Below are 57,243 nucleotides of genomic sequence, written 5' to 3'. Positions count from 1 at the left end.
TCCAACGAAAAAGCAGAAAAATGTTTATTCTTGCTTCTTTTTCTGTGTAAATCATATAAGGCCAAACGATCTATCATCTTTGGAAAAAACACGTTATGCCCTCCCGAACTTTGAAATGAGTCTGATCAAACCCTTTTATTTTATCACTTAACGGAAATGGATTGGCGGATAAGGGCAATCAACTAAAAAGACAGCCCATTCTGACTGTCTTCTTCATCACCGTATCTCATTTTCTGCTGATCTATAGAAATTCAAGCCACGCTAATGCTGCAGCAGATATCACCACATGATCATCTGCAAAATTGAATCGGCACATCATCCGTACATATCCTCCAAATCATATGGTCAGCCCCTTTTCCCCAATAATCTTTCAACAAATAATCCGGTTCACCAAATTTCTTTTTCCATATCTTCTGAGCGCTCTGATAGCCGCTGTCCAAACAAAATTCCTCGATTCCTCTGCTCAGCAGGGTGAGAAGCATTGCGTTTAAAAGCAACGTCCCTACCCCGCGATTTTGGACATCCGGATGGACAAATACAGTACCGACCTCATACTGCTCTTGCAGCGCTCGATCTGTATGACGAATCAATTCACTTGCAGGTCCAAATTCAATTGTTCCGATCACTTGATTACCATTTTTATCTGAAGCGATCAAAAAATAGCGGCCCTCCCCGCTCGTGTTCAAGTCACTTTGCAAGTACTGCTTTTTATTTTCGATTTCACTTTCGATATCCTGAATGAGCTCTGACAGACCTTCTTTGGCAAATGTATCTGTAACCACTGTTCTAAAAAATTGATTAAGCTCGTTTTGGTCCTCGAGTCGCGGTCTTCTTATCTCGATGTTATGCACTCAGGCTCACTCCTTTGTTAGTACTTTACCTTTTTTCAAATCTATCAATCGTTGCTTGAGGAGGGTTTGATTCTTTCAAATGGTTGAACCATACTTTTACTTTCTGTCTCTGTTTCAGCTCTTCTTTGTTTTTTAGTTTGCTGAGCCCTAACAAAATCACTTTGTTCCGGTATTTTTTTATGATCTCTCTTTCTGTTAGTTTGTAATCCTCATCATTTGGTTTTTGTTGACTCTCAATAAAGATTGCACTATCCTCCTTCTTGAAGAAAATGTACCCTACACTACTTTGTCCATTCTCTGAAGCAGGCATCTCTTCATTTGCTTGACAGCCGCCCCCAGCTAAAACAGCCAAAAGCGAAACAAGCCACAACACTTTTTGCAATACATCGTCCCCTTTCCTAAAAATTCGTTTTCCCGAATTTGAATCGGGGATTTTCTTTTATGTTGGAAAGAATGTCGGGGATATCTATGTTGGTTATATCATAAAGAAAACGTTCATCTATTCCTTTACGTTTGAACTCATCCGCTAATGCCAAACATCTTGCTCCCATCTGGTATTCTTTCATTCTTAAAGCGTCTCTCCGCAACAATTCATCTTTTTCAACCCATAAAACAACATAAAAAATGTCAGCATCCTTCACCGCGCCATAAACCTTTTCAGAAAGGGTTTCCACTTCCTCCGGAAAAGCGACATAATCAATTACAGTTGTCTTATTGGCCTGTATAAAATTAATGCTGACATCAGCGATATTTTCCCAAGTTAATGCCAATGATTCTTCGCTTTCCCAGGGCGGACGGTAGCCGCTGATCACCATATCACTGATGAGGTCTCCTTCAATATAAGCGCTCCCGTCAAACTGTTCAGCAAGCCTCTTTGAAATCGTGGATTTACCTGCCCCTGCCGGCCCGGATATGATATACATTTTTTTCATCGTTCCACCTGCTTTATATATGCTTTTTCATTTCGGCACAAGTGATCATGATCCTCCCGAATAATCAGAAAAAAGCCGGCATTTCACACGAAAGCGTGAAACGAACCGGCCGATAAAAAGCGTAACTCTACCCTCTTTTTTGTCCGATAAATTGAATAACATGAGACAAGCCATGATGGAATTCCCCTTCATGACGAACCACTTCCCCCATGAAAAAGTGAACAATACGCCAATCAGAGAAAATTTGTAAAAATTCTTCCGGAGAATATAAAAGTTCCAAATCCTGCGGTCCTCCGCTTTTATACGGAATTTGGTGAGTGGAATAAACCTCTGTAACAAAAAACCCGCCCGGTTTCACCGCTTCTTTCACTCCTAAAAGTGTTTGATGTCGTAATTCTTTTGGAAAATGCCCGAAAATACATACGATCTCGTCCCACTGATCTTTTATCCATGTCGCTTCATTTAAGTCAACAAGCTCAGTATGAACTGCTACGTTTCGGGATTCGGCAAGCTTTTCAGTTTTTCTCAATCCGGATTCCGCATAATCCCATGAAGTGACATTCATTCCTTGTTCGGCCAAAAAAACGGCATTGCGCCCTTCCCCTTCCGCAATCGCCAATGCGTCTCCCGTTAATTGAAGTTTCTTCTGCGAGTCGGCTAAAAACGCATTCGGTTCAGTTCCATACACATATTTCTCATCTTGAAAACGGGTATTCCAAAAAGAATTCATGATCACAGCTCTCCCTTTTCTAAAGATGGTTCCACATGAACATTTCACCTACATCAGTTTAGGCAGCTAACGGTTCACGCTTAACAATTTATTTCAAGACCCTAGATACTTCAACGTATAAGCAGATGTTTTATCAAACCATTCAGGTCAAATCTGATTTGCCTCGGATAGTACTTTTTTAAATGTTGTCTTAGAGCTGCCCCCGAAAAACACATTGATTCCCTTCCTTTCTTATCCATCGTTTGGTAAAATATTCTCAGTCATGAACCGGGAAGGAATGATCTCTTTTGCCTGTTTATAAATATAATCCTAATTTTGTGAAAGAAGTCGTAGAATGCAAAACAGAAAGGTTAACAGCTTCAATTGAAGCTAGGTACTGCTTATCAATCAAATTAAATAACAGTTTAGACTCATCCTATGTTTTTATCATGTTAAACCCAAGTAAGGCAGACAAGAAAATCTCTGACTTGACTATAGGAAAGCTGTGCAAGTTTAGTCACTCATTGAATGAAGTGGGTGCTATACATGTCGTTAACCTTTATCCTTTTTATGAAACAGATTCTAAACTGTTATCATCTTTGATTAGCTATTTACAAAATGAGAATAGTGATTTATTTAGGCAAGCAACGGAAAACAATCTCCAGATTATAAGATCGCTAGCTAAAGGTGCCAAAAAAGTCATATTAGCTTGGGGTGAATACCCAAAAAAATTCAATAAACAAGCATATAGGAAACAATGCGAGGATTGCATTGCTCTTCTTCAAGAAATAGAACAAGATCAGATTTATGCCATTAAAACTCAGCATGAAAATCTTTTAACATTAACCCGCTTCCCACGACATCCATCTAAAAATAGGCTTGTAAATCTTGAGTTATACCCTTTATCCACTTAATTTTTTCATCAAAGGGGAAATAACGGGTATCCCCTTTAGGCCAGCCAAGCTCAGTAACAATCATATCATCGTGCAACTGTACTTAACTCTACATGTAGATAAAATTGTTTACTTTCAAATTTCTCATCAATTAGTTCCCCCACGCCTTTAACAACTGTTGTAAAATCAGGTGATTTTATGTGGCCTTTTCTTTTTTTAAGTGGAGAATCAGGTAAAGACAGTTTGTTTTTCAACGTGAGATCATACGCTTTTGTAGTTACTTCTCCAACAAATACATACCATTTTTCTTCTTCAAACGATGCTTCCTTTTAGGTTATGTAAAAATGACTTGCCCTCGCGAGAGCCTGGGGTCTTTTTAAAAGAATAAGCTTGGAATATTGTTTTTGTAACCACTGCTGCAAACCTACATCCCGAAAATGAATTAACCCTAAATTATTCAGTAAATAAAAACCGTGGAATAGTTGTCTTTCTTCCCCCTGCTTATTTAAAGTCTAATCCTGAAATGTCATTTTTAGGTGAACCTGAAACTTTTTACGGGAAACAGTGAAAAGACATTGAATATATCTTTGCTTATTTTGCTAACACCTTAGCTGGGGGAAGAGTAATAGCATATGCCCTACATCTCAATAAAAAATAGACCTACCTCTTTAGTAAACACTTGAAATGGTAGATCTATATTCAATGGTAATACCTTCATTTATCAATTCCCATTTTAAATTAGCTGCGCTTGATTATCATAATGATCAAGTTTCTGCTCTAATAGCAACATTATAGCTGTCATGTTCCTGATGCAGAAAAGAAACACTAGCTACTCCTGTAAGTCCCAACACTAAAATTCCACAAATTAAAAGTTTAGCTTTCATCTAGAATCTCTCCCCTTTGAATTTGTTTTCGTGCTTCAATTGCCTTGCGATAAAATTCATTAGCAGCCAAGATTTCTCCTCTTTGGCTCAACGAGTCACCAATAGCAATTCCATACCACTCCATATCGGGATACATCTTTTTTTCCTCGAAGAACTTAAAAGCATCCCTTACAATTTCCAAATCATCTTTTAGATATACTCCCTTAATTATCTTCAGTGTTTCAAAAGTGTCCCTTATGTTGTTTTTCTTGGCGATTTCCAATGATTTTTTATAAAAAACTCTTGACGATTTTAAATCGTTTGACTTTGCTTTCACAAATGCTAAAACACATAATGTCTTTGCTTCAAAAGTAGGGTTTTTTGGTTCAGTTATATGAAGTGCTTTTAAATAAAAATCGGATGCTTTGTCAAGTTCTTCAAGATGAGTATAACATAGGCCGATGTTAAAAAGTGCTTTTCTTATCAAATAACTTTCGCCAAATTTCTCAGCATCTTCTAACGCTTGATTTGCATGTTTCAATGCCTTTGCAGTTTGCATGTTGTCAAGCCAATTACCTGTGATAACAAGCTGGCAATGTACACGTTTGTTGCCATAGGCGGGTTGATTTCGATATATGGCATAAGCACGTTTAGCATAATTCATCGAGAAGTATGTTTGTTTCATGTGATAATAAACTTCAGCCATTTTAAAATAAAATTCAGCTCTCTCTGCTTCCTCACAATCAATCGATTCTATTTCTAGTTCTGCCTTTCTGTAACAATTCAATGAGAATATAAGCTCTTTTTGTCTGAAGTAGTACATCCCCATAAAAAAATGATAATAATATTCAAGCATTCCATTGAGGTCTTGACTCCCCCGTGTTTCCTTCAACTTTTCGTATTGCAGCATAATTTTTTCGCGAGTATTTGGATAAAACTCTTCCAACATAAGCTGATGACGGAACTCTAATAACGAAAAATAAACAAGAACATCTTGATTTTCTTCCATTATTTTTATTTCTTGCTTAACTTCAGCTTTCGCCTTCTCAGCCGCAGTTCTCCTATTATTCTTTATACAGTTATACCAATAGTTCATCTTCGTTGCCACTAGATCATACGGAATCACACTTTCAGTAGACATTACTTAAACCCCTCTCATTAAGCTAAGGCAAAGCCAATTAAGTGGATATCTTATCTCTTCCACACTAAAGTTTCTCTTTGACAAGCAAAATTGACATTATCTTCGCTAAACATTGAAAAATTCCCACAAATGACAGAATATAATCTATTATATCAAATAGTCTGAATGTTTAGAATGCAAATGTGACACACTCATATTGTTACAGCTCTAAGCTATCTTCTTTGGCATTTGATAAATCTGATCGTTGAGATTTTCCGAGTTTTGTGAAAGCTAAGATACCGAGTCCTGCAAGTATTTCGACTATCCCTCCAAAAGCGATGACTTTTCCTGCCCCAAAAACAGTCGCAGCATACCCAGCCATTAAAGCACCAATAGGAATCATTACATATGAAATCATACTGATAACAGCATAGACCTGGGGCTGGTCCTCATCATCAACCGATATTTGTATGATCGTATGCTCTGGGACATTTATTGCGCTAATCGTTGCTCCTAAGACAAAGGCTGCAACAAACACCAACAGTAAAAGTGAATTCATACCTGTAATGAAGAAAGCTGTTCCTTCTACAATGCCAGCAGCAACAAACAACAACCCATAACGATTTACTTTCACTCTAGTCAAAATAAAGCCCATCAAAAAAGCCCCGCCTGTGGTTAAAACCCTCACTATAGAATGAATAATTGCCCCCTGGTTTAAATCCTCGGCTATGTAGACTGCTGCAAGCGCCTCCCATGGTGCAGATCCTAAGTTTAAAAACACACAAAAAATGGCTAATGGAAACAATATATGATGACGCCTTACAAGCATGAATCCCCTTCTTAACTTCTTTAAATATGGCTCTCGTGGTTTGGCTGCTTTCGCATTTCTCACCTCACTCACACTATACTTTATGAATAAGACTAAAATAGCTGATATTACATAGAGAGGTAATATCAGCAGCATTGTATGAGCTGCACCAATCAATACAATTAAAACACCACAGAGTGAAACCGCTCCTAATTTGATTGCTTGGCCTACAGATTGTATTGTCGCATTCGCCTTTTGAATCATTTCCTGCTTCACAATTTTCGGAATTAAAGAAACAGAAGCAGGATCATATGAAGCCCCTGTAGCAGAATGCACAAGCATAAGCAAAATAATAAACGGCAAAGGTGAAAAGCCATTGAAGTAGCAAATTGGAATAATTAACATGATTAATGCCCTCGTTAAGTCTGAAAAGAACATCCAAAACTTCAATGTACTTGTTTTCATCAAAGGAGTAATGATTGGCCCCAATATAGCCTGAGGAAGAAAACTTACAGCTATTAAAAAGGCTGTTCCAACAGCCCCTTTTCCATCCAAAATAAGAAACCACAGGATTGTGTTAAATGCCAAAGAATCGGCCGTTATCTTCACCATCTTAGAGCAAAAAAGAAAGGTGAAATTTCTTTGCCACACTGTATCATTATTCATTTAAGTTCCCCCTTACAAAAATTCCTCAATTTTACAGTGTCTATTCATTAAGCATATTCTATTTTTCGTTTATGTCAATGTTGACCTGGAATAATTAAGGTAATTTTTATAAAGTGGAAAGGGCTTTTTTAAACTTTCCAACTTTCTTTTCATATGAAGCTTTAAGGCAGCCGAAAAAGGACCAAGGAAAAAACACATAAGAAACCCCACTTTTTGTGGGGTTTGCTTTTATATTTCATCTAAGAATGCTAAAAGTTCTGGGTCATTGATTTTAAAAACCATAAATTGAATGTAGTCAATTTGGTTTGTGTCAAGAAAAAGGAAGTTTGTTATCGTAAAGGTCGTGGCGGTTTTTCCTAAATGACCAGCAATGCGCAAAGCAATCTCCACATTTTCAGAATCAATATCAAAGGCTACAAACTCTTGATTCACGTAATAATTCTTTATTTTTGTATCCTTTGGATTTGCTGGGTTTGTCGCAGAATCAAGGAGTTTCTTCAATTTTTCAGGATCAAAGTTAACCAATGTTCAAGCCTCCGATATTTTGGTATATAAAGTATAGCATATTGCAGGCTTCAACAACTCCGTCTCCTTTTTGAACCTTCACCTCTGTCCCTTTAAGGTGAAGATGGCATGTGGTTGATCGAAAGATTCTGCTTTGATGGCTGTTTTCTCACATCTTGACTTTGATCCAAACCGTACTAGCTCCAATCCCCATGGCGCTTATCCCTAAACATTTGTTCAAATCTCATGTCTTTTACGAATGTTCCTTCTGTTATCCGGGCCACGCGGAGAGCTATTGATTTAACGCTTGAGCAGCTGGATCACTTGTTCTTATTTTAATGACAATATAAACAATAGCTGATATCCAAACTGCAATGATTCCAACATAAACCATCGGATATAATGCTGTTTGATCGAACCACGAATTGATCAGCGTTCTTGCGTTGACGAGGATGATCAACCCGCCGACCAGAACGCCCATTAATCGGGTGTGAACCTTTTGTACCAGCCAGGCGGCAATCGGAGCCGCAATGATTCCGCCAATCATCAACGCGCCGACCCACAGCCAATTCACTTCTTCCCAGCCGAGGGAAATGAAAAATCCTAACGTTGCCGAAACGGCAATGGCAAACTCGCTTGTATCAACAGTTCCCACCACTTTTCGGGCACTGGCTCCTTTTTTGGATAACAGGACCGGGGTGGCAATCGGTCCCCAGCCTCCCCCTCCGGTCGCATCGGCAAAACCGGCAATTAGCCCTAAAGGAACGGCTTTCCCTCTCGAAAGACTGACACCGCTTTTTTGCTCTCCCATTTTAAACATGAACAGAAAGCGAATGAGCACATACACACCAAGGACGAGCAAAAACATTGAAATATAAGGTTTTGCAAGTTCTCCGGGGATGTTACTTAAAAATGCAGCGCCGAGAAATGCCCCGATTGATCCAGGGATGACAAGGCGTTTGAGCGTTTGTTTATCGACGTTTCCAAACTTAATATGCGACACACCTGACGCAGCGGTTGTGACGACTTCCGCCAGGTGGACGGATGCTGAGGCAACCGCCGGTGCGATTCCAAAAGCAAGCAGCAGCGAGGATGAAGTCACCCCGTACGCCATTCCTAAGGCACCGTCTATCAGCTGTGCAAATAATCCAATAAAGACAAACACAATTAACTTTTTCATTTTTCCCCCTCAGTTCGTTGGCTTATTTTATTGTTAAATATCATAATTCATATTATTCCCACCTGTAAAGTGTGAATTTAAAAAATAAAAAATCTTCACTCATTTTAAATGGAAAATCCTCAGATCATCTGTTGGTAAAATGTGATCATCCCGTTGAGAGAAAGTGAGCAAATGGAGATGTTAAGGACGGACGCCGCTTTGAATTACTACAGGAAAAGTGTCAAGGGGAAGCGAAAGAACGGGCAAGGGCAAAACTACACGAAATGTAAAGCTTGTTCAAGAAGAAGCAACGGTGCGTGTTCTAGGGTCGATATGTACCATGATCTCCACATACTCCTTAGTATTTGTTTTCATGTTTAATTCCTCTAATTAAATCTAAAACATGAATAACCTTAGTATACTTAAAATGAAAAATCACCTTCTTCTTTTCATTCCATTATTCTTCTTACCTATCGACTTAAAAGCTCGTTTAATAACATCAAAGAAACTTAAGGACCGTACCATGTGATCCGGATTTACATATTCTCGTATGACCCGAAGAACTTTCTTAGGTTCCTTAGAAGAAAAAATGAAGGTCCCATTTTTCTTCGTTTCAATCGCATAACGCGGAATCCATTTCCCCTTAAACATCACAGAGGCTATCACATAGTCTACTTCCTCCCATGGAATTTGAATAAATTTACGAGGATCACGGGAGTTATAAAATTCAAACCCTTGATCACCAATCATAATTTTCCCATAGTCCGTCAATCCCGTAAAAGCGGTGGCATCCATTACTAAATCGACCTTTGTATTAATTGATTGAACCATGATATCCACTCCATTTCATTTATCTGATTTATTCATTTCAACCCAATACAAAAAATGGCTCAGACAATCATTTTCCAGCCACTTTTTGTATGCGAACTATTATCGATTCACAGACGACAGAAGTGTGCTACTACACTATACTTCAATCAATAATCCTCACTTTAATTATAAAAGCCCAATAACGTGACCAACTACCCCAAATACGAATAAGCCAAGAATAATGACAATTGGGCTGACTTTTTTCTTAAGCAACCACATACATAAGAATGTCAGAAGCAATGCAGCCAAACCAGGAATTAATTGATCCAAGTTATCTTGTAAGGTTGTTACTTTCGTAGATGAAAGTGCCAGTCCCGAGTTTACTTGTTCAAAAGCTTGACGAATCCCTTCTCCGCCTCCAGGAAGTTTGTCCCATTCAATATACGCGCCTTTATCTAACTTAACTTCAGAAACGACTGGCAAGAATTTAATCGATACCCACCGTTGCACTAAGGCAGCAAGAACAAACATACCAAGGATTGATGCACCTTTTGTAACATCTTGCAATAATCCGCCTGAAAGATTATCGGTGATTTTAGAACCGGCTTTATATCCAAATTCTTGTGTATACCACATAAATCCCCAACGAATCAGGTTCCAAGCCAAGAAGAAAAGGATTGGCCCAAGGATGCTTCCACCCATTGCTAATGATGCCCCTAAAGCACCTAACATCGGACGTAATGTAAACCAAAATACTGGATCACCAACACCGGCTAAAGGACCCATCATCCCAACTTTAACTCCTTGAATGGCCACATCATCAACTTTTGAACCATTAGCACGTTCTTCTTCAAGTGCTAGTGTAACTCCCAGAATCGGTGAAGCTATATAAGGATGCGTATTAAAAAATTCCAAGTGACGTTTTAACGCTGCTACACGATCTTCTTTTGATTGATATAATTTTTTGATTGCCGGAATCATTGAGAAGGCCCAGCCGCCATTCTGCATGCGTTCATAGTTCCAAGAACCTTGAATAAATGTAGAACGCCATGCAACGGTTAAGCGATCCCTTTTTGTTAGTTGTATTTTTTCTGCCATTTCTCTTCTCCTCCTTTTAGAATTAATAATCGTTTAAGATATCACCAAGCGGGTCGCCGGAATTGCCTCCGCCGCCATTTGAAGAACCGCCCATTTTAGAAAGATTCAAGTAAATAAGAGCTAACGCTACACCCAATGCACCAAGTGCAATAAGTGTTAATTCAGAAATTGCAGCTATTACGAAACCAATAATGAAGAACGGCCATACTTCTTTTGTTGCCATCATATTAATAACTAGTGCATACCCAACAGCGACCACCATTCCACCACCAATAGCCATTCCGTCTGTTAGCCATGCAGGCATTGACTCCAAGAATGATTGAACGCTTTCTGCCGGGATGAATAAAAGTGCTCCTGCAGGAATCGCAATTCTGATACCTTGTAAACACACCGCAACGATATGCAAAATTTCGATCCTTCTGAAATTTCCTTCTTCAGCTGCGGCATCCATCATATGTACGATAGGAACAGCAATTGTACGAACGATCATTGTTAAGAAAAGACCCGCTACTGCAAGTGGAACCGCTACTGCGATTGCCGATGCGACACCGTCAACACCTTGTCCGCCCAATACTAAAATAATTGCTGATGCAACTGACGCAAATGCAGCATCCGGCGCTACGGCTGCTCCGATATTCGCCCATCCAAGTGCAATCATCTGAAGTGTACCGCCAAGAACAATACCGGCCTCCAAGTTACCTGTTACTAAACCGATTAATGTACATGCCACTAGTGGTTGATGGAATTGAAATTCATCTAATATCCCTTCCATACCAGCTAGAAAAGCAATTAAAATGATGAAAACAATTGCTATAATAGACATCATATGCCCTCCTTTTTATATAAATTTTGTTATATCGCTATGCTAATTCATCCTTCGCTTTGTTTAGAATGTCATCCATGTCTACACGAGAATCACTGGGTACTTTCCGTACATCAAACTGGATGCCTTTTTCTTTCATTTTCTCGAAAGCCTCAACATCTTCTCGTCCCATAGAAAGTACATTGCTAACGGCCACTTTACCGGTTGAATGAGCCATAGATCCAACGTTCACTTCTTTAATATCCACGCCCTCCTCAATAACTCTTAGGACATCTAATGGGTTTTCAAATAATAACAGTGCTTTTGTGTCACCAAAACGGGGATCTTTTGCAACTTCCAGTATTTTGCTGATTGGAACAACATTTGCCTTAACCCCTGGCGGTGCGGCCTGCTCGATCAATTTCTTTCGAAGGTCATCTCTAGACACTGCATCTGAAACTACGATAATACGATTTGGTTTTGTAGCCTTTGTCCATGCAGTCGCCACCTGACCATGCAATAAACGAGAATCCACGCGGACTAAAACGAACTGAATCTTCCCGTCACCAACTACTTTACCAGGAGGAAGCACACCTTTTGCTTGTCCACCTTCAGCAACTTGAGCCACAGTATTGTCTTTAGGTTCTAGCTCTACAGGCTTCATTCTAACCCCTTCTTTTGCTGTTTTGATGATGTGTGCTGCGATTTCTTGAGCAGACGTCATTGAAAAACGGGATGCATAAGCTTCAATCAACATTGGCAAACTCATACCAGCAACGATTGCCCATTTGTCTTTGTGTTCTTCATACAAGCGGTTAGCTTGATTGAATGGTGTACCTCCCCATAGATCGACTAGGAATAATACTTCATCTTGATTATCAAAAGATGCAATTGCTGCTTCCATTTTTGCTCTCAAATCGTCTGGACCTTCGCTTGGCATTAAGGTGACAGCCTTAACGTTTTCTTGTTCTCCCAAAATCATTGTGCCAGATTGTAAGATGCCTTCAGCAAATCCTCCATGGCTTGCCAGGATAATCCCTACCATCTCTCTGCCTCCTAATATTCCATCCTTCTTTTTTTGAATAGACACAACCAACACAACTATTTATACTTCAGTTTCGTCAGTCTTTGTCATTTAAAAGGATTTTTCTCCTCTTAAGACCCCCTCATTCTGTATCACCATTTCTATAAACCGCTTTCATTTTACTGTTTTTAAGCCTCGTTGATTCTTAATCGTCACTTATAAATACATTAAAAAACTACCAGTTTATTTATTTATACTATACTGATCGCTTCATCTCCCTATCGGATTATTTGTTCAATTATTACAATAACATAGGAAAAAGGTTGAAGATCGACTCCTCTATGACATTTTTATGAAAAATCAAGACGATAAAATAAGTCGTTTAATTGTAAATATTGTGATAGATCACAATATTTTTATCATTCTCATCGAATAGCTTGCGAACTCTGCAAGTACAAGTCGCAAAACGAAAAGAGTCTGCACAACTCAGTCATTTTATCGTCAGGATCAAAGTTGACTATGTATACTTATACTTCCCAATCATCCCTAATTGCAAAGAAAAAATAGGGCCGAAATATAAATGTCAATGCCGATTTGAAGCATACAGAGATAGAGTCAGATATGACCTGTGGTTGATGGTCACCTGTCACCAGACTAAGATGCTAAATGGAACTGACAACGTTTAACAGCTTCCAATTTTACGGATACAACTTGGAAAGTTTCACTCTATACTCTGTTGCTTTGAGCAAGACGCTGGTAAAGCTGTCGAGAGAATTCGACTGCTCTGCGTTCATAGTCTGCCATTTATCTAAAAAAAAATTCATATTTATGTTGATTTTCCAAGAAGAATATTGTGCTAAATTACCAGTGTAGGTTTTATACCCTAACATAAATTGGAAATGGTGTTATTTAGATGAAAGCAGTAGTAGCAACGAAAGACAAAAATGTAGAAATAGTAAAAAAAGAATTGCGTCCTATAAAACATGGTGAAGCTAAAGTGAAGATGGAATACTGTGATATATGTCATACTGACTTACATGTGAAGAATGCTGATTTTGGTGATGTTGCAGGTGTCACTTTAGGTCATGAAGGAATAGGCATTGTAACCGAGATTGGTGAAGGCGTAACCAGCTTAAAAGAGGGAGACCGCGTCTCTATTGCATGGATGTTTGAAAGTTGTGGCCGCTGCGAGTACTGCTTAACAGGTCGAGAAACACTTCGTTAGTATGCGATTCATCCATTTTGAAAATCAGGATTCTCTTCTTGCAGATTGGTATACAATTATAAAGGGTTTGATTATTTAACCTTGAATTAAACATATTTCCGCAAAGGCTAAATCCAGACATCATTTTCGGCAAAAGGCATCCCAATGAATGTCTCTTTTATTTTGAAACTGAAGGAGAAAATTGACACCGGAAAAAATCAGCCGAGATGGAACGAAAAGAGCAGGTCGACCACCTGCTTAATCTGTCTTAGCTTTCTTCCATCTACTCTTAATAATCACCATGAACAAAATGTGAATCAATACAACGATGATATTATACTTAGGATCAATTTTTAAAAAGACAGTATTAAAAGTCATCACTAGAACCATGAGAATTGTTGCAATCCACCATATAAACTCATATTTTTTATCACCCTGCTCTTGGCTCCTCTTACCTTTAACTAGGTCAAAAACAAAACAAGCAGCCACAAGAACCACTAAAACAGTTGTTGTGACAGCAGACGAAAAAATTTCTTGAATAGTATTCATTATTATTCCAATCAGAGCGCCAGCCAAAAAAAACCAAAAAATTCTCATGAAATATCATACCCTTCTAAAAACATATCCGGAGCTTTACAAAAAAAGCCTTGATTAGTCTCTTTCCTTCTCTTCTACTCAAGATACATATTGCTATGCTGTGTTTATTCTTTCTCAGCTTACTATAAAGCTCCCTCATAACGAGGGAGCTTAAATTAGAGAGCTTTATTTAACTCATGTTTAATCCAAAGTTCGAAGTATTGAGTCGCCTCATCTTCACTTAAATCTTTACTTGTTATTGAAAATATCTTACAACCGAATGGATCGATTTTTGAAAACCTCATAGTTGGTTCATTTATGTTATGATCCTGAAAGTTAAAATAAACGTCCCAAACATCAACATCTAGTCGCTTTAATCCTACTGCTTCAAGATCTAATCCCTTTTTATTGTAACTAAAATGTAGATGTTGTGTTTCATCATAATTCATTTGGAAACCCTCCCTTTAGAAAATGATATGATGTTTTTTCATGTTAGGCGGCACATGGTAATGAAGTTTATAGGGGCCTCCTGTTTTAACTGGATAGTAATCTAATCTGAAAATTGGTTTTCCGGTAGATTTTAAACGAACCTGAATAATTCTGCCACCACCACCGGGGCCATCGATCTTGTATTTGCTCGGCGCTTTTAAAGCTTTTTGGACATGCGGCCTCGCAATCGCCCAACCTTTTTTCATTCCAGATCTGCCAACTTTGCTCATTAAGACCCTTAAAGCAGCAGCAACTACTGGTATCCACATCTGCTTTATTTCAGCGTCCTTAACTTCTTGTTTGGCTAGCACCTGTTCTAACAGCTGAAATATTGGGTCTTCTATTAAAAAATCAAATTCTTTTTCAAACTCTTCATTATTAAAACTTTGAATATCTTTTTTATTGAGGGATGAAATTGAAGATGTTCCATCAATGTTTTTTGGAAAAATATCATATGTATTGAGAGTTGAGTTGAAATCAATGCTTTCATCCTCTTTTCCCTCTTCAATTGCTTGAGATAATGGACTCAGAACATTCATAACCAACACAAAGACCAAAAGTGAGACAATAGTTTTAATAAACTTTTTCGCCACATTTGACCTCCTAGTTAATTATTTACATTCCAAATATATCAATATAAGGTATGGGAATCAACAGTTAATTCAGTCAATTTCACTTTAATCAGTCAAATATTGCGTTGATGGTGTTTCCCTTCTGCTCAAGATAAACATTCCTGAGAAAGAAAATTGTGGCATACTGGTGAATAATAAGGTTTTATTTTATATTTTATATGGAGTATTGACAGTCTTCTTCTATTTTATGGACGGGTGGAAAGTTTTTGCTGTGATACTCTCCGTATTAGGAATATTACTTTTGGTAACCGAGCCGTATAGAATACGAAATAAACAATTAGCCAAAAAGATTAGAAATAATGTTGAAATGCTTAAAGAATTCGATTCAGACTTTAAAACTGATGGTTCTTTTACTAATTACAATAAAAAAATTTCTTTCAACGAGTCCAAGAAGATTTTTAAAATTTACAAACGAAATGAACACAATGAAATAGTGTCCACAGCTTCTAGAGGTAAGCAGACTTCTGGTGCAGCAATCGGTGGGGTTTTTGCAGGAGGTGTAGGAGCAATAATTGGCGGACTTTCTTCTGGCTCAAAGCAGGTTACGATAATTAAGTTAATTACCATGAAAATAACGGTGGATGATTTTAAAAACCCTGTTCACTATATTGATTTCCTACCTATCCATGATTCTCCTGGTTATAATCCTGTTGGCTATAAGAAAGACAGTGACATAATTAAAACTGCTCTTAAGAAAGCTGATTATTGGCAAGGAGTTATGGACTTAGCCATAAGAAAAGCAAATCAAGTCGCTCATTAATTGGACTACTTATTTATTTGCATCTGCAGTTTCATCTTCAACAAACTCTACTACTTCTTCAATATTGCACTCTAAGTATTCGCAGATTTTCAGAATGACTGCCAATGACCTTTTAGACATTTTAACTAAGGTTGATGATGATATCCCTAAGCCCTTTTTTAAATCAAACATTTCTATGTATCGGAGAATCTGAAAACAAATCAGTGGACAGTTATGAAAGTTATTTCAACTCAATCATGAGGTAATTTTTTTATAAAATTTGGTGGTCAAAAAGTGGTCAAACCTATCAATTAAGGTCTTACCATTCATTTTGACCACCATCTTATTTTACTAATACTCTTTTAAATCAATGATTTACCCATTAATACTGAGACATATACTGCTCGCGCTCCCAAGGGTGGACTTGTGTGCGGATTATAACCTATATTACCTTTATATATCATATTGGGTCATGAACGTTGATATATAAGGGTTTCATTTTTTTATGTAGGATAAAATATCAAGAAATATTTTTTGATTGTGGGTGTTTTGTGGGTGCATTTGTGGGTGTTCACTTAACTGTTAACACATTGGATAATCCCCTCTTTTGTTTTAAAATGAAAATGTTCGTTTTACACAAGAGGGGGATCATTATGAAAAAGATATTACTGGTTTTATTTTTGGTGTTGGCAGGATGCAGCAGTGCACCAGAAAATAAAGCGGACAACCAGACAGCTACAGCTGAAGAAAAGACAGAAGTTGCTGAAACAAAGAGCACATTCAATTTTACCCTAGATGAATTTATTGATGAATATAATAAATACATTGATAATGGTATCTATGACGGTAAGGAAAAAATCCCTTCCCACCTTCAAAAAGATGAGGACTTTTTCAAGATTGATGGTGGGAGCTATGTTCACATTTTAGCCAAAGAAGCTGATAATGATGAAAAGCATAAAGGTTATATCTTATCAAGCATACATAATAAAGATAAAGAGCTTGCAGGTATTGACCTTCGCGTATACACCACTGTTGATAAAGACAAAGTTATGAATTGGTCAAGTACGGGAACTCTCGCAGTGTATAGATTACTGGATACTTTAAATTTTGAAGAAGAGACTTTAGAGGCTGCTCTCAAGGAGGCTAATCCAAATTACACAACCTCCAATAAAATTTGTAAACTTACACTTAAAATCCAGCTTAATAAAAATTCTATTTTGATTGAAATTCGCCCACCAAAATAAAAAGCCTTCTTTTTAAAGAGGGCTTTACTTTGGATGGGTTATTTTTCTTGTTGAGAACAGAACAAACGTTCCCTTATAATCATCTCAAGGAGATGAACACCATGAAAGATGACAACTTGAAAGATCGGGGATCAATCAAATGGACGGCCATGATGCTGCCCGAGCATGTCAGCCTGCTTCGCGAGTTAGAAAGCAACCAGGACAAAGTAAAAAGGCCGGTTCTTGACATGTCTCAGATCGAGGATATGGAAATGGCCATAAGTGAAGCAATGGAGTTTAATCATCCAGTTCAGTTTTCTGTATTTAAGCCGCTGCCAATGCTTAACGGACCCGAAACCGGGGAGATCGTTCAAATAGAGGGCCATATCCATTACATAAATCAACTTCGCAAGCTGTTCCATGTTGTGGATTCAAAAGGAGACACCAATCTCATTAAATTTGAGGATGTCGTCGGTGTAGAAATTAAATAGTCTTTTAAAAAGGAAGGTTAGACTGCCAGATTTTCCTTGGCAGCCTTTTGGGTTGTTTCAATCTCTTTTAATCACTCTCTTTTACTTCTTTTTTCAAAAGAAAAACAAAAATTATACTGGTAAATATATAGTACAATCCAATAATAGATGTACAGTTTGAAAGAACATCCCATAAATATTTAGTTTTAATCAGATACATCCAGATAAAATAAATTAACATAAAAGTTAACGGAAAAAAAATAAAATATCCAAGGAAGTACAACTTTAATTTGTTGGTCATACAAAATACTCCTTAATTCAGACGTTTATTCACAGATGCAGTAATTGATAATCAGTTTTTTAATTAACAATTAGGAATTACTTTTTTATTATTATTTGGCCCAAGGCCCCCGTCCTTCTAAACATTTAGCAGAATACCAAGTAAGAAACGCTACCAGACCAATAACATTCCCTCCTATTCCGATTTTTAACAAAAGTTTAGCGGCCTCTTTATAAGCTTTTTGTTCTAAATAAGTCCATAAACCTCCAGTTAAAGCAACTTCTATTAACGCAACACCAAAGTGATCCTTTAATGCATCTATCATACAGTCTCCCCAAGTACCCTTGGCAGCTAGTACTTGAAATTCACTAGTTTCCTTAGGTTCACAAGTGCCTTCTTTTATTTCTTTTTCAAGTATCTGTAATTCTTCAATTTCACCAAACCTTTCTGTCAATTTATCGAAATTAAATCCCACTAATTTGTTGTTTGAATCATAGATACTAGCTTCTTCCATTAGAAATTCTAAATCTTCAGCCAACGATTCTATCTCTTGGTCATTTGAATTTGATTTTGCGCTCGAAACCGGTGATCCAACTACTGAAAAAATTAAAAGAAAAGCTAAGAAAGAAATCAATATCTTTTTGTACACATTTTTCATTTTGCAATCTCCTTTAAAGTGAATTTTTTGCTAAGACAAGATTTTTTAATCAATTTCCAGCATTTGATTTTGGAGTTAATGTTACAATACCAGATCCCCTCCTGACTGCTAGCTAAAGAATGCGGGAAAAGGAAAGCTCCCCCCAATACCCGCTTAACTTTTACATAAATTAGCATATATTATATTTATTGTAAGTTCAATGATAACTATGAAATTTAAGCTTTTTTTTACTAACTTGTATATTATATGAATACCTTCACACTATAACATTATTTAAAAATTCAGTGAATGAGATAAAAGGAGTATTCCTGTATTTTTTCCTTAAGACTCATTCAAAGGAAAGTGGTAAACTCTATACTGATTGTAACCATTAGTATTAGAGGAGAATGCCATGAAGACCTTAGATGTTCAGGCGTTGCACAATGCAATTGACCAAACGCTCGAACAATTAAAAAGGCAATCAGAAGAAATCGCCAACGTCAAAAAAAGCATGGATGGAATCACGTCTCTTGACGATGCTTTAAAAGGAAAAGGCGGTGACGCGATTCGTTCTTTTTATGAGGAAAGTCATACCCCATTCTTGAAGTTCTATGAATCCTTTATTCTTAAAAAAGATAGTTCAATGGAGAATGGATATAATTGTGACAGGTTTTCCTGTTGTAAAGTCAGGTGAGAAGGTTTGAGCAAAGAATTCACATTAGAAAAATTCAAATATTTTTTGGAATGTTATTTTAATCCTAGTATGGATTTCTCTGATATTAGAGATTTAGCAGAGGATTACAGAAAGGATGAAAGTGATAATAATATAAAGATGTTCCTTTATGAACTTCATGAGATAAAAAATAATGAGCAATGGAATGCAGCCAATAATTTTATAAGAGAACATGGAATGAGAAATCTAAATCAAAAGCAAATAAAGCAAATGGTTGATACGCTAATTAAAGTTCTAAACAGAGATTAATAAGGATCTATCCCCCCTTTTAGGGGGGATTTTTTACTTACTTCAATAGTGCTTCAAGTTTTGCCTTTGTCTTCGGCCCGTAAATGCCATCAGCAGACAGCCCGTGCATCAGCTGGAACCGTTTGACCGCGTTTGCCGTTTTCGGGCCGTAATAGCCGTCAATGCCGTTATTCTTGGCACCCTTGTCAGGGTAATAATAAAGAGCAGACAGCGCCTCCTGAATCTGCCGGACAGCTGTTCCTTTCATCATCGGGCTTTTCACTTTATAGATGCCGGACGGCAGCTTGTAAGATGATTTTTTTCCGCTTGAAGATGACTTTTTCTTTTCAATGGCAGACAGTGCTTTTTCTGTTGCTGGTCCGTAAATGCAATCTACTGATTCCCGCCTTCTTTTGAAGGGATTTTACAGCTTGCACAGTTTCATTACCGTAAGAACCATCAGCCCCATACTTCGGCAGCGAAAAACCTGCAGCAATCAAACGCTTTTGTAAGGCCTTGACTTTGGAGCCTGATGATCCTTTTTTCAAGATCGTTCCAGTGGATTTGCTCGGCTTGCTTGTGGGTGCAGTCGTTTTAGATACAGTTTTATTTCCGAGCAGGCTGTCGACTATTTTGCGAAATGCCGCCAGCTGACTTGCATCACTGCCCTAAGGTGCTGGGCAATTTTTGTTTGATGCATCGTAATGGCGAACGATTTTGTCAATTGAAAGACCATATCGTTTGCACAGATCGGTTAATGATCTGCATGAGGGAAAGAACACGTCAAAATGACGATAAGCTCGTTCTTCAAAACAGAATCAAAGATTACGAGGATTATGTCTCAGCGATTATGGAGTTAGATTAATAACTTCATATTTTTTTGGTCATATTTTGGCCAAAGACCAAAAAGAAGACCCCTTACATTCTTTTGACCAAAATTCAAAAACCCCCTGACACCAACGGTGCCAAGGGGTTTCAAAATTAATACTGAGACATATACTGCTCGCGCTCCCAAGGATGAACTTGTGTGCGGAACATATCCCATTCGATTTCTTTTGCTTCGACGAAGTGTTCGAAAAGGTGGTCGCCGAGGGCTTTGACCATGACTTCGTTTGATTTGAATTCTTCCAAGGCGTCTGAAAGAGTTGCCGGAAGGTCGACGATTCCGTTTTCGAGGCGCTCTTCTTTCGTCATCACATAGATGTTGCGGTCGATCGGAGCCGGCGCGTCCAGTTTGTTTTTGATGCCGTCAAGGCCTGCTGCTAGCAGTACGCTGAGTGCAAGGTACGGGTTTGCAGAAGGATCAACGCTTCTTACTTCTACACGCGTGCTGATGCCGCGGGAAGCCGGGATGCGGATAAGCGGGCTTCTGTTTTGCGCGCTCCATGCGACATAGCAAGGTGCTTCATAGCCTGGAACAAGACGTTTGTAAGAGTTGACCGTCGGGTTCGTCACGGCAGTAAAGCTTGTAGCGTGTTTCACGATGCCTGCGATAAATTGTTTCGCTGTTTCACTCAATTGAAGATCGGCGTCTTGGTCAAAGAACGCGTTGGCGCCGTTTTTGAAGAGTGATAGATTGCAGTGCATCCCTGATCCGTTCACACCGAATAATGGTTTTGGCATAAATGTTGCGTGCAGGCCGTGTTTACGCGCGATTGTTTTGACAACGAGTTTAAACGTTTGAATGTCGTCACAAGCGCGGATCGCTCCGGCGTATTTAAAATCGATTTCGTGCTGTCCAGGTGCAACTTCGTGGTGAGACGCTTCGATTTCAAAGCCCATTTCTTCAAGTTCAAGAACGATGTCGCGGCGGCAGTTTTCGCCAAGATCGGTCGGCGCAAGGTCAAAGTATCCGCCTTTGTCGTTCAGCTCAAGCGTCGGCTCGCCTTTTTCGTCAAGCTTGAACAGGAAGAATTCCGGTTCAGGTCCAAGATTGAAATCAGAGAAGCCCATGTCTTCCATTTCTTTCAAGATGCGTTTCAAGTTGTTGCGCGGGTCACCTTCGAACGGTGTGCCGTCCGGATTGTAGATGTCGCAGATGAAACGGGCTACTTTACCTTTTTCGGCTGTCCATGGGAAAATGACAAATGTATCTAAGTCAGGGTATAGGTACATATCTGATTCTTCAATGCGGACGAAGCCTTCGATTGAAGAGCCGTCAAACATGACTTTATTATCAAGTGCTTTTTCCAGCTGGCTCACAGGAATTTCAACGTTTTTAATCGTTCCAAGAATGTCTGTAAACTGAAGGCGGATGTATTTGACATTCTCCTCGTTTACTAGTTTAACAATGTCGTCTCTTGTATACTTTGCCATTCGTAAAACTCCTCCTCTAAAAGGTAAATGTATATAGCAATGCAGTTGCTAACCAATTAATGAAAAAACCTGGACATGTCTCCCTGGCGGAATGTTGTCCCTCTTTGGAAACGGCCTGCTTGAATGAGCTCGTTTTTCAGCAGCTTTCTCAGCTCTTCATCTGACAGGTTGTGTTTCTCGGCCTTTTTCGGTTTGTCTTGTTTCTCTTCTTTTTGTTCTTGTTCTGACTTCGCGAAAATTTGTTTAATTCCCGCCATGTTTACACCTTGTTCAATCAAGTCTTTAATCTCAAGCAGCTTATCGACATCATGGAACGAAAACAGCCGTCTGTTCCCCTCGCTTCTCGCAGGAAATACCAGTCCATTTTCCTCATAATAGCGAATTTGCCTTGCTGACAATTCGGTCAGCTGCATGACGATTCCTATTGGAAATAAGGGCATTGAGCGGCGAATTTTATCACTCATCTCAATTTCCTCCTTTTCTTATATAAATTTATTATATGTGATGTTATAAAATGTGTCAACATGATGTTAGGATTCTTTACATCATTTTTTAATTTCTTTTTCTAAATTAATTGCCGTTCCATCAATGCATCGGCCGCGCTGATGATCGCATTTTTCACATGGGCATAGGTTAATCCGCCTTGTACATAAGCTACATAAGGCGGTCTTATAGGGCCATCAGCTGATAATTCAATGCTCGCCCCTTGGACGAATGTACCGGCAGCCATAATGACGTCGTCTTCATAGCCCGGCATATAGCTTGGGTAAGGCGTCACATGGGAATTGACCGGAGAAGCGTACTGGATCGCCTGGCAAAAAGCGATCATCTGCTCGGAGCCGGAGAACTCGACAGACTGAATCAAATCGGTGCGTCTGCTGTCCCATGAAGGGTTCGGACGAAAGCCCAGCTTCTCTAGAAACCGCGCCGTGAAAACAGCCCCTTTTAATGCCTGTGCTACGACATGCGGCGCCAGGAAGAAACCTTGATACATCTCCTGAAGGGAATAAAGGGATGCGCCTGCTTCCCTGCCGATGCCCGGTGATGTCATCCGGTAGGAGCAAGCTTTCACCCATTCTTCTTTTCCGACGATATAGCCTCCAGTTTTCGCCAGTCCGCCGCCGGGATTTTTAATGAGTGATCCAGCCATCAGGTCGGCGCCGACATGGCAGGGCTCGCGTTCTTCAACAAACTCTCCGTAGCAGTTGTCTACGAAAACGATGATGTTTTCATTGATTTCCTTAACAAACCGAATCATGTTTTCAATCTCATCTATTGTAAAAGAAGGACGGTTGGCATACCCTTTGGAACGCTGGATGCCGACCACCTTTGTCCGCGGAGTGATGGAAGACGCAACCCGTTCGAAATCAACTGTTCCTTCTTCAGTCAAGGCGACATCGCTGTAGTGAATGTTAAAATCCTTTAAAGAACCAGCGTTTTCTTCACCTCTGACACCGATGATTTCTTCAAGTGTATCGTACGGTTTCCCTGTGATATAAAGAAGTTCGTCACCCGGCCGGAGAACGCCGAATAATGCGATTGAAATCGCGTGTGTTCCCGAGATGATCTGCGGCCTGACTAGACCGGCTTCACCGCCGAAGACATCTGCGTAAATCGTCTCAAGCGTCTCCCGGCCGATATCATCATAGCCATACCCTGTCGAAGGTGTGAAATGAGTGTCTGAAACTTTATGCTTGCGGTAGCTTTCAAGCACCCTCCATTCATTTCGTTCACTGACTTCATCAATTTTTCTATGGATGTCTCGGATGTCGTGTTCTGTTTCAAATGCCGTTTTTTTTAATAAATCTCCATGCTTTAATGTCTCAAACATTCTTACAAGTATCCTTTCCTACATAAACTTCTTCAGTTCTCCCAATATGTTCTGCTCGGGCATGATGTACCCTTTCACCTCATATGCTTCCCGATCTTCATTAAACACACTGCTTTTCGTCATGGTTTCGGATTTGACTCTTGATAAAAGCCTTCCATCTGAAGCGGGAATTTCCACCTCGAATGGTACAAGCAGCTCGTGTTTGATATATTCTTCGACTGCCTGCTTAAATAAAAGCAGGTCTCCGTCTATTTTGGCGCTTGTCATGATATGCTCCCTTCCTGCTGATGGGATGAAATCGGCCCTCTTTTGATCCCGTTTGTTGTAGACTGTCAACACGGGAATATCATCGGCCTCCAGCTCTTCGAGAAGGCGCTTGACAGTGGCTTCGTGCCCCGCATAATCTTCATGTGAGGAATCGATCATGTGCAGGATCAAATCAGCCTCCTTCACTTCCTCCAAAGTCGATCTGAATGCCGCAATTAAAGTCGTCGGCAGATCCTGGATAAATCCGACCGTATCGGATAACAGCACACTGTAGCCGCTCGGCAGCGTCATTTTGCGGGTCATCGGATCAAGCGTGGCAAACAGAAGATTTTCTTCATAGCTGTCCGCGTCTGTCAAGCGGTTGAACCATGTGGATTTTCCCGCATTCGTATAGCCGACAAGGGCAATTTGCAAGACGCCGTTTTTCTTTCTTCTTTCTCTGTATCTGTTTCGATGGCGAATAACGGCCGAAAGCTGTACATTGATTTCATGTATCCGGTTTCTAATGTGGCGCCGGTCGCTTTCAAGCTTTGTTTCCCCGGGGCCTCTCGTTCCGATTCCGCCTCCTTGTCTCGACAGGTTAATCCCTTGTCCGCTTAAGCGCGGGAGTGCATATTGCAGCTGGGCCAGCTCGACTTGCAGCTTCCCTTCCCGCGTCCGCGCCCGTTTCGCGAAAATGTCGAGGATCAATTGCGTCCGGTCAATGATTTTCACGTCAAGATAAGTAACAAGCGCTTTCAGCTGACTCGGCGATAGCTCGTCGTTGAAAATCAGCACATCAGGCGTTAACTCTTCGCAAAGCACCGCCAGTTCATCTACTTTTCCTTTTCCGATATATGTAGCGCTGTCCGCACGGTTCCGCTTCTGTGTCACAGTGGAAACAACCGTTCCGTCAGCGGTTTTCGTCAAAGCGGCGAGCTCTTCCATCGAATATGAAAAACGCTCGTCGGTTACATGCGGCAGCTGGCATCCAACCAATATCACTTTTTCTTTTATGACTTCCTGTTTATTCAAATGATCATGTTCCTTTCTAAACAATAGTCAGGCAAGCAGTACTATCATAACAAACGGAGGGAGCACTTGCCAGAAATCCTTGAAAATAAAAAAAGACGCCCCATCATACGTGTGGCGCGTCTTCTTTCACATCAAGATCCTGGCTTTTGATGGTCATCAAATCATTCTTCAAGTAGCAGTCTCCCATCAAGAGTCTCATCGCCTGCGAACGAATCGATTTTTCGATTAAGTTGCGGACGTAGCGGCCGTTGCTGAACTTGGCCGGGCTGACCGTGCTTTTGACGGCCATCAAATGGTCTTTCAGCTTCCATTCGGCTTCAGGGCTGAACTGGTATTCCCTTTCCGCCATCATCCGTTTCGCAATATCCATCAGCTGGCTAACGGAGTAGTCGGGAAAATCGATGCTGATCGGAAATCTGGACTGCAGGCCGGGATTTAACGAAAGAAAATGATCCATTTCCCGTGAATAGCCGGCGAGGATTAAAATAAATTCATTGCGCTTATCCTCCATATGTTTGACTAATGTATCGATTGCCTCCTTGCCGAAGTCTTTTTCTCCGCCTCTGGCAAGGGAATAGGCTTCATCGATGAACAGGATTCCGCCCATCGCTTTTTTGATTAAATCCCTCGTTTTTTGCGCCGTATGGCCGATGTACTCACCGACGAGATCGGCGCGCTCCGCCTCGATCAGATGGCCTTTTGAGAGAACATTCATTTCGTAAAAAAGCCTGCCGATCAGCCTGGCGACGGTCGTTTTTCCGGTTCCCGGATTTCCTTTGAACATCATGTGAAGCGCCTGTTTTCCGGCCTTAAGGCCTTGTTCTTCGCGCTTTTTATTGACGAAAATCCAGGCGTAGATTTCTTTGATATTGCGCTTCATTTCCTCCATTCCGACCAGCGTGTTCATTTCCCTTTCAATTTCCTTCAGAATGCTGTGCTTGGCTTCATTTTTTTGCAGTGCCGCCTGATATTCGGCTTCAGCCTCTGAATTGGCCAAAACCTGCTTTTGACCGTTCAGTATGATATTGATTTGTCCGTTGTTTTTATAAGTAACAGCCCTTTCCAACACACTCACCTCACCATTCTCTCTTTATATCCTATTCATGGCGCGCTTAAGCCGTGACAGACGCCCACATGACTGCACAATCCGATGCTTTTTGACAAGAACGGGTCAGGTCTTGTTGAAACCTGCGCTTTCCCGAGAAATACTTTATTTCTTATTGTATTCAGGTAAGCTGTGCGGACAAACCAATTTTTTATTTCTGTTTGCCTTTTCGGTAATTGCTTAACGGGGGTGACATGGTAAATCAGAAGAAAATGATGATTGATGAGGTCCTTAGGGGAATGGAACAGTCAGTCTGAAGATGTGCTGCGGCCGCTGCTCAGCTCTCCCCTGTTTCACAGCGGGATCTTCACAAAATCTGTGCTATTTGATTTGAATAAAAAGAAATTCACTTTTGTTTTCTCAAATAATCATTGGTTTGTTTCATTAGCACGAACAGCTTTTTAAATTTGCTTTCATCGTGTATTGTTTTCCAACAGGCTGACCTTTGTCTGAATCTGCGTCTTATTCTTGATTTTCAATTCGTGCACGATCTCTTTCATAGGCATGCTTGCTAATCTCATTTTTACAGCCTTCTGTTTTCTACGGATAACCCACTCTTGATCCCATAGAAAAAACACCCCCAAGCCTATCCGATTTCAAACTTGAAGGTGTTTTTTATTTGTCTTATCTTATGGGGCAGTTCCCTCGTTTGTTTAACAATAGTGGCATGTTTCGTTTTTGAACGCATAGTGCTAATATGCGGTTTTCTCCCTGTGTTATATTTGTGGCTCCTTATCTTATGTACGTGACATTCGTTTTTCTGTCTAGATAAGCATAGACGCTCCCTTTATTCCTTCTACACTGACATAACACAGAAAGGGAAAATTGAATTTCTTATCTTTTATTAGATTTAAAACCTTTTGACACCATGTTTTTTCCTCTTTGGCCAGTCTGAATTTGCGGTCAATCAAGATGTAACGGCCAAAGTTTTTTGACATGCTATCTGCTTCCTTGCTTTTTTCCAGCTCCGCCATTTTTTTTAATTGGGTATCCATTGTTTTTTCTAAATTTCCGATTCGATCCTGAATCAATTTTAGAGAATCTTCCTCTTCCAACAACCAAATCGAATATACTTTAATCAGAAATTCGTCCCGATTTATGGGATCTGAAGGAGATACGGCGATCCAACCTTCCAATGCTTCTTTCCCTTTTTCTGTAATTGAATATATTTTTTTATCAGGTTTCCCTATTTGTTCTACATGCTCATATTCAAGAAGTTCCTCTTGCTCCATTTTATTTAGCATAGGATATATTTGACTATGTTTTGCTGGCCACACTGCCTCCAGGTACTGAACTAACTCATATCCGGAACAAGGTTTTCTGCCGAGAACACTCAGAATGGCATATCCTAAAGTAGTTATATCATTCACCTCAATCTTTAAATGGCGGTTACTTTATACTATTTTTAAATCCAAAGGTTAAATAAACCCTCATTAATACCCAAGTTATACATGTAGTATACACCAAAAACAGAACTTATTACACCTGTCGTCATCCCTAGTGTTCCACTGATTGCTCCCCGCTTCTTACTCAGCACAAAAGGAATTCCAATGATTGTTGTAAAAAAAAGCATACCAATAACTGTTCCTGCACCGAATATAAGAATATATAGGGCTGCTTCCTCCACATTCTTTACAGTACTCATCGTTAATAAGACCATAGCTCCACTTCCTGCAAGACCATGAACTAAACCGATGAATGTCGATCTTAAGTATGTGACCTTTTTATGGCGGTGCTTATGGTCACCGCCGCTTTGATGGGAGTGGAGATGTTGATGCGTATGTACATGGTTATTCTTGAAAGAAAGAATCGTTTTAACCCCTAAATAAACAAGCATAATTCCTACTAAAAATTCTAAGGACATCGACCACTCTTCTGATATTTGACCCTTCATTACAATAACAATGATTCCAACTATAAATAATGTTGCCGTATGACCTATCCCCCAAAATATGCCTGCTAAAGAAGCTTGCCATAACTTTTTACTTTGACTTGCAATTGTCGATACCGCAATAACATGGTCAGGTTCAATTGCATGCTTGATTCCAAAAATTAAAGCCAACATTAAAACTGAAAATAATGTACCTTCCATAAAAATGCAGCTCCTTTTTATCTTGAATGTGTTGCTGTTTTTTAACCGTTAATATTTTCTTAAAAAACTCGGGGTTTTGTTAAACCATTCTTGGTTGAGGATATAATGAATTTCGGAAAATAGACTTTCGATGACCTGTGTTTGATTTGCTAATACCCGTACGGAAAACCCGGGGATAGGCAATAAAGATAAGCCTATTTTGTATGCTTTTGTCTGAGTATCAACGGCCTGATATAACCGATCAAGAAGGTCGTGATCTACCTTTTCGTTGATCACAATCATGGAACCTAAATGAGAATAGCCTTCCATTAAACCGAGACGATCGATATTTTGTTTAGCCGGGCATAGTTTGATATGGTCATAGACTGCCAGCTCATTTTCCAAATAGATTTCATTAATGAATTGAAGCATATCATAGGTGAATTTTTCTCCGCTGGGAGACCATCCAGGAGTCACAATATCTGAATAAAGGAGTGTACATCCTTTTTCAATATACACCACATTTTTTTGTTTATACCGTGCATCTTGATAGCCGATAAGCGGATCGGGAATGTACTCAAGATAACTGCCTTCCCTCAGGTTAAATTCGGTTTCCTGATATGCATGTGTATGAGGTGTCTTATATATTTTAGTTGCCGATTGGGTTGTTAATGTTAATCTTGCTTGTTTCTCCAGTGAAATCTTCATTTGATAGCGATCACCGTCTAGATAACCGCCGCCAGGATTTAAAATGTAATAACAGGCTTGTCCTGATTCATCATGATAAATAGGACGCATGACTTTATACGCCCCCTGAAAATACACATTTTTCGCAATGGTCTTTCCGTTTTTTTCTTCAGCGCCCAAACGCAAAACGCCTGTCCAGTCCCCCATCTTACTCCAGTCCTTTTAACAGTGCATTTTTCTTAATCCAGTCAATGACTTGATCAAGACCTTCATTCGTTTTTAAATTTGTAAAAGCGAATGGCTTGTCTCCGCGGAAAACCTTCGTATCAGATGCCATAACATCCAGGTTTGCACCAACGAAAGGCGCCAAATCTGTTTTATTGATGATAAATAAATCGGATTTAATCATTCCTTGCCCGCCTTTACGCGGTATTTTCTCCCCTTGGGCAACATCAATAATATAGATTGAAAAGTCAACAAGTTCAGGGCTGAAGGTAGCTGCCAGATTATCCCCGCCGCTTTCAACGAAAATGAGTTCAACGTCTGGATTCTTCTTGACCAGCTCATCAATGGCTGCAAAGTTCATTGAAGCGTCTTCGCGAATTGCCGTATGAGGGCAGCCGCCTGTTTCTACGCCTATAATGCGATCTGCGGGAAGTACTCCGTTGTTCATTAAAAACTTGGCATCTTCTTTTGTATAAATGTCGTTTGTCACAACTGCCATACTCATTTCAGCTTGTAAATGTCTGGTTAATTTTTCAACTAACATTGTTTTCCCTGCTCCTACAGGTCCTCCTACACCGATCTTAACTGGATTCATAACGAACACTTCCTTTTTTTATTAAGACATGAAAATACGAATATTTACACGTTCGTGCATCATCTGAGATAATTCTAAACCGGGGGAAACAATCCCAAATTCCTCTTCATTTAAATTTTCAATTTTTTCTGTTGCTTCGATTAAGACAGTCTGAAATTCTTGAATTGTCTTTTGACCTGCCACTTGCCCCAGAGGGACAGCCCGTACCGCATTTTGCACAAGATTTGAAACTGCAGAATACAAATAGTACAAAGTAGTCGTTGATGAAGGGACACCAAGATGATGACCTACAATCGTAAATACAATGGAAGGATGTCCAAACGATTGCTTTTGATCTATACGCTCCCGATATGTTAAAAGAATTGGTATATCATATAGGGATTCAATAAGATTTAACATCCGTTCACCCATCCTTTGGGTTCCTTCTCTTGTTTCACGCGGCAAATTTTGAACAGTCAACATACGATCTAATTTCCATACTGTTTGTAAATCTTCCTTCTCTAACGCTTCATATACAAGGCGAGAAGCAATCCCATCTGAATAGATGAGCTGCTCGTTTACATACGTATGAAGCCATTGTACGAACGTTGCCTGATCATGGACTTTATCTTCTTGGATATAGGTCTCAAGACCATACGAATGACTGAAAGCCCCTATAGGAAAATTTGAATCGCATAGTTGGAGTAAAGATAGAATATTATTCATGGCTATGGCCGATATGGCGAAAGGCCTGTTTTACTTTTCGGTCTTCACGTTTATAAGGAATCTGCAGGTCTTGAAGTAATTCTTCTACAAGATAATCATATTGAACAAGCATTTCGTCCTCTTCAAACTGCGCCGGCAGGTGGCGGTTTCCTAATTGATGAGCGATTGTTCCCATTTCATTCAAGGTGCGCGGTTTGATGACTAATAAATCATCGGATAGTACATCGATAACGATCATATTTTTATCATTCATATACAAAACATCACCAGCGACAAGGTCACGCGGTTCTTTTAAACGTATTCCAATTTCATTGCCATGATCTGTTTTCACCCGTTGGATTCGTTTTACTAAATTAGCACTTTCGAGGTACACTTTTTCAATATGGCGTTTTTCAATTTCCTCTTTTTCCATGTTTTCAATATTTGTTACGATTTGTTCAATTATCATGACTCTCACCTCAGAATAGGAAATATCGTTGACCCATTGGCACCTCATCAACAGGGTCACATGTAATGAATTGGCCATTTACTTTTACTTCATATGTTTGTGGATCGACCGTTATTTCAGGAGTTTCGCAATTCAGCTTCATATCTTTTTTCGTTAAATTGCGAATGCCCCGAACCGGAAGAATGATTTTTTGCAATCCAAGCTTCTCATGCACTTTGTCATCGAAAGCTGCCTGAGAAATAAACGTAATAGAAGTGCTGGACAGCGCGCTGCCATATTGTCCATACATCGGACGGTAAATAACCGGCTGCGGTGTCGGGATAGAGGCGTTAGCATCTCCCATTAAGCTCTCTGCAACAAAGCCGCTTTTCATCACCATTTCAGGCTTCACACCGAAAAATGCTGGATTCCAAACAACGAGATCGGCCATTTTCCCTCTCTCGATAGAACCGACATATTCGGAAATACCATGAGTAATGGCAGGATTAATGGTATATTTAGCAATATAACGTTTTACGCGGTTGTTGTCCGAAAGCTCGCTGTCGCCCGCCATTGTTCCTCTTTGTTTTTTCATCTTATCGGCTACTTGCCATGTACGTAAAATGACTTCTCCAATCCGTCCCATCGCTTGGGCATCCGAACTAGTCATACTGAATACACCCATATCCTGGAGAATGTCCTCAGCTGCAATCGTTTCGCGTCTGATACGTGAGTCAGCAAACGCCAAATCTTCCGGAATAGATGGATTCAAGTGGTGACAGACCATTAACATATCTAAGTGCTCATCTACTGTATTGACTGTATAAGGTAATGTCGGGTTCGTAGATGACGGCAGAACATTGTTAAAGCTGGCCGATTTAATTAAGTCAGGAGCATGTCCTCCCCCTGCACCCTCTGTATGGTACATATGAATGACGCGATTTTTAATAGCTGCCATTGTATTTTCCATAAATCCGCCTTCGTTTAATGTATCCGCGTGAAGGGCAACCTGAACATCATATTTGTCAGCCACACTTAGCGCATGATCGATAGCTGAAGCTGTAGCGCCCCAGTCCTCATGAACTTTCAGGCCAATGGCGCCGGCGCGTATTTGCTCTACCAGCGGAGCTTCTGAAGCGGCTTGTCCTTTTCCTGTAAACCCAACATTAATCGGCATGCCCTCTGCCGCTTCAAGCATGCGGTGCATATGCCACTCGCCCGGTGTAACCGTGGTAGCCTTTGATCCTGCAGCAGGGCCTGTTCCTCCTCCAATTAGGGTGGTAAGACCTGAAGCTAATGCTGTTCTGATTTGCTCCGGATTTATAAAATGAACGTGAGCATCAATTCCACCTGGAGTGACGATCATACCTTCAGCAGCAATAATTTCTGTACCGGCGCCAATCACAATATCCACATTGTCCATGATTAGCGGATTACCCGCTTTTCCGATTCCAGCAATTTTGCCATCACGAATTCCAATGTCTGCTTTATAAATACCAGTGTAATCTAAGATAACAGCATTCGTTATGACAACATCTGCTATTCCCTCTCCACGTGTAACTAAAGGGTGTTGTCCCATTCCATCACGAATAACTTTACCGCCGCCGAATACCACTTCATCTCCATATGTCGTGTAGTCTTTCTCAATTTCGATGAGCAAATCTGTATCTGCCAGACGAATAGAGTCCCCTGTAGTCGGGCCGTACATTTCAGCGTATTGCTTTCTTGGCATCTTGAAACTCATGATTGGTTCCCCTCTTTTTCTAATGGTCCGTCCACTTTATTATTAAATCCATATACCCGACGTTCGCCGGCGTAAGGCACTAATTCCACTTCTTTTTCATCACCGGGCTCAAAACGCACAGCTGCTCCTGCCGGAATGTTGAGTCGCTTCCCAAACGCTTCTTCTCGTTTGAATTGAAGCGCTTCATTCACTTCATAAAAATGAAAATGTGAACCTACTTGAACTGGGCGGTCACCTGTATTCGTTACAGTCAATTTAGACGCCGTTCTTCCGACATTACAAATGATATCTGTTTCTTTCAAAAATAGTTGTCCCGGTTGCATTTGAACAGCCCCCTATCCATTTTATTTAATCGGACTATGTACTGTTACAAGCTTTGTGCCGTCTGGAAATGTAGCTTCTACCTGGATATCTTCAATCATTTCCGGAATACCTTCCATTACATCTTCCCTCGACAAAATGGTTGTTCCACATTCCATCAGCTCCGCAACTGTTTTTCCATCCCGTGCTCCCTCCAACACTTCATACGTTATAAGCGCTACTGCTTCCGGGTGGTTCAATTTCAATCCTCGTTCTTTACGTCGCTTCGCAAGATCTGCAGCAACAACAATCATAAGTTTGTCTACCTCACGCGGTAATAGTTGCATCATGAAACCTCCCTTTTTCGGCAAAAAAAGTCTGTTAAATCAAAATGAACAAACGGGGATTATTCTCTCCTTTTTTCTTATAGGGGGAGCCAATTCATGAACATTCCGACCTGACAGCGCCTAAAAATCAAGTGTTTCCTGCCTGTTGTGCAAAGAGACAACTGCCAAAAAACCATGCTGGAAACCATTGGATTTACCTTCACAAATACAGGATAAGATTGGCCACCTGTTATTCAAACTGAAAATATACTTGATTCCCCGCTTCCATTTGAAATGAGTATATCATTTCTTACATATATGTCAATTTATATATTTAAAAATTTACATATGATATACTGTAGATATTTAAGTTGAAAAGAAGGAGATGATACATGATGCAAAAAAACAAGCATCATTTATTAAGCGAGGGGGTGTTTTTCCCTTTAATAACAGCTTCTCTCAAAGGCATCACTCAAGTCATCCTGATTGAGAATGTAATGACCGGCTTTCTAATTCTGATAGCCATCACTGTTTCTTCTTATTATTTAGGCATAATTGCTCTGTTGTCCGCTATTATCGGCACCTTAGCAGGGAAATTGGGGGCGGCAGATGAAAAGAATATAAATCAGGGTTTGTTAGGATATAATTCTGTGTTAACTGGAATGGCATTGGCATCATTCTTAACTGGCCCTTACACGTGGCTTATCGCTTTAATTGGGGCAGCCGCAGCAGCCATCTTCACAGCCGCCATGATGCATTTTACGAAAAGAACCGAAGTTCCAATTCTTACATTCCCCTTTGTTATCCTGACATGGTTTATATTATTAGCTTCATACAAATTAAAAGGGATTAGATTAAGTTCTGCCCTGGTACCTCAGGATTTAACACACTGGGAACTAAAGACAGCAGGTGAAGTCAATTTAATAGACGGGGTCTTTCATGGAATTGGACAAGTATTTTTTCTTAGTAACACAGCATCTGGGATTTTAGTATTCCTCGCCGTATGTTGGGCAGGAAGAAAACTAGGACTATATACAGTTATCGGAAATGCAGTTGCTATCATCATTGCATTCCTTTTAGGAGGGGAGCATTCTCTCATCACATTGGGTCTTTACGGGTATAACGCAATTTTAACTATTCTGGCCGTATCTTCTGTTTTTAAAAGTGAACATAACCGGTTTGCATTTTTATCAGGGATCATTTCAGCTTGTCTGACAGTGCCTATCACAGCAGGCCTCAGCACGTACCTTTTGCCATATGGACTCCCTGCCCTAACAATGCCGTTTGTTCTTTGTTCCTGGCTGTTTCTGGGTGCAAGAAAGGTTCTGCCAAACTTGTAGCATTGCCAATTGATAATGTAAGATCAATCAATTTTTTCTGCAATTAACTTAGCGACGAAAATGAATCATTTGTATATAGACAGAATCAAAGAATCGCGACAAGAAGTTACGCAAAAAGTTCTGGAAGAAATCAAGATGTTTCACTATAGTAAGAGTTTAGAGATAAATTATTGTTCATGAATATGTATCTTTCATACAAAAAGTTGACAATCTCCCTTTATCACTATAGGGAAGCAGAGAAATGCCTGAACCCAGTGGGCACTTCACAAAAGTCTGGGCTTTTTTAATTGTTGCATAAAAAGAAATTCATATTTTATTTTCGTGATTCTGTTACAGCACCGATTGGAGTACCGATTGGAGTAATGATAAATCCATATTAAGATGTATGAGTTACCTCGTAACCTGCTGCAGTTTAGTTTGGCAATGGTGGAAATAAACCATCGAGAGGAGCTTAAATGAAAGAAAATAAAGTGAGAAATTGGCTGATCTACGTTTCGTATGATTGAGTAAAGCAAGGACCTTCTATTATGAATATTGGGAATTGACTGTAATCACAGTATACTTTTCGTCACAAGCGGGCTTTCCTGCTTCTAGTCAATATTCTGAAAAACTGTAGTTTATTACAATAGATGCAAAAAAAGACCAGCCATAAACTCATGGAGTGTTTCACGAACTGGTCTCTTCTAAAGGTTCTTATATATTTTCATATAACAGTCTCAGATTCAAATTGCTATCCTGTCAGCAACATGATATGTTGTATTTGTTGATTGATCGTAGGAAGTGCCCACTAAACCAACTGCACCCAATAGCAGAATAGAGCACATTAGCTTTCATGTACTTTCCTACTCCTTTGTATTTGCCTTCTTGCCCACTACTCTGCTGGTAAAACTCAAGTGAATCATGTAGCATTTCTTTTCCATATTTTATTCACCTTTAATTTTTACTTATTTATCTCGAATAACAAAAGATAGCTGTATTTTAGTCTGGACAAATTTCTAGTAGATCAAAAAACAATGCACTCTCCACTGTAACTTGTGATCCAAAAAACGCGACATCTTTTTTAAAATCCAGCCCGCATACAACTTCATTCATCTCCGAATAGGATAATTCAATGAACTCTTTCTTTGAAAAATATTCTTTCACACAATCTTCAAATTCTTGTTGTTTAGTATTATAAGGTTGAGTATCAAAACCCTCAAGAGTTGGGACAGTTCTATTCGCATCTCTGTTTTCAACTTGAAATTCGTGCTGAAGATAAAATAAAGGAGCAAGCTTAGATAGCATTAAAGTGGTACTATAAGTAACTTCAAATTCTCCTTTTATGTAGTCTTCATACTCAAATATTAATTTTGACGACGGCCATATTTCACCAAAATTCACATTGGTGATTATCATATTATTATTGTCGGAAAATTTTTTTATTATTTCTGGTATTAAAAACTGCTCGCGGCATTTAGTAAGATAATCTGATTCGTTATTGTTTCTGTAGTATTTTTCTATAGTTTCGCTAACTAGATCATTCATTCTAATTTTCACTTCCTTATTTCATTTTTAAATCATGACGTCCCGATTTGTCAGCTGGTTTAGTTTCGTTTAAGTTAAAGTCCACTTCTCCTTGATGTTTTCCTCTTTTATTAACAACTTCAAATCTACCATGTTGGGTATCTACTGCATAGTATGTGCCTGTTTTCGAATCCAAATACACATCTCTTTTATTAATTTTAGTTAATTTCGAATCCTTTTTCCAATTTCTTTGCTTAGCAAAATCAGCAGCAGTCGTTCTAACCAATGGAATTTTTTCATTTAAATTCATTTTAGCTATCTTTTTTTCAAAGGAAGCTACATCAAAACCTGCTTTTCCGCTTTTAGCACCATCCTCAACAATTTTTGCAGTCTTAGCAGTTTTTGAAGACATACCCATTGCCTTACTTGCAAGCTTGAAGGTGCCTGATGTAAGCACACTTATTCCAGCAAGTGTTCTTTCGTAATCAGAGAGGCGCTCATGAGTAACTAGGTCTTCTCCAATAACAAACTCCGCCCCACCTTTTATATTAGAAACCACTGGGGTTAAATCAAGTAAAATTGATAAACCAAGAGCTCCCTCATTTAAAGTCTTCTCATTCTTCTTTAAATTTTGGCTAGCATTATCAACTTTGTTTTGGGCTCTTTTTAACTGTTCTTTTTGCTTTTTTATTTTCTCTGCTTGCTTCTTTGTAATCTTTTTATTTTTAACTTTATTTGATTTTTTATCATAATTACCAAAAGCTCTATTGGTTTTTTTAATAGCTTTATTAAGTTTGTCAGTTGACTTATTTAATTGCTCCATACCCTTATTGGCCTGGTTAATACCCCTAATCATTTGGTTCGCATTGGCGGTTGCATCGTTAACCTCTTTTGTCATTTCATTCGTTGTTTCTACCATGACATCTAAGGCTTTATTACATTCATCCATTGCTTTGTTAACTTCATTCATCGAATGAATAACATTGTCCATTTCTTTATTCATTCCATCTACAGCAGCATTCATTTGATCTAAGCCTTTGATCATTTGGTTCTCGGCTTCTATCATTTGCTCCATTATTTCATTCACGCCATCGAGTATTTCTATTGTTTGTTTATAAATCCATAATGCTTTGTTTATAGCGGGAATAACTTTAGTCTCTATCTCTTTTATTATTTCTTTTTCTTTTTTCTTAATTTTTTTATGTAATGCCTTAAGTTTAATATCTACTACAGCAGCTAGCCTTTTTAACTTTTTCTTTAAAAGGGCTTTTTTTTGCTTATCAAGTGAATCGTATTCTTTTTTTAATAATTTCAAGATCTCTATTTCTTTTTGAATTTTTTTCAATTGAGACTCACTTAGACTACTTCCTGACGCTGCAAATGCTCTTTCTGGCATTGTAAAAGTTGTTGAAATGGTCGTGAATAAAAATGTGATTACAAATAAAACACTAAGTATCTTCTTCAAAAATGCTCTCTCCTTAGTAAAATATGTTTCAAAAATACAATACTATCCTCCTTTAAAAAAATTCACCAGGAAATTATACAGGTATATAAATTGATATTAAAGGAAAAATTTATCTTTCGCTTGAATTGTATAAAAAAGTTCTTTCTCCCCTTTACTTCTAAATAAAAAAGACCCATCTGACGAAGAAATTAACTGATCCACATTTCATATTTAATTCTTTGTTCAAATAGAGATTAATCTGCATAGCAAGGACTTTTTTAGAGAAATCTAGGGTTACTGTGTCTTATTCCACCGAATCCCCCTACTCACTCTCATTTGCTGATAGGCAACCTCTATCTAAGACTAATCATCAATTAAGAATACTGTTTAAGTAAACTTAATTGATCTTATAATAGGATGTAACCTCCCTTGAAAAAAACATACTGAGTACCACTATACACATTAGAACCCAACCAAAAATAGATCAGCCTATTTTGACTGATCTATTATCAACGTATTTTATTTTTAAATTTCTCTTACATTGTCAAAAATAAGTTTCGCTTAATTAAGTTGCCATTCTCTCGGCCACTTTAATGTTATTGTTTTGTGTTTGAAGATAAGAAGTCCCAACTATCCCTGCAACACTTAACAATAAAACTGCACAAATCAACAATTTAGATTTCATTTAACAGCTCACCTCTTTGAATTTGTCTCCTAGCTGCAATGGCTTTACGGTAGTATTCACCTGCTTCCTCATATTTCTCTCTACTTGAAAGCAGTTCTGCCACCAATATACTGTACCACTCCATATCGGGGTACATTTTTGTTTTTTCGAAGAACTGGAATGTTTCTTTAACCATGTCTAAATCATTTGACAGGTACAGCCCTTTAACCATTTTAAATTTTTCGACAATTTCATTGTTTTCATATTGTTTTGCCAGTTCGTTCCCTTCTTTGTACAATTGAGAAGCTGCAACTAAGTCATTTTGTCTGGCTTTAACAAGTGATAAATTAAACAACGCCTTTGGTTCATAGCTATGTTTTCCACGTCTATAAAATTCAAGAGCTTGTTGGAAATGTTTCTCCGCCTCACCAAGTTCTTCAAGTTGATTATAACATATCCCCACGTTGAAGTGCGATGAGCCAATTAAATAATCAACATTCAATTCTTTAGATTCCTTTAATGCCTGAAATGCGTTTTTTAATGCTTCTTCGCTTCTCATGTTGTCTAGCCAGTTCCCTGCAATTACAAATTGACAATGGACTCGTTGAACGCCATATGTAGGGTATCTACGGAATATTTTATAAGCACGACTTGCATAATTCATTGAAAGATAAGTCTGCTTCATATGATAATGAATTTCAGCCATTTTAAAATAAAAATCAGCTTTTTCAATTTCGACCCCTTCAATTGAATCAAGAGCTTTTTCTGCAAGTCTATAAAAATTCAAAGAGTATGACAGCTCTTTTTGTCTAAAATAATACATCCCCATAAAGTAATGATAGTAATATTCCAGCATTCCGTTTAAATTTTTGCTGCCCACATTCTCTTTTAATTCTTTGTAATGCTTTTCTATGTCTCTATCAGTATCAGGATAAAGATAATCAAGCATTAGCTCATGACGGAACACCAATAGCGAGTAATACACCAGTGCATCTTGGTTTTCTTCCATTCGCTCTAACTCCTGCTTAACTTCTTCCTTTACCCTTTCAGCAATAGCTGACCAATTATTTTTCAAAGCTGTATACCATTGATTCATTTTCGTTGCAACTAGATCATACGGTATCACACTTTCATTAGACAAGTTACAAACCCCTTCCCTCTTCAATCTTTCCAATAATTAAGAATTATAGCATAAAGAAGGAATGTAACGGAAAAGATTTGTTAGAAAATTTTCATAATACAATGAATGAAAAATGAGGGAGAAGCCTATCCTATAGACCCTTTTCATATGAAGTTTTAATGCAGCTTTCCAATACCTTGTACCCCCCTCTTTAATCCCCCCTTCTTTAGTTTTAATATAGTATGGATACTCCACAAACATGTCATCACATATGACCACTTCTTGAATTTTTGTGTTTTTCTTCCTTAGATAGTCATTCAATTGTTTTCTTGTTAAAAAGAGCTTCTTTAGCCTATCCTCGTAATATTCAACAAGTTTTTTGTCTTTATCTTCAGCTTTCTTCAACTTTGTCTCTATTGCATGATACATAGATCAATAATAATCTTTTGATGTATTGCATTCTCAAGTTCCCTAGAAATAACAGGCTTCATATTCTCAACACCTCAAAATCAAACGTACGTTCCCTATTTATTATACATCATTAAATCAGTTCCTAAACAAAAAAGCCCTCATTCAGAAGGACTTTCATTATTGTTATTGTCTTTTTCTTTTCTAATAACATAGCGACCTCGGTATGTCTTTTCAACTTCAGGATGATACTTCAATAATCCTTGCATAAATGTCGTCATATTACGAATCGACATCCCTGTTTCTTTTTCAATTTCTTTTTGAAGCTCATATCCCCGTATTTCACCTTTGTGATCCCTTAAAACCTTTAATGCTGTCTCACGAAGTCTATGTGTTTTCGTCCCAGGCTTAGGTTTTCTTCTAGGGTTTGAGGATGATACAACTAGCGGATTTGTTTTCTCTGGTTTGTTTTTCTCAAAGGACTTTGCCGTTCCATTGGCTAACTCTTATAAGGATTTTTTGTGGATCATGTCTGAATCGGTTACTTCGTCTAGATTGTTTTGATTATCTAATTCGCGCAGCTTAGAATAAATTTCATTGCGCTCTTCCCGAAGTTGACGCAGCAAATTAATCTCAGCATCATTAACTTGCTCAAGCCTTAAACGTAATGCTTCCCTTTCAGTAAACATAACCCCATCTTCTAAAAAACATTATTTTATTATAGTTTATAGGGCTTTTATATAATTTTTTCCATATAAAAAATCCCAGAAAAACCTCACCCTTAATAAGGATGAGGCTAATCTGATTACTCTTCATCTTCTTCCCAGTTCTCTTTCATTCGTTTAAGCTTATCATAAAAATATTCAATAAAACTGCCGGCTACAAAATTTTCATATCCATTTTCTCGATCCCATATAAATACTGGACATTCTCCATTTTCCATCTTGTTTGTATCTAAACAATAAGCAAAGAAGTCAATATCTTCTATGACCACTAAGCCTTCTGTTAAGTTGTAATCTTCTCTGTACTCTACAGTTTTGTTAACAACTGTAGCGGAGTCAATATTATATCCTAAAATTAAAACGCCAAACATACCACCCGCACCATAATTTCTTAAAAACCATTTATAACTCTCTGGCAATTCAACTTGAAGTGTTTCTTCGATCCACTTTATATTATTTTCATTTGTACCACCAGTAAATATTGCCTCATGTTTATTCTCTTCAATAAATTCTCTAACTTTTGAGAGATTCATAAAATTATTCACCTCATCTGTTTCTCAATTTCTTCGGCTCTCCACTTCCAATAGCGACCTCGAAAAGAGTTATATTGAGCTTTCAATTCAGGGTCATTTCTGAAACTTTCTCCTTTTCCTTTTAGTCCATGGATTACTTTATAATATTTTCTGTGCAAACTATTTGGAATCTCTATCATTGTTCCTTTTTCTTCTTGAATTAAATGATGAAGGTTGATTTGAGTACCATCCTTTGCATAAGGAGCACTCCCCTTTTTCATGAGTTCAAGATTTGTAACACCAAACTCATTTTTTTGATTTATATCAATATCATTCCATGTATAAACTCTTCGACCAACATCCTTAGTTTTTCCTTTAACCTTTACATGCCCCTTAACTTCTGTAACTCCATATCTTTCTTTGTTCAACCAAGGAAGATTTATGTTTTTTCCTGTAAACGGTTTTCTGCTTAGATCAGAAACTTTCTTTGCAAACTGAATAAACTTTTCTTTTATCTTCTCACCATTGAGTACATTATATGGAACTTTCCCTATGCCCGCAAATTCAACTTGCGGCTCAAAAGGGTTGTGTATTTGAATCCCTTTTATGTTTGAAGCGACCCTTTGCATCGATTGTTTGAAAGACGCTACGCTTTTTTCTAAAGCTTCCTTTGAAACCTTCATCGTTTTGCTTGTGGCTTTCTTTGTAACTGACTTTACTTTAGCTCCAGCTTTTCCGATTTTCCCGGCTTTCGAGACTTTGCTTAATTTGTCTACACCTTTTGAGCCTACTATCGATGTTCCCACCGTTGTAAGGGCATATCCGAACCAATGGCTTCTGCTGTAGGTATCACCATTGATCACATCCCGCTCGAAGGATTCTTCAATATCCTTTTTTATGATGTTAAAGGTATCTACGGGGTGAATGATCACATGGCCGATGCCCTCCAGTGTTTCCTTCGGGTGGGTTGCAGCGTCCCACAACCCAATGCCCGTATCGACTAGATTATCTTTTACTCCCCCAAGAAATCCAATTGGATCAAAGAACTCATCACGCTTCATCTTCTGCAGTGCCTGAACATATTGTTTCTGCTCTGAGTCTAGATTGTCATACCCAATCTCTTTGGCCATTTCAAGATATTCATCAGGATCAGATACTTTGGCAAGCTTTTCTTTTAACTCTTCAATCCTGCGTTTTTCAGCTTCTTCTTTTTTAATTGTAAGGTATTCCTCTGTTTTCTTATGTATTTCATCTTTATACTTGAATACTTTTGTGTCGTAATATGCTTTTGCATTGAAGTTGATCGGTTGTGCGTTTTTTCCTTTTCCTGTAGCGTCTAGTAAAGCTTTGATTCTTTTATCGATGTAGTCTTGATTCAATTCCGATTTCTCATATTCGTTTTTTAATTTCCAATCGGTTTCATGAATTTTGTCAACTGTGTTGTCTTTAATTACTTTTGAATTAGAGATATGTTCTTTAAAGTCGAATGTTGAAAAGACTCCTAACGGAACGATGTCTTTTATGTCTTCTAAGATAGCTTTAATCGCTTGCTTTTGTTCGGCAACCATTTCATTTGATTTTCTATAAGCAATCTCTAATTCGTTTTCCAGAAAGGAAGTGTCAACGAATGTGTTGCCCGCCAGATCTGCTTCTTCTAACGCTCCGGCAATGCTGTCCAGAAAAGCGATTTGCATGTCAAACATACCAAGCCATTCATCAACATTTCTGGCATGTTCTTTATAAAAGGACTTGATATTGTCAGCGCCTCTTCCCTGAAACTCATCGCCTAAGTCAGCCATCCCCATAAAAGCCCTTTGCAGATTGACAAACTGTTCTCTGGCTTTCTTGTATTCATGTGATCGTGCTTCCATGGCGGATTTTAGTGATTTTGCTTCATATACTTTCATGAATCCAAACCCTTCCTAAGTCATGGTCAATAGAAAGTTTACCACTAAACGGAAAAGAATTGGTGAATAAATCCTGTCTGTCCATGAAAATGAATCGAATAGATCATGACAATAAACCTAATCAAAAAAGACAGCCAGATTGATATTCCCCCTTCTAAGTAGACAGTGGAAAAAGCCAACTATTAGAACGTTAACTTGGACTTAAGGATTATACCTAACAATATGAAGGGTATGTTCTTCCCCTCCGACTACACAGATAAGCAATCAGGATTAAATATATTAGCCCACTTAATGCGTTTATTAAATGGGTGCCAAAAGAGTAAAATGGGGAACTAAAGAACGCCAAGCGTATAGGGATTGGTACAATAAAAAATATGGAAAAAACTTGGGCAAAATTTGATGTTCATCATCAACTACCTAGGGAGTATGGCGGAGGTAATCAGACAAGTAATTTAATTCCAATCGATGTGAATTTTCATAGGAAGAAGTAAATCCATCGTGGGCTTCTTATTCTGAAACCAGTTTATAATACTCCTGGATATTCGGACTCACTTCCCAATATTTCGTCCCGTTAGAAGACACTAACATATCAAACCATATCTCAAAATTAGAATCTAAGTTAACCGCATCTTCTATAGCATCAATTGAATCTAGATATAACATATAACCTAATCCGTTTCTTGATTTGTTTGTGTCTATGACATATCTTCCGTCAAAATGATATCCAATTAGGACGTATCCCTCGGGGAAATCTTGAACTTCGTTATATTCAATGATTCCTTCTATGTTAAGTATTTCAACACCATCAAACATTTTCATCCCATTGTGTTGCAACAAAAACTCTTTATAATCATTAGGGAAAGTAACACCTAACTTCTTTTCTAAGTCGCTAATTGCTTGAGGACTTGCTGGATCTTCAAAATAAAAAGCAGCATCTTCCATGACATACCCCCCATGATGGAACATAGGGAATGTACCATATTTAGAAACTGCTTTCTTGATACCATTTAGAGTCATGTGTACTAACTTTCCTTCTTCCATAAAAGCTCCTCCTTTGTAAGGATCTCACTAAAGTTCACTACACAGAAACATACAACAGCGAAATTTTAAATGGACACCATCTTTTTATTAAGACATTGGTAACTACCAACTGATCATTAAGGTTTCATTTGATTTTTCAACTCTCCCCATTCACCTGGACATGACGATTTTTTGCCAGACCGAAAATAAGCTGCTTCTTTTCGCTGCATGGCAATTCGTTTCTAATCGAAAAACAGGCTTTTCATGTAAATGTCTGGGGATCACATGAAAATGAACGTGCTTTATATCTTGCTGAGCGTGCTCTCCATTATCAGAAAGGATCGTGTAATCTTCACAAATTCCTGACTGAATTAAAATTTGAGGAATTTTGATTAAGGCGTTCATGAATGCGCTTGCCAGGATGGGATCGTCCAATTCATCCAGCCTTTCAATATGTTGATTGGGAATGATCAGTGTATGACCATTTGTGATAGGATTAAGATCGAGAAATGATGTGATATGTTCATTTTTATACACTTCATAGCAATGAACGTTCTGTTTCGCGATATCGCAAAATATACATGTGCACATGTTCCGCTTCACACCTACAAGTTTGATTTAGTTATCATTATACACTTTAAATGGAATGTTCGAATATTAAAAATAATGATAGTTTACATAAAATTATTATCGTCAACTATTTGGGTGCAAAATAAAAAAGCCATTTTAAATAAAATGACTTAGGTGCTGCAATTGCCGTATGCAAGTAAGAAAGTTTTAAACCACACTCCTCAAAGTGGGTGTCTGCAGAAACTTTCCTGCCGTCCTTTCTCAGAAGGCTTGACATTCCAGGTTCGATATAAAACTCCCTATTACAGCTTAAAGGTTAAAACTTAATTATCATTACGTACAATGCAGCGTATTTAGATTATAGTATAGATAAAACAAAAAAGCAACCATTGATTGCCGAAGGTCAATAATAAGCCGAATATTGACAAAATTCTGTTAGTTGGTGATGATCGCACAACCCTTTCTTACAAGGTGATCATAGATTATGTAGTGAGGTGATGTTTAGTGGTTAAAATTTTCATCGATCCGGGCCATGGCGGTACAGACCCAGGTGCAACCGGCAACGGCTTGCAGGAAAAGAATATCACATTGCAAATCGCCTTGGCTCTCAGAAACCTGTTGCTTGATGAATATCAAAATGTTTCTGTGCAGCTGAGTAGGACAAGCGACCAGACTGTCAGTCTGACGCAAAGGACGAACGCCGCAAACAGCTGGGGTGCTGATTTTTACCTGTCAATCCACATTAACGCCGGAGGCGGTACAGGCTATGAAGACTATATTTATCCTGGTGTCGGCGCTCCTACCACCACCTACCAGAATATTATGCATGAAGAGATTTTAAAAGCGGTCGATTTTAATGACCGCGGTAAGAAAACGGCCGATTTCCATGTTTTGCGCGAGTCGAATATGCCGGCGCTGCTCACGGAAAATGGTTTTGTGGATAATGCAAACGACGCCAATAAACTGAAATCACCAACTTTTATCCAATCCATCGTCAGAGGCCATGCCAATGGACTGGCGAGGGCATTCAGTCTGTCGAAAAAAACGACAGCTCTCTATAAAGTTCAAATCGGCGCCTTCGAGAAGAAGGCAAACGCCGATGATCTTGCGGCGAGGGCGAAAGCCAAAGGATTTGACGCCATCGTCATTTACAGAGACAGCCTTTATAAGGTGCAAATCGGGGCATTTTCCTCTAAAGCGAATGCTGAAGCACTGGCCCAGGAGGCAAAAAACGCCGGATTTGATGCTTTTGTTTATCAAGAATAGAAAAAAGCCTGCGGTCTTCACAGATCGCAGGTTTTTCATGCTTTGACAGCTTCGCTTTCGACCGCCGTTTTTTTGTTCGATACATAGCTGTTTAACATCATCCCTACGACGACCAGGACCATGCCGGCCCAGGATACGGCTCCGGGCAGCGGGCTTGAAAGGAAGACAATTTCTCCTGCTGCCGCAAACAAAACTTCAAATGATTGCGTCGCTTCGACAGCGGCCAGTTTCTGCATATTCCCTTTGACAATATCAGTTGCGGCAAAGAACAAAATCGTCGCGCATATTCCGGAAAACACAGCGACCAAAGCGGATTGGACAAGCTGACCGGCGCTTGGCGGACCTGCTTGCCAAAAGCCGAATAGAGAAAGGAACAGCCAAAACGGAAGACTTGCCAGCGTCATTCCGAGTACGCGCTGATATGCGTCAAGACGACCGCCGCAAAGCTCCATCATTTTCCTGTTTCCGAGCGGATAGGCAAAAGAAGCTAAGATGACCGGAGCAACACATAAGACCATCTCCTTTAATGAAAGCTGTGCCGCATGTTCCGCCTGCATCAGCACAACCCCCGCCAAAATCAAAAGCGACATCATCAACCCCTTATAAGGGATTTGCCCCCTGATTTGCACAAGCCCTGCTTTTGTTTGGACAGTCTCATAAAAAAGCGGCGCCAGTAGCGAGCCTGAGATGATGGTGACCTGCCATGTTCCCGCAATCAGCCAGCCCGGTCCGAAAGCGGCGGCAAAACACAGCGGCGCATAAAAAAAGCCGAACCCGACGATGCTCCATTTCATCCAGCCGAGCGGCGCTTTTTTGATTTCCTGAAAGACCTGTGCCGCATTTCCTCTCATACAAACGATGGCAAAGAGGAGCGGCGCCATGAATAGAAACCGGAGAGAAGCGCTCCAGATCCAGCTTCCCCCACCGAGCTCCATCGCTCTGTTGAGGACAAATGTGAAAGCGAAAAAGAAAGCGGCGCAAATGCCAAGTATAATCGGCCTCAAACCCATCACTCCTTTTCTTGATGTCCGGCCAATCGATTTCCAAGACTCAGCCAGTTCTCCTCGGCAAGCCTCGCCGCCGTTTCAGCATTTCTCTTTTGAGCGGCTTCGATGACCTTTCGATGCTGTTCAACTGATTTCATGCTGCTGACTGAAGAAAACTGGGACATTTCCAGCCGGAAAATCTTGGCGGTGATTCTGTCCAGTGCACGGATAATTTCCGGATTTTTGGCCGCGTTTAAAAATACGCGGTGAAATGCTTCATCTGCTTCAATGGCGGCGATGATGTCCTCTTTTTCAATCGCATGCTGGAGTCGATTGTTATGCTCCTCCAGCTCTTTTATATCCTCCTCTGTTAAGGAAGGGATTGAAAGCCGGACGGCCAAAGCGTGCAATGCAGCCGTTACGGGAAAGGCATGCTCTGCCTCTTCACGGTTCAGCGGGGCTACACGTGTTGCCGATCCTGGTACCGCTTCGACAAGCCCTTCATCCTCCAGTCGTTTGAGTGCCTCTCTGACAGGGGTGCGGCTGATGCCGAATTGCTCAGCAAGCTCCTGATCATGAAGGCGCTCTCCAGGCTTCAACTGTAAATGGACGATTTCGCGTTTAAGCGCTTGGTAGACTTCTTCACGGAATGAAATCCGCTTAATCGGTTTAATGTTATTGTTCATCATAAAACCAATATATCGCATTTTGGTTTTATGTTCAATATAAAAAGAGGTTCGGCTGTAAAGCCGAACCTCTTATGCTTATACTAAAATATCAACAACAAACTGCGACCATGATTCCAGCCTGTCATAGACGCTTTTCTCTTTCAGATCTGACGCTTTCATCCAGCGGCCGGCAATCTGATCCTGTTCTTTCACTTCAACATGTGCGCCCTTTTTTAGCTCAAGCGCGGAGAGGATACCGATATGGACTTTGCCAACGCTGTTTTCATCATCGTTAATCAGTCCGAGCGTCACCATTTTTTCTTTATCTGCTTCCTGGATCAAAAGCTCTTCGTCAAGCTCCCGATCTGTATTCAGCTTCAAAATATCAGAAAAGCCAAGGCCGCTAGTAAAGTTCATATGTCCGCCGAAGCCGAGCGACAGCTTATTGTGAAGCCGCGCTTCCCCGCCGCCTTCAAGCCGTTCATAAACGAAGATTTCATCATCCCTTTTCATGACAACATAAGGGATCGGCTGTTTAAAGGCAGGGTTTTCCTCGGCGTCCCCCCTTCTCATCTCACTGAAATGACGTTCGATGTGCGCCATGATCTGTTCGATCGTTTTCCGATCACTATTTACACCTTGAAAGGTCAGCGTTTCCTTTGCAAATACTTCTTCCCGCGGCGCCACGAGAATCATTTCATCCATTTTCCCCATCGATCAAGTTCCTCCTCAAGATAAAAGAGCAGATCGATTCTGCTCTTGTTTTGCCATGCTATTTGTTTTTCAGCCGTTAGGCCGGCGGTGCGGACAGATGTTTCTTCCGCACCGTCCGTCTTAGTTTTCGTCAAAATAAAAGTCGTCGTCTTTCAGCGGTTCAACGGTTGCTTTTTTGTAGCCGTTCCCTTTCATGGAGAAGAAGTCGTGCGATTTCGTTTTCGTATTCAAGCCGTTCAAGACGATCGGGTTGATCTCTTCTTCTTCGAAATAGGCCTCAAAGCCAAGGTTCATCAGCGCCTTGTTTGCATTGTAGCGAATGAACTTTTTGACATCGTGTGACAGGCCGACCTGATCATACAAGTCTTCTGTATATTCAAGCTCGTTTTCATAAAGCTCTTTCAATAGATCGATCGCAAAGGCATATAGCTCTTCTTTCTTCTCCGGTGTCTGCTGATTGTAAATCTCCTGGGCGAGCAGACCGACATAAACGCCGTGAATCGCTTCATCCCGGAGGATCAGGTTGATGATTTCACCGCTCTGCATGAGCTTGCCTTGTCCGTAAAAATAAAGGGGATAGTAGAAGCCGCTGTAAAACAGGAAGCTTTCCAGATAGACCGACGCGACCATCGCCTTAAACAGCGATATTTTGTCGCCCCCGCGGATTTCTTCATAGATCCGGACAATCGTCCGCGCTTTCTTTTGCAGGTATTTATTTTGTTTCACCCATTCAAAGACTTCGTTGATCGTCTCTGTCGGGGCAAGGGTCATGAAAATGTTGGAATAGGACTTGGCGTGAACCGCGTTCTCCATCATCGCCATGAAGTTGAGCACCGCTTTGCGCTGGTGGCCTTCAACATGCTCTGCGACAAGAGGCATTCCGGTGTTGCCCTGCTCCGTATCGAGAAGGGTCAGCCCTGCGAGCACTTTCATGTATGTGTCCTGTTCGTTTTTGCCCAAGTACTTCCATGTGAGAAGATCGCCGTTTAAGGCGATTTCTTCCGGAAGCCAAAACTGCTTTACATTTTGGTTGTAAAACATCTGGGTAAAATCATCTTCATGCTTTGACCAGTTTGCTGCATCATATATTTTCGTCACTTTCGCATACTCTCCTTTAATCAAACGACACAAGAAAGGCAGCCTTCTTGCCCTGTATCCTTCGTTCTTGCATAGTAAAGTGTTTTGATTCCTTTATGATGGGCATAGAGGTCGATCCGGTTCAGATCGCGTGTCGTCATTGTATCTTTCAGGAACAATGTAAAGCTTATGCCTTGGTCAACGTGCTGCTGGATCGTTGCGATCATATCCACGACTCTAAACATGTCCATATCATACGCCTCTTTATAGAAGAACCAGTTGCTTGGCGCAAGGCCCGGCATCGGATAGTATGTTTTGGAATTGCCGTATGTTCTTTCTTCAATCCGCTCCATAATCGGCATCACGGATGCTGTGCTTGACTGCACATATGAAATAGATCCCGTCGGTGCGATGCACAATCTGTAGCTGTGGTACAGCCCGTGCTCTTTGACGTATTCTTTCAGCTGTTTCCAATCTTCTTTCGTCGGAATGTGCATGCCTTCAAATAGCTTGGCAATCTTCTCAAATTTAGGCGAGAAGTCTTGTGTGATGTACTTTTCAAAGTACTCTCCTGTCGCGTATGAAGAGCCTTCATACTGATAGAACGTCTCCCCTTTTTGCTCGGCGATCTCTGCGGACCGTTGTATGGAGTAGAAGTTCATCATCATAAAGAACGTATTGGCGAAGTCTCTCGCTTCTTCGCTTTCATAGGCGATACCGTTTTGCGCCAAATATCCGTGCAGGTTCATCGCTCCGAGGCCGATCGATTTCATCGCTTTGTTTGCCTTTCTGACAGCCGGCGCGTTTGTGATGTTTGTTGTTTCCGATACGTGCGTCAGCGAGTCGGTCGCAAGCTTCACCGTCTGCTCAAGCGATTTGTTTTTCATGACATTCAGGATGTTCAAAGAACCCAGGTTGCAGGAGATATCCAGACCGATTTCATCTTCCTCGCCGTAATCCGTATAGGATGATACTTGGGATGCCTGAAGGACCTCTGAGCAAAGGTTGGAAAATTTAACCTTGGACACATGGTTATTGGCATGCGCCTTATTGACGTTGTCCTGGAACATGATGTACGGATAACCGGATTCAGACCTTAACATCGCCAGCTTCTCAAGCATTTTGCGCGGGTTGATTTTTTCCTTTTTGACCCTCGGGTCTTCAACGAGGCGGTCGTACATTTCATTCATGTCCATTTCGTCCATATGCTCGCCGTATGCTTTATAAATGGTGTGCGGATAGAATACATATGCCGCTTTATCTTCCCTGGCAAGCTCGACGAATTTATCGGGAATCACCACCCCGATGGACAGTGTTTTCACCCTGACATCCTCATCGGCTGAGATTTTCTTTGTATCAAGAAAATCGTTGATATCGCGGTGGAAAATGTTTAAGTACGCCGCTCCGGAGCCTTGTCTCTGACCCATTTGGTCAGCGTAGCGGAACGCGTTGTCGAGAAGCTTCATTACGCCGACGACGCCTTTTGTCGCATTTTCAACGTCTTTGATCGCTTCGCCTTTCGCACGGAGCTTCGAAAGGTTTAGCGACACGCCTCCCCCCAGCTTTGAAAGCTGCATAGAAATATCAACGGCTCTGGAGATGTCGTTTAAGGAATCATTGACTTCCAAGAGGAAGCAGCTGACCAGCTCGCCGCGGCGTTTCCGTCCGGCATTGAGGAATGTCGGCGTGCTCGGCTGGTATTCCTGGTTGATCATCATTCTGACAAATTCCTTCGCCTTCTCCTTATCACCGTTTGCAAAAAATAAAGCAACGATGGAGATCCGGTCTTCGTAGCGCTCAAGAATTTTTTTCTTGTCATTCGTTTTCAGCGCATAGTCGTTGTAAAACTTAAAAGCGCTCATAAAGGACGGGAATCTGAATTTTTTTGCGTAAGCCTCTTTGAATACTTCTTTGATTTCTTCAAATGTGTACTGGCTTAAGAACACTTCTTCATAGTAGTCGTTCTCTATTAAGTAATCGATTTTTTCTTTCAGATCATGGAAAAATACCGTATTTTGGTTGATGTAGTCGACAAAATAACTATGTACAGCTTCTTTATCTTTATCAAACTGGAATTTCCCGTCTTTTTGAATCATGATCTCATTGTTTAACTGGATCCATTTTGGCACTTGATTTTGTGACAACTCTTTCTACCTCCCGAGTAAACAGTTCAACGTCTTTGGCCGTCCCGCTGAGCTCGAATTTGCAGAGAATCGGAACTTGATACTGTTTCGATATTTTTTCTGCGCTTCTTGCAAAATTATCTCCCCAAACTCTGTTTCCGCTTGCCGCCACACCCAATAAAAGGTGGGCGTTCTTCTCAAGAAACATCTCGGTTGTTTTCGGAACTTCCCCAAACCCTGTCGTGTACGTGATTAAAATAAACGGTTCGTCTAGATATTCCGCTGCAGCGACCTTCCGCTTATGATGAAAAGGCGTTTTTTCCACAAAGCGCTGAACGTTTCCCGTTTTTGAATCAAATACGATCTGAATCATCATTATCACGACCTATTAAAATTGTTTCAGAGTCTCTCAACTCGTCCTTACACAATATATAGTATACCATCATTCGAAAAAACACAATATATTGATACGCGAGTTGAAAAAGTTCACAATTCGCTTCAGCTCTGGGAGGCCTAAAGGCCAAAGAAATATGAGTAGAATGAGAGCCGTCGCTCACCCTACTCATGAAACCGAAATCTATCATAACACGAAAAAAATTGAGTTAGAAGACTAGACTTTTTCACTTATTTTTTGTAAGCGTCGCAACACTTGTTCTCACATACCTCTTTAATATCGGCTTCAATGCCGAGTTCCTTAAGGACGGATTGAACGGCGGTGAGGATCGAAGCTTCCCTGATAAGCTCTTTGCCATTTACGAGAATGCTTGTGCCGTATTCATAGCATGAATCATCTTCACATGTTTCTTCCCAGTGATTGATGACTATTTTAGGTTTCATTGTCAACTCATTCCTTTGCATTTGAAACTGATTTGGTTAAACAATACTTAGTTTAGCGATTGGACGCCGCTTTGTAAATTTGAAAGCACCGAGATTTTATTTTTGTTATGACCGAAACATCAAAAAGACCATGCCGGGCATGGTCTAAAGCGTGTCGACAAATCCCCCCGCATCGCTGTCAGACCTGCAAAGGTGTCGAGTCACGCTGAAAGATGACAAAGTCCTGAAGGAGTAAACCGTGTCAGGACTTTGTCAACAATCTCGGTCTAGTGTGGCCGAATCTCGCTATTCGAGTTCAAGCTGAACGTTTTTTTGCGGGGCGAATGTGGAAATGGCGTGTTTGTATATAAGCTGCTGCTTTCCTTCCGATTCAATCAATACGGTGAAGTTGTCAAATCCTTTTACTTGACCGCGCAGCTGAAATCCGTTGAGCAAAAAGACCGTGACAAATGTATTTTCTTTCCGAATCTGATTCAAAAACTGATCTTGAATATTTATCGATTTCATATTTCTGGTCCTCCTTGTTTCTCTATATCATATTGTTTCGATTAAAGTTCGAGCTTTCCTGCTATGCAACTGAAAATTTCCTGTTTTTTCTGCTCGATTTTGACAGGTGGCGTCATATCAAACCAGGAAACGTCCATTTTGTTCCTGAACCATGTCAGCTGCCGTTTGGCATAGCGCCTCGAGTTGCGTTTCAGCGTCTCCACCGCCTCCTCCAGCGATACCCTGCCTTCAAGATAGGCGTAAAGCTCTTTGTATCCGATCGCCTGAACAGACTGACAATCTCTCACGTTTTCACGGTAAAGCTGCTTTACCTCTTCCAAAAGCCCTTCATCCATCATCTGGTCGACACGCTTGTTGATTCTGTCATACAGCACCTCTCGATCCATCGTCAAACCGATGAGAGCGGTGTTGTACATCAGCTCTTTTTGCTGTCGCTCCATATGTTCAGACATGGTTTTTCCCGTCGTATGTAAAATTTCGAGCGCTCTGATGACCCTGCGCATGTTGTTCGGATGAATGGCCCTGGCCGCTTCGGAATCGCGTTCTTCGAGAAGGCTGTGGACATATCCGGCTCCCTTCTCCATATAGAGCGCCTCCATCTCCGTCCGAAACCCGGGGTCGCCCGCCTCTTCGGTAAATGAGTAGTCATACAGGACGGACTGGATATAAAGCCCGGTTCCTCCGACGATCATCGGCAGCTTCCCGCGCCTTTCGATTTCCGCCATTTTCTTTCTTACAATCTCTTGATATTCGGCGACGGAAAAGGATTCCGTCGGCTCTTTTATATCAAGAAGATGGTGCGGGATCCCGTTCATTTCCCAAGGTTTAATCTTCGCTGTGCCGATATCCATTCGTTTATAGATCTGCATCGAATCGCCGCTGATAATCTCGGCGTTTAGACTTTCAGCCAGCATGATGCTTAATTGTGTTTTTCCGACAGCGGTCGGTCCGATCAGAACGACGACCGGCGGCTTCTTTTTATTCAATCATGATCACTCTCTTTAAACAAGCTCCATCCATTATACCATTTTGCGTTCGAAAACACCCATTTCATTTTACCCGTTTTCTCGAAGTGGTAAACATTTCCTTATTCACCAGCCGAGCGGCTCATTTCCAACGATTTCTCTGGTGGCCCCTTTAAATGAATGTCTGTGCCTTCTCCTGACGCTGTCGCTTACGTAAACAACACCTCCGAATCGAATCGGCGGAGCGGCTGAGTAAGCCAAATAAGTGGTGTCTTCGATTTCATGGTAGTGCGTCCCGTCCGCCCGCGGAATCGCAGGTCCGGTAATGCCGTAGTATCTGTGGTAATGCTCGTTTTCAAATGATGTAATTCCTGAATAAAAATGAACGTGCCCATCTGTATTACTCCCGTTTGCAGGCTGTGAAAACCCTTCAATTAAATGGTAGTGGCCATTGGCTCTGGAAGTTCGCGCCATGTACGCATGGGCATGAGCTGGGGACTTTGCCCAATCTGACTGATACAGCGGCATCTATAGCTCACTCCTTTTTTGGCCGACTGCCCAGGCAAAAACGGCTGGGCAGAATACATTGATGTTAGTCAGGTTTCATTTTATTATAGGAGGGGTTTTTTTATGAATCATTTCGGCCACAATCCGGCGTTTTATGACGGAGATCAGCGAATCATCGGCAGACCTTTTTTTGGCAGACCTTTTTTCGGCGGGCCTTTCGGTCGCCCGTTTTTCGGACCGGGACCGTTTTTTGGAGGATTCTTGGGCGGCCTGACAGCTGGAGCGCTTCTCAGTCCGCTGGCATACCCTTATCCACCGTATCCTTACTATCCTTATTACTATTGACAAATAAAGGCTCTTTTTCGGGGCCTTTATACATAAATTTTTTCTTGACTTAAAACTTTAGGATCAATTATGATGGATTTTACCAACCGGTTCGTAAGCGGGGGTTTTTTTTATGTCTAAAAAGATGAAATCTTTGAAGCGGCCGCTATAACACCTGATGCTTCATTCGGTCGAGAGAAGAAGCGAACTCCTGGCCATTTCCTCGGAGGTACCAGGCACTGTGCCAGGGAGCTTACGTAAAACCGTTTCTTTACGCTTGACGATATAAAAATGAACAATACGATTCAGCTGTGTACAAGCGTTCTTGCTGCAACAGCTTATAATGAAGGGCTTCTTTCAACCATGGCTGGCGTTTTATGCGGAGTTCAAACCAAGAGCTCTTTAGAGGATCTGTCCAATCCGGCTCTGGCTCACATGATCAGGCTGGTTTGCGATTGGCACCCGGTTTTCGGAAATGGCTGATGAAGGGAAAGCCCTCCTTTTGAATCATGCAATGAAAAGGATAAAGGGGGATTTTATATGATGGCAGGCTACATTTTCCTTCTGATTGCAATCCTGTCGGAAGCAGCCGCAGCAGCCATGCTGAAAGTATCCGACGGTTTTGCGCGCTGGCAGCCCGGGATTCTCGTTGTAATAGGCTACGGCCTCGCTTTTTACATGATGTCTTTGACATTGAAATTCATTCCGCTCAGCCTCTCATATGCGACATGGAGCGGAGCGGGCACTGTCTTAACAGCCGTCATCGGTGTCATGTGGTTCCAGGAAAGGTTGAATCGCCGGGCGATCGCCGGCATCATCTGCCTTGTATCAGGCGTTGTTCTGATCAATCTGTCATAAGGAGGAGATTTCCGTGAAAGGCATTTTATTTTTGGCGGCAGCCATACTTTCAGAAGTATTCGGAAGCACGATGCTGAAGTTATCGGAAGGTTTCAGCGCCCCCGGACCCACAGCCGGAGTCGTGATCGGCTTTGCGGCTTCTTTTACGTTCCTGAGCTTTTCTTTAAAAACGCTGTCCCTGTCCGCCGCCTATGCGACATGGGCAGGAACAGGGACAGCCTTGACTGCGGCCATCGGATATTTTATGTTCAATGAACCGTTCAGCATCAAAACGATGTTCGGCCTGATCCTCATTATCGGCGGCGTCGTTTTGCTCAATTCAAAGCATGCGGAAACAGCTGACAGCGAGCGGCAGATCACAATCGAACCATCTTCAGGCCAAACATGACCGCTCGGCCTGGTTAAGGTGTCTTTCCAACGATAATCTCAGGCTCAAGTTCGATCGCAACATTTCCTTGGACGGCCCGGGAAATCATACATGAGGTCTCCGCTTTTTCAGCAAGTCTTCGGGCAAGCGTCACCTCTTTTTCGGAAGCGCCTTTTTGCAGGCGGATCAGCGGCCTGTGAATGATTTTTTCATATGTAAACAGACCGTTTGTGACATCGACTACGGCTTCAGACTCCATTGTCAGCTCCTCTTTTTCGAGGCCGCTCCTTTCCATCATTGCCGCAAGTGTAATGATATAGCATGTTGCAGCTGCACCGAGCAGCATCTCATCCGGATTTGTTCCGGCACCGGGACCGTCCATTTCATTCGGTATGGAAATGTCGGTTTTTAGATTTCCGCTTTCAATCCTTCCGACATCGTTTCTTTTTCCCGGCCAGTCGGCCTGTAAATAAAAATGATGTTTTGCCATTTAAAAGCAGCCTCCTTCTTTCATCTTATATTTAGTCTACCGTTGTTTGATCGTCTTTGTCCTTTTATTTGCTTGTATGTGTCGTGACAATGGCCTAACACACAGGACACGAGCGGAGCATACGATACAGCGAATATTACCGAGAAAGGACGAAATCAATGGAAAACAAAGAAAATATGCATGTGATGGGAACCGTCCAACAGCCGCAACCGAACGTTCACTTTCCGCAGTACCCGCAGTCTGAGGCCCTCGCACACCAGATCAAATGCCCGTTATTTCCTCATCTAAAACCGGTCACATTATGCACGGTCGCTCCCTTTGTTCATTACGGGCTGCAAGAAGCGCAAGCGACTTCATATCACCATGCCATGGAAGAAGTGGCGGCGATGGCCTATTTAATGGGCATGGGGATGGATCCTCATACAGCTTACTGTACAGTCGAATCGTGGGAAATCAATGAAAAGTTTTATTGAAACAAATTCAAGACTGAACGGTCAAAAAAAGCGCTAAATGACCGTTCAGCCCGGCTTTTACAGTCTTCTGTTAAGCGTGCTTCCACAAGCTGGCATATCAGGCGGCAATCAATACGGCATTGTCACCCCAAAGTTCAATCCATTGCTTCATATCCTTTTTCAGCACTAAGCTAAACATTCGTTCATGAAATCAAGAGTGCTGCGAGTCATTGATCTCACCTCATCATTTTTCGACTGATCAATCTAAATTGGTTAGAACGGAGCAAAGTGATCGTCTCTATTTACCAAAAAAATGGATAATGATCACTCCAGCACGGACAGGCTGACATCGATCATATCCTGCAAAATGGCGAAATCCGATGTCAATTTGGCTTAAAAGTCAGCGACAGCCGCGTTTGCGTTAAAAAACGGGCAGTTGACCGGAGATCCCGCTCATTCTTCAGCTCCCCCTCTGCCACAACCTTGACGAGCGCTTTGTAAAAAGCGATTCAAGCTCCCTTGTCTGCTTATGAAAATAATCGGCAATATCCGGATCATGAGGGATATGTTCAATCGCACTGTTGATGATGCAGCACGCTTTTGAACGGTCACAATCTTTCAAAGCATCTAAGCTGTGCTTGCTTAACCGAACCAGGGCTTTCAAGGCGGACGATGACTTTGGCGTTTTTGTCTTCAAGTGCCGAAAGCAGTGTACAAACTTTGCCGAGCAATTCCTGTAGCTTTGAGCAGATCCTGAAGGGATGCTCCTTCATAGCCGTATTGCCCGAATACCTTCATCGCTTTATGGAGGACAAGGGCTGCATCAAAT

64 protein-coding genes, 1 other RNA gene and 5 pseudogenes (2 of these 70 cut by a window edge) are annotated in these 57,243 nt (G+C 40.4%); 13 read left to right on the top strand and 57 right to left on the bottom strand.

All coding sequences use genetic code 11. From position 1 onward, the window contains the following. The 5 genes from P3X63_RS10265 to P3X63_RS10245 all read right to left on the bottom strand — a co-directional run. Window positions 1–92: the 5' portion of an alpha/beta hydrolase family protein gene (locus tag P3X63_RS10265; RefSeq protein ID WP_277692813.1), read on the bottom strand. Its footprint begins 880 nt before the window's first position; the window shows 92 of its 972 coding nt (coding positions 1–92); the start codon lies at window positions 90–92; its stop codon lies off the left edge, out of view. Window positions 93–290: 198 nt separating this feature from the next. Further along, window positions 291–851 (bottom strand): GNAT family N-acetyltransferase, encoded by a 561-nt coding sequence (locus P3X63_RS10260; RefSeq protein ID WP_026587205.1) that lies wholly within the window; start codon window positions 849–851, stop codon window positions 291–293. A 25-nt stretch (window positions 852–876) separates the two neighbouring features. Beyond that, entirely contained in the window at window positions 877–1,224 is a 348-nt protein-coding gene (locus tag P3X63_RS10255; protein ID WP_236251264.1) for a DUF3221 domain-containing protein, read from the bottom strand. 25 nt (window positions 1,225–1,249) lie between these two features. Beyond that, window positions 1,250–1,783 (bottom strand): AAA family ATPase, encoded by a 534-nt coding sequence (locus P3X63_RS10250; RefSeq protein ID WP_277692812.1) that lies wholly within the window; start codon window positions 1,781–1,783, stop codon window positions 1,250–1,252. 127 nt (window positions 1,784–1,910) lie between these two features. Beyond that, entirely contained in the window at window positions 1,911–2,513 is a 603-nt protein-coding gene (locus P3X63_RS10245) for an SAM-dependent methyltransferase (protein WP_077736733.1), read from the bottom strand. A gap of 287 nt (window positions 2,514–2,800) precedes the next feature. Here P3X63_RS10245 and P3X63_RS10240 point away from each other — a divergent pair, with 287 nt between their 5' ends. Beyond that, window positions 2,801–3,406 (top strand): DUF1643 domain-containing protein, encoded by a 606-nt coding sequence (locus tag P3X63_RS10240; RefSeq protein ID WP_026587201.1) that lies wholly within the window; start codon window positions 2,801–2,803, stop codon window positions 3,404–3,406. 852 nt (window positions 3,407–4,258) lie between these two features. On the opposite strand, the gene P3X63_RS10235 is transcribed toward P3X63_RS10240, so the two are convergent. The 8 genes from P3X63_RS10235 to P3X63_RS10200 all read right to left on the bottom strand — a co-directional run bounded on the left by P3X63_RS10235 (window position 4,259) and on the right by P3X63_RS10200 (window position 12,260). Then, window positions 4,259–5,389, bottom strand: a complete 1,131-nt coding sequence (locus tag P3X63_RS10235) for a Rap family tetratricopeptide repeat protein (protein ID WP_026587200.1) — start codon at window positions 5,387–5,389, stop codon at window positions 4,259–4,261. 199 nt (window positions 5,390–5,588) lie between these two features. Next, complete coding sequence (locus P3X63_RS10230) at window positions 5,589–6,842, bottom strand: MFS transporter (protein ID WP_277692811.1); 1,254 nt, start codon at window positions 6,840–6,842, stop codon at window positions 5,589–5,591. A gap of 228 nt (window positions 6,843–7,070) precedes the next feature. After that, entirely contained in the window at window positions 7,071–7,367 is a 297-nt protein-coding gene (locus tag P3X63_RS10225; protein WP_277692810.1) for a hypothetical protein, read from the bottom strand. Between the two features lie 271 nt (window positions 7,368–7,638). Further along, window positions 7,639–8,526, bottom strand: coding sequence for a sulfite exporter TauE/SafE family protein (locus P3X63_RS10220; protein ID WP_026587197.1), 888 nt, complete (start codon window positions 8,524–8,526; stop codon window positions 7,639–7,641). Window positions 8,527–8,940: 414 nt separating this feature from the next. After that, window positions 8,941–9,336: a DUF956 family protein gene (locus tag P3X63_RS10215; RefSeq protein WP_026587196.1), complete on the bottom strand. Its 396-nt coding sequence runs from the start codon at window positions 9,334–9,336 to the stop codon at window positions 8,941–8,943. A gap of 165 nt (window positions 9,337–9,501) precedes the next feature. Beyond that, window positions 9,502–10,413 (bottom strand): PTS system mannose/fructose/sorbose family transporter subunit IID, encoded by a 912-nt coding sequence (locus tag P3X63_RS10210; protein WP_077736735.1) that lies wholly within the window; start codon window positions 10,411–10,413, stop codon window positions 9,502–9,504. A 22-nt stretch (window positions 10,414–10,435) separates the two neighbouring features. Beyond that, entirely contained in the window at window positions 10,436–11,236 is an 801-nt protein-coding gene (locus P3X63_RS10205) for a PTS mannose/fructose/sorbose transporter subunit IIC (protein WP_026587194.1), read from the bottom strand. Window positions 11,237–11,273: 37 nt separating this feature from the next. Next, entirely contained in the window at window positions 11,274–12,260 is a 987-nt protein-coding gene (locus tag P3X63_RS10200; protein ID WP_026587193.1) for a mannose/fructose/sorbose PTS transporter subunit IIA, read from the bottom strand. Between the two features lie 892 nt (window positions 12,261–13,152). Here P3X63_RS10200 and P3X63_RS10195 point away from each other — a divergent pair. Continuing rightward, window positions 13,153–13,458, top strand: a pseudogene (locus tag P3X63_RS10195) (alcohol dehydrogenase catalytic domain-containing protein); the annotation flags it as partial. 243 nt (window positions 13,459–13,701) lie between these two features. Here P3X63_RS10195 and P3X63_RS10190 read toward each other — a convergent pair. The 3 genes from P3X63_RS10190 to P3X63_RS10180 form a co-directional block, all read right to left on the bottom strand. Beyond that, complete coding sequence (locus P3X63_RS10190; RefSeq protein ID WP_277692809.1) at window positions 13,702–14,040, bottom strand: hypothetical protein; 339 nt, start codon at window positions 14,038–14,040, stop codon at window positions 13,702–13,704. Window positions 14,041–14,195: 155 nt separating this feature from the next. Next, window positions 14,196–14,468 carry a DUF3986 family protein gene (locus tag P3X63_RS10185; RefSeq protein ID WP_026587190.1) on the bottom strand — a complete coding sequence of 91 codons (273 nt, stop codon included), beginning with the start codon at window positions 14,466–14,468 and terminating at the stop codon, window positions 14,196–14,198. 15 nt (window positions 14,469–14,483) lie between these two features. After that, complete coding sequence (locus P3X63_RS10180) at window positions 14,484–15,101, bottom strand: hypothetical protein (protein WP_256860397.1); 618 nt, start codon at window positions 15,099–15,101, stop codon at window positions 14,484–14,486. A gap of 166 nt (window positions 15,102–15,267) precedes the next feature. Here P3X63_RS10180 and P3X63_RS10175 point away from each other — a divergent pair, with 166 nt between their 5' ends. Then, window positions 15,268–15,900, top strand: coding sequence for an immunity protein (locus P3X63_RS10175; protein WP_077736747.1), 633 nt, complete (start codon window positions 15,268–15,270; stop codon window positions 15,898–15,900). Between the two features lie 9 nt (window positions 15,901–15,909). Here the strand turns inward: P3X63_RS10175 and P3X63_RS10170 are convergent, their stop codons facing one another. Next, complete coding sequence (locus P3X63_RS10170) at window positions 15,910–16,071, bottom strand: helix-turn-helix domain-containing protein (RefSeq protein WP_077736748.1); 162 nt, start codon at window positions 16,069–16,071, stop codon at window positions 15,910–15,912. Window positions 16,072–16,532: 461 nt separating this feature from the next. Between P3X63_RS10170 and P3X63_RS10165 the strand changes: the two genes are divergently transcribed. Together P3X63_RS10165 and P3X63_RS10160 are read left to right on the top strand one after the other, a co-directional pair. Further along, entirely contained in the window at window positions 16,533–17,123 is a 591-nt protein-coding gene (locus P3X63_RS10165) for a hypothetical protein (protein WP_277692808.1), read from the top strand. Between the two features lie 101 nt (window positions 17,124–17,224). Beyond that, on the top strand, window positions 17,225–17,593 hold the full coding sequence (locus tag P3X63_RS10160; RefSeq protein WP_277692807.1) for a YolD-like family protein: 369 nt from the start codon (window positions 17,225–17,227) through the stop codon (window positions 17,591–17,593). Window positions 17,594–17,964: 371 nt separating this feature from the next. Here P3X63_RS10160 and P3X63_RS10155 read toward each other — a convergent pair whose 3' ends face one another. After that, a complete protein-coding gene (locus P3X63_RS10155) occupies window positions 17,965–18,510 on the bottom strand; it encodes a hypothetical protein (RefSeq protein ID WP_277692806.1) in 546 nt (181 codons plus the stop codon). 391 nt (window positions 18,511–18,901) lie between these two features. Between P3X63_RS10155 and P3X63_RS10150 the strand changes: the two are divergent. After that, window positions 18,902–19,138: pseudogene (locus P3X63_RS10150) on the top strand (T7SS effector LXG polymorphic toxin); the annotation flags it as partial. A 51-nt stretch (window positions 19,139–19,189) separates the two neighbouring features. After that, complete coding sequence (locus P3X63_RS10145) at window positions 19,190–19,471, top strand: hypothetical protein (RefSeq protein WP_277692805.1); 282 nt, start codon at window positions 19,190–19,192, stop codon at window positions 19,469–19,471. Window positions 19,472–19,508: 37 nt separating this feature from the next. Here P3X63_RS10145 and P3X63_RS22870 read toward each other — a convergent pair. The 16 genes and pseudogenes from P3X63_RS22870 to P3X63_RS10065 all read right to left on the bottom strand — a co-directional run. Then, window positions 19,509–19,778, bottom strand: a pseudogene (locus P3X63_RS22870) (peptidoglycan-binding domain-containing protein); the annotation flags it as partial. Window positions 19,779–19,797: 19 nt separating this feature from the next. Further along, a complete protein-coding gene (locus P3X63_RS22865; protein WP_481748577.1) occupies window positions 19,798–19,950 on the bottom strand; it encodes a peptidoglycan-binding domain-containing protein in 153 nt (50 codons plus the stop codon). A gap of 481 nt (window positions 19,951–20,431) precedes the next feature. Then, window positions 20,432–21,766: a type I glutamate--ammonia ligase gene (gene glnA / locus P3X63_RS10135; protein ID WP_026587139.1), complete on the bottom strand. Its 1,335-nt coding sequence runs from the start codon at window positions 21,764–21,766 to the stop codon at window positions 20,432–20,434. A gap of 56 nt (window positions 21,767–21,822) precedes the next feature. Then, window positions 21,823–22,230, bottom strand: a complete 408-nt coding sequence (locus P3X63_RS10130) for a MerR family transcriptional regulator (protein WP_026587138.1) — start codon at window positions 22,228–22,230, stop codon at window positions 21,823–21,825. A 101-nt stretch (window positions 22,231–22,331) separates the two neighbouring features. Then, window positions 22,332–23,597, bottom strand: coding sequence for a methionine gamma-lyase family protein (locus P3X63_RS10125; protein ID WP_277692804.1), 1,266 nt, complete (start codon window positions 23,595–23,597; stop codon window positions 22,332–22,334). A gap of 18 nt (window positions 23,598–23,615) precedes the next feature. Next, window positions 23,616–24,878: a GTPase HflX gene (hflX, locus tag P3X63_RS10120; protein ID WP_026587136.1), complete on the bottom strand. Its 1,263-nt coding sequence runs from the start codon at window positions 24,876–24,878 to the stop codon at window positions 23,616–23,618. 103 nt (window positions 24,879–24,981) lie between these two features. Next, complete coding sequence (gene spoVK, locus P3X63_RS10115) at window positions 24,982–25,947, bottom strand: stage V sporulation protein K (protein WP_035428089.1); 966 nt, start codon at window positions 25,945–25,947, stop codon at window positions 24,982–24,984. Window positions 25,948–26,747: 800 nt separating this feature from the next. Further along, window positions 26,748–27,353: a PadR family transcriptional regulator gene (locus tag P3X63_RS10105; RefSeq protein ID WP_277692803.1), complete on the bottom strand. Its 606-nt coding sequence runs from the start codon at window positions 27,351–27,353 to the stop codon at window positions 26,748–26,750. 35 nt (window positions 27,354–27,388) lie between these two features. Further along, window positions 27,389–28,075 (bottom strand): urease accessory protein UreH domain-containing protein, encoded by a 687-nt coding sequence (locus tag P3X63_RS10100; protein WP_277692802.1) that lies wholly within the window; start codon window positions 28,073–28,075, stop codon window positions 27,389–27,391. A gap of 48 nt (window positions 28,076–28,123) precedes the next feature. Next, the gene (locus tag P3X63_RS10095) at window positions 28,124–28,948 is read right to left on the bottom strand and encodes an urease accessory protein UreD (RefSeq protein WP_026587132.1); all 825 of its coding nucleotides are present in this window, start codon (window positions 28,946–28,948) and stop codon (window positions 28,124–28,126) included. A 1-nt stretch (window position 28,949) separates the two neighbouring features. Next, window positions 28,950–29,561 carry an urease accessory protein UreG gene (gene ureG / locus P3X63_RS10090; protein WP_026587131.1) on the bottom strand — a complete coding sequence of 204 codons (612 nt, stop codon included), beginning with the start codon at window positions 29,559–29,561 and terminating at the stop codon, window positions 28,950–28,952. Between the two features lie 21 nt (window positions 29,562–29,582). After that, window positions 29,583–30,266 carry an urease accessory protein UreF gene (locus P3X63_RS10085; protein ID WP_077736780.1) on the bottom strand — a complete coding sequence of 228 codons (684 nt, stop codon included), beginning with the start codon at window positions 30,264–30,266 and terminating at the stop codon, window positions 29,583–29,585. Next, complete coding sequence (gene ureE / locus P3X63_RS10080; RefSeq protein ID WP_026587129.1) at window positions 30,259–30,714, bottom strand: urease accessory protein UreE; 456 nt, start codon at window positions 30,712–30,714, stop codon at window positions 30,259–30,261. The genes P3X63_RS10085 and ureE overlap by 8 nt, the downstream gene beginning before the upstream one ends. A 10-nt stretch (window positions 30,715–30,724) precedes the next feature. Beyond that, window positions 30,725–32,437, bottom strand: a complete 1,713-nt coding sequence (gene ureC / locus P3X63_RS10075) for an urease subunit alpha (protein ID WP_277692801.1) — start codon at window positions 32,435–32,437, stop codon at window positions 30,725–30,727. Further along, window positions 32,434–32,760 (bottom strand): urease subunit beta, encoded by a 327-nt coding sequence (ureB, locus tag P3X63_RS10070; RefSeq protein WP_277692800.1) that lies wholly within the window; start codon window positions 32,758–32,760, stop codon window positions 32,434–32,436. Before ureB ends, ureC begins: the two co-directional genes overlap by 4 nt. Before the next feature lie 21 nt (window positions 32,761–32,781). Then, a complete protein-coding gene (locus P3X63_RS10065; protein WP_277692915.1) occupies window positions 32,782–33,084 on the bottom strand; it encodes an urease subunit gamma in 303 nt (100 codons plus the stop codon). 371 nt (window positions 33,085–33,455) lie between these two features. On the opposite strand from P3X63_RS10065, the gene P3X63_RS10060 reads away from it, so the two are divergent. Further along, window positions 33,456–34,403, top strand: a complete 948-nt coding sequence (locus tag P3X63_RS10060; protein WP_277692799.1) for an urea transporter — start codon at window positions 33,456–33,458, stop codon at window positions 34,401–34,403. A gap of 978 nt (window positions 34,404–35,381) precedes the next feature. On the opposite strand, the gene P3X63_RS10055 is transcribed toward P3X63_RS10060, so the two are convergent. The 11 genes and pseudogenes from P3X63_RS10055 to ssrS form a co-directional block, all read right to left on the bottom strand. Next, window positions 35,382–35,927, bottom strand: a complete 546-nt coding sequence (locus P3X63_RS10055) for a hypothetical protein (protein WP_026587124.1) — start codon at window positions 35,925–35,927, stop codon at window positions 35,382–35,384. Between the two features lie 16 nt (window positions 35,928–35,943). Further along, complete coding sequence (locus P3X63_RS10050; protein WP_277692798.1) at window positions 35,944–37,371, bottom strand: pre-toxin TG domain-containing protein; 1,428 nt, start codon at window positions 37,369–37,371, stop codon at window positions 35,944–35,946. A 653-nt stretch (window positions 37,372–38,024) separates the two neighbouring features. Continuing rightward, window positions 38,025–39,155 carry a response regulator aspartate phosphatase gene (locus tag P3X63_RS10045; protein ID WP_277692797.1) on the bottom strand — a complete coding sequence of 377 codons (1,131 nt, stop codon included), beginning with the start codon at window positions 39,153–39,155 and terminating at the stop codon, window positions 38,025–38,027. A gap of 36 nt (window positions 39,156–39,191) precedes the next feature. Continuing rightward, window positions 39,192–39,539 (bottom strand): hypothetical protein, encoded by a 348-nt coding sequence (locus P3X63_RS10040; RefSeq protein WP_277692796.1) that lies wholly within the window; start codon window positions 39,537–39,539, stop codon window positions 39,192–39,194. Between the two features lie 164 nt (window positions 39,540–39,703). Then, a pseudogene (locus P3X63_RS22860) lies at window positions 39,704–39,913 on the bottom strand (Rok-like winged helix domain-containing protein); the annotation flags it as partial. A gap of 135 nt (window positions 39,914–40,048) precedes the next feature. Beyond that, a complete protein-coding gene (locus P3X63_RS10035; RefSeq protein WP_277692795.1) occupies window positions 40,049–40,231 on the bottom strand; it encodes a hypothetical protein in 183 nt (60 codons plus the stop codon). A 116-nt stretch (window positions 40,232–40,347) separates the two neighbouring features. After that, window positions 40,348–40,797, bottom strand: coding sequence for an SMI1/KNR4 family protein (locus P3X63_RS10030; protein WP_277692794.1), 450 nt, complete (start codon window positions 40,795–40,797; stop codon window positions 40,348–40,350). A gap of 8 nt (window positions 40,798–40,805) precedes the next feature. Next, window positions 40,806–42,683 carry a T7SS effector LXG polymorphic toxin gene (locus tag P3X63_RS10025; protein ID WP_277692793.1) on the bottom strand — a complete coding sequence of 626 codons (1,878 nt, stop codon included), beginning with the start codon at window positions 42,681–42,683 and terminating at the stop codon, window positions 40,806–40,808. A gap of 507 nt (window positions 42,684–43,190) precedes the next feature. Continuing rightward, a complete protein-coding gene (locus P3X63_RS10020) occupies window positions 43,191–43,625 on the bottom strand; it encodes an SMI1/KNR4 family protein (protein WP_142246154.1) in 435 nt (144 codons plus the stop codon). A 249-nt stretch (window positions 43,626–43,874) separates the two neighbouring features. Beyond that, on the bottom strand, window positions 43,875–44,294 hold the full coding sequence (locus P3X63_RS10015; RefSeq protein ID WP_026587113.1) for an HIT domain-containing protein: 420 nt from the start codon (window positions 44,292–44,294) through the stop codon (window positions 43,875–43,877). A gap of 149 nt (window positions 44,295–44,443) precedes the next feature. After that, window positions 44,444–44,627, bottom strand: a non-coding RNA gene (gene ssrS / locus P3X63_RS10010) — 6S RNA. Window positions 44,628–44,777: 150 nt separating this feature from the next. On the opposite strand from ssrS, the gene P3X63_RS10005 reads away from it, so the two are divergent. Then, the gene (locus P3X63_RS10005) at window positions 44,778–45,539 is read left to right on the top strand and encodes an N-acetylmuramoyl-L-alanine amidase (RefSeq protein ID WP_026587112.1); all 762 of its coding nucleotides are present in this window, start codon (window positions 44,778–44,780) and stop codon (window positions 45,537–45,539) included. A gap of 35 nt (window positions 45,540–45,574) precedes the next feature. Here the strand turns inward: P3X63_RS10005 and P3X63_RS10000 are convergent, their stop codons facing one another. From P3X63_RS10000 to P3X63_RS09955, 10 genes are all read right to left on the bottom strand, one after another. Beyond that, window positions 45,575–46,543, bottom strand: coding sequence for a DMT family transporter (locus tag P3X63_RS10000; protein WP_277692792.1), 969 nt, complete (start codon window positions 46,541–46,543; stop codon window positions 45,575–45,577). A gap of 5 nt (window positions 46,544–46,548) precedes the next feature. Next, a complete protein-coding gene (locus tag P3X63_RS09995; RefSeq protein WP_277692791.1) occupies window positions 46,549–47,214 on the bottom strand; it encodes a GntR family transcriptional regulator in 666 nt (221 codons plus the stop codon). Between the two features lie 75 nt (window positions 47,215–47,289). Then, entirely contained in the window at window positions 47,290–47,907 is a 618-nt protein-coding gene (locus P3X63_RS09990) for a hypothetical protein (RefSeq protein ID WP_077736787.1), read from the bottom strand. 120 nt (window positions 47,908–48,027) lie between these two features. After that, window positions 48,028–49,005 carry a class 1b ribonucleoside-diphosphate reductase subunit beta gene (gene nrdF, locus P3X63_RS09985; protein ID WP_277692914.1) on the bottom strand — a complete coding sequence of 326 codons (978 nt, stop codon included), beginning with the start codon at window positions 49,003–49,005 and terminating at the stop codon, window positions 48,028–48,030. A 20-nt stretch (window positions 49,006–49,025) separates the two neighbouring features. Then, window positions 49,026–51,128, bottom strand: a complete 2,103-nt coding sequence (nrdE, locus tag P3X63_RS09980; RefSeq protein WP_277692790.1) for a class 1b ribonucleoside-diphosphate reductase subunit alpha — start codon at window positions 51,126–51,128, stop codon at window positions 49,026–49,028. Next, entirely contained in the window at window positions 51,085–51,480 is a 396-nt protein-coding gene (gene nrdI, locus P3X63_RS09975) for a class Ib ribonucleoside-diphosphate reductase assembly flavoprotein NrdI (protein ID WP_026587106.1), read from the bottom strand. The genes nrdE and nrdI overlap by 44 nt, the downstream gene beginning before the upstream one ends. Before the next feature lie 251 nt (window positions 51,481–51,731). Continuing rightward, window positions 51,732–51,944, bottom strand: coding sequence for a hypothetical protein (locus tag P3X63_RS09970; RefSeq protein WP_026587105.1), 213 nt, complete (start codon window positions 51,942–51,944; stop codon window positions 51,732–51,734). A gap of 285 nt (window positions 51,945–52,229) precedes the next feature. Further along, on the bottom strand, window positions 52,230–52,451 hold the full coding sequence (gene hfq / locus P3X63_RS09965; RefSeq protein ID WP_003182047.1) for an RNA chaperone Hfq: 222 nt from the start codon (window positions 52,449–52,451) through the stop codon (window positions 52,230–52,232). Window positions 52,452–52,492: 41 nt separating this feature from the next. Then, the gene (gene miaA / locus P3X63_RS09960) at window positions 52,493–53,437 is read right to left on the bottom strand and encodes a tRNA (adenosine(37)-N6)-dimethylallyltransferase MiaA (protein ID WP_026587104.1); all 945 of its coding nucleotides are present in this window, start codon (window positions 53,435–53,437) and stop codon (window positions 52,493–52,495) included. A 105-nt stretch (window positions 53,438–53,542) separates the two neighbouring features. Continuing rightward, window positions 53,543–53,944, bottom strand: coding sequence for a YmaF family protein (locus tag P3X63_RS09955; RefSeq protein ID WP_026587103.1), 402 nt, complete (start codon window positions 53,942–53,944; stop codon window positions 53,543–53,545). Between the two features lie 102 nt (window positions 53,945–54,046). Here P3X63_RS09955 and P3X63_RS09950 point away from each other — a divergent pair, with 102 nt between their 5' ends. From P3X63_RS09950 to erbB, 3 genes are all read left to right on the top strand, one after another. After that, window positions 54,047–54,268 (top strand): hypothetical protein, encoded by a 222-nt coding sequence (locus P3X63_RS09950; protein ID WP_026587102.1) that lies wholly within the window; start codon window positions 54,047–54,049, stop codon window positions 54,266–54,268. A 519-nt stretch (window positions 54,269–54,787) separates the two neighbouring features. Next, on the top strand, window positions 54,788–55,105 hold the full coding sequence (gene erbA / locus P3X63_RS09945) for an SMR family multidrug efflux transporter EbrA (RefSeq protein WP_026587100.1): 318 nt from the start codon (window positions 54,788–54,790) through the stop codon (window positions 55,103–55,105). A 13-nt stretch (window positions 55,106–55,118) separates the two neighbouring features. Beyond that, a complete protein-coding gene (erbB, locus tag P3X63_RS09940; RefSeq protein ID WP_026587099.1) occupies window positions 55,119–55,493 on the top strand; it encodes an SMR family multidrug efflux transporter EbrB in 375 nt (124 codons plus the stop codon). 13 nt (window positions 55,494–55,506) lie between these two features. On the opposite strand, the gene P3X63_RS09935 is transcribed toward erbB, so the two are convergent. Further along, window positions 55,507–55,962 (bottom strand): OsmC family protein, encoded by a 456-nt coding sequence (locus P3X63_RS09935; RefSeq protein ID WP_277692789.1) that lies wholly within the window; start codon window positions 55,960–55,962, stop codon window positions 55,507–55,509. Window positions 55,963–56,120: 158 nt separating this feature from the next. On the opposite strand from P3X63_RS09935, the gene P3X63_RS09930 reads away from it, so the two are divergent. Beyond that, window positions 56,121–56,435 (top strand): hypothetical protein, encoded by a 315-nt coding sequence (locus P3X63_RS09930; RefSeq protein WP_026587097.1) that lies wholly within the window; start codon window positions 56,121–56,123, stop codon window positions 56,433–56,435. A 303-nt stretch (window positions 56,436–56,738) separates the two neighbouring features. Here P3X63_RS09930 and P3X63_RS09925 read toward each other — a convergent pair. Next, a pseudogene (locus tag P3X63_RS09925) lies at window positions 56,739–57,243 on the bottom strand (TetR/AcrR family transcriptional regulator); it runs 17 nt beyond the window's last position.

It is taken from the genome of Bacillus sp. HSf4, assembly GCF_029537375.1.
Lineage (GTDB): Bacteria > Bacillota > Bacilli > Bacillales > Bacillaceae > Bacillus > Bacillus sonorensis_A.
Note: the sequence above shows the minus strand (reverse complement) of the source record. Positions and strands in the feature narration are given on the sequence as shown.

What these genes read in the sequence shown, in the direction of transcription:
- glnA (WP_026587139.1), bottom strand. Translation starts at nt 21,766, where the DNA reads ATGGCAAAGTATACAAGAGACGACATTGTTAAACTAGTAAACGAGGAG.
- P3X63_RS09935 (WP_277692789.1), bottom strand. Translation starts at nt 55,962, where the DNA reads ATGGCAAAACATCATTTTTATTTACAGGCCGACTGGCCGGGAAAAAGA.
- P3X63_RS10130 (WP_026587138.1), bottom strand. Translation starts at nt 22,230, where the DNA reads ATGAGTGATAAAATTCGCCGCTCAATGCCCTTATTTCCAATAGGAATC.
- P3X63_RS09970 (WP_026587105.1), bottom strand. Translation starts at nt 51,944, where the DNA reads ATGAAACCTAAAATAGTCATCAATCACTGGGAAGAAACATGTGAAGAT.
- P3X63_RS09950 (WP_026587102.1), top strand. Translation starts at nt 54,047, where the DNA reads ATGAATCATTTCGGCCACAATCCGGCGTTTTATGACGGAGATCAGCGA.
- P3X63_RS09955 (WP_026587103.1), bottom strand. Translation starts at nt 53,944, where the DNA reads ATGCCGCTGTATCAGTCAGATTGGGCAAAGTCCCCAGCTCATGCCCAT.
- P3X63_RS10185 (WP_026587190.1), bottom strand. Translation starts at nt 14,468, where the DNA reads ATGAATTATGATGAAACACAACATCTACATTTTAGTTACAATAAAAAG.
- P3X63_RS10250 (WP_277692812.1), bottom strand. Translation starts at nt 1,783, where the DNA reads ATGAAAAAAATGTATATCATATCCGGGCCGGCAGGGGCAGGTAAATCC.
- ureE (WP_026587129.1), bottom strand. Translation starts at nt 30,714, where the DNA reads ATGATAATTGAACAAATCGTAACAAATATTGAAAACATGGAAAAAGAG.
- P3X63_RS10020 (WP_142246154.1), bottom strand. Translation starts at nt 43,625, where the DNA reads ATGGAAGATGCTGCTTTTTATTTTGAAGATCCAGCAAGTCCTCAAGCA.
- ureG (WP_026587131.1), bottom strand. Translation starts at nt 29,561, where the DNA reads ATGAATCCAGTTAAGATCGGTGTAGGAGGACCTGTAGGAGCAGGGAAA.
- P3X63_RS10205 (WP_026587194.1), bottom strand. Translation starts at nt 11,236, where the DNA reads ATGTCTATTATAGCAATTGTTTTCATCATTTTAATTGCTTTTCTAGCT.
- P3X63_RS10210 (WP_077736735.1), bottom strand. Translation starts at nt 10,413, where the DNA reads ATGGCAGAAAAAATACAACTAACAAAAAGGGATCGCTTAACCGTTGCA.
- P3X63_RS10025 (WP_277692793.1), bottom strand. Translation starts at nt 42,683, where the DNA reads ATGAAAGTATATGAAGCAAAATCACTAAAATCCGCCATGGAAGCACGA.
- ureC (WP_277692801.1), bottom strand. Translation starts at nt 32,437, where the DNA reads ATGAGTTTCAAGATGCCAAGAAAGCAATACGCTGAAATGTACGGCCCG.
- P3X63_RS10065 (WP_277692915.1), bottom strand. Translation starts at nt 33,084, where the DNA reads ATGCAACTATTACCGCGTGAGGTAGACAAACTTATGATTGTTGTTGCT.
- P3X63_RS10170 (WP_077736748.1), bottom strand. Translation starts at nt 16,071, where the DNA reads ATGTTTGATTTAAAAAAGGGCTTAGGGATATCATCATCAACCTTAGTT.
- P3X63_RS10245 (WP_077736733.1), bottom strand. Translation starts at nt 2,513, where the DNA reads ATGAATTCTTTTTGGAATACCCGTTTTCAAGATGAGAAATATGTGTAT.
- P3X63_RS10160 (WP_277692807.1), top strand. Translation starts at nt 17,225, where the DNA reads ATGAAAGATGACAACTTGAAAGATCGGGGATCAATCAAATGGACGGCC.
- P3X63_RS10085 (WP_077736780.1), bottom strand. Translation starts at nt 30,266, where the DNA reads ATGAATAATATTCTATCTTTACTCCAACTATGCGATTCAAATTTTCCT.
- P3X63_RS10220 (WP_026587197.1), bottom strand. Translation starts at nt 8,526, where the DNA reads ATGAAAAAGTTAATTGTGTTTGTCTTTATTGGATTATTTGCACAGCTG.
- nrdI (WP_026587106.1), bottom strand. Translation starts at nt 51,480, where the DNA reads ATGATTCAGATCGTATTTGATTCAAAAACGGGAAACGTTCAGCGCTTT.
- P3X63_RS10095 (WP_026587132.1), bottom strand. Translation starts at nt 28,948, where the DNA reads ATGGGGGACTGGACAGGCGTTTTGCGTTTGGGCGCTGAAGAAAAAAAC.
- P3X63_RS10055 (WP_026587124.1), bottom strand. Translation starts at nt 35,927, where the DNA reads ATGAATGATCTAGTTAGCGAAACTATAGAAAAATACTACAGAAACAAT.
- P3X63_RS10155 (WP_277692806.1), bottom strand. Translation starts at nt 18,510, where the DNA reads ATGAAAAATGTGTACAAAAAGATATTGATTTCTTTCTTAGCTTTTCTT.
- erbA (WP_026587100.1), top strand. Translation starts at nt 54,788, where the DNA reads ATGATGGCAGGCTACATTTTCCTTCTGATTGCAATCCTGTCGGAAGCA.
- hfq (WP_003182047.1), bottom strand. Translation starts at nt 52,451, where the DNA reads ATGAAATCGATAAATATTCAAGATCAGTTTTTGAATCAGATTCGGAAA.
- P3X63_RS10060 (WP_277692799.1), top strand. Translation starts at nt 33,456, where the DNA reads ATGATGCAAAAAAACAAGCATCATTTATTAAGCGAGGGGGTGTTTTTC.
- P3X63_RS10100 (WP_277692802.1), bottom strand. Translation starts at nt 28,075, where the DNA reads ATGGAAGGTACATTATTTTCAGTTTTAATGTTGGCTTTAATTTTTGGA.
- P3X63_RS10230 (WP_277692811.1), bottom strand. Translation starts at nt 6,842, where the DNA reads ATGAATAATGATACAGTGTGGCAAAGAAATTTCACCTTTCTTTTTTGC.
- P3X63_RS10215 (WP_026587196.1), bottom strand. Translation starts at nt 9,336, where the DNA reads ATGGTTCAATCAATTAATACAAAGGTCGATTTAGTAATGGATGCCACC.
- P3X63_RS10190 (WP_277692809.1), bottom strand. Translation starts at nt 14,040, where the DNA reads ATGAGAATTTTTTGGTTTTTTTTGGCTGGCGCTCTGATTGGAATAATA.
- P3X63_RS10035 (WP_277692795.1), bottom strand. Translation starts at nt 40,231, where the DNA reads ATGTTTACTGAAAGGGAAGCATTACGTTTAAGGCTTGAGCAAGTTAAT.
- P3X63_RS10200 (WP_026587193.1), bottom strand. Translation starts at nt 12,260, where the DNA reads ATGGTAGGGATTATCCTGGCAAGCCATGGAGGATTTGCTGAAGGCATC.
- ureB (WP_277692800.1), bottom strand. Translation starts at nt 32,760, where the DNA reads ATGCAACCGGGACAACTATTTTTGAAAGAAACAGATATCATTTGTAAT.
- P3X63_RS10015 (WP_026587113.1), bottom strand. Translation starts at nt 44,294, where the DNA reads ATGTGCACATGTATATTTTGCGATATCGCGAAACAGAACGTTCATTGC.
- P3X63_RS09930 (WP_026587097.1), top strand. Translation starts at nt 56,121, where the DNA reads ATGGAAAACAAAGAAAATATGCATGTGATGGGAACCGTCCAACAGCCG.
- P3X63_RS10235 (WP_026587200.1), bottom strand. Translation starts at nt 5,389, where the DNA reads ATGTCTACTGAAAGTGTGATTCCGTATGATCTAGTGGCAACGAAGATG.
- P3X63_RS09995 (WP_277692791.1), bottom strand. Translation starts at nt 47,214, where the DNA reads ATGATGAACAATAACATTAAACCGATTAAGCGGATTTCATTCCGTGAA.
- P3X63_RS10030 (WP_277692794.1), bottom strand. Translation starts at nt 40,797, where the DNA reads ATGAATCTCTCAAAAGTTAGAGAATTTATTGAAGAGAATAAACATGAG.
- P3X63_RS10125 (WP_277692804.1), bottom strand. Translation starts at nt 23,597, where the DNA reads ATGTTTGAGACATTAAAGCATGGAGATTTATTAAAAAAAACGGCATTT.
- P3X63_RS09990 (WP_077736787.1), bottom strand. Translation starts at nt 47,907, where the DNA reads ATGGGGAAAATGGATGAAATGATTCTCGTGGCGCCGCGGGAAGAAGTA.
- P3X63_RS10165 (WP_277692808.1), top strand. Translation starts at nt 16,533, where the DNA reads ATGAAAAAGATATTACTGGTTTTATTTTTGGTGTTGGCAGGATGCAGC.